Genomic DNA, 55888 nt, shown 5'->3' with positions numbered 1-55888 from the left:
CCGTCACAGACCCCGCCGGACCTCTGCCAGCGAATGTCCTGCCCCAGCGCTGCCCCGCAATCGCGGACAAGTTCGAACAGGCGCTGCGCCGGCGGGTCCATTGGCTTGGGTGGCCGGCTGAGCCCACCATGGCGGTGGATCGTAACGTCGTGATCGGCTGCGATGGTGGCGATCAAGTGCTCTAGCTCGCGCTCGAAGTCATCGGCATCGGCGCTTGTTTGCGGACGGATGTTGAACCTGACCACCGCAAGATCGGGCACGACATTGTTGGCACTCCCGCCATCAATCCGCGCCGGATTGACACTGATCCCGGCGCCTTCGAGCGCCTTGAGCGCCAGAACGAGTGCTGCTGCCGCCACTATTGCATTGCGGCCATCCTGCGGATTGCGTCCGGCGTGGGCAGACTTGCCGTGAATGATCACGCAGTAATTACCGCTACCCGCCCGTTCGCCGGCAAGCGTGCCATCGGGCAAGGCGGCGGGTTCGAAAGTCAAAGCTGCCAGCTTGCCCGCCGCGAGTTCGGCAATGAGCGGCGCTGACGAAGGGCTACCGACCTCCTCATCCGAATTGAGCAGCACGTCATAGCCGATTTGGGATGCGCGCGGGGTGGTTTCAAAGGCGGCCAGCGCAGCCAGCATCACCGCGATACCGCCCTTCATGTCGGCCACTCCCGGGCCATTGAGGGTTCCGGCATCGAGCCATCTCAGCGTCTGGAATGGGTGATCGACAGGAAACACCGTGTCCATGTGGCCGGTGAGCAGGACCCGCCGGTTTGCTCCCGGACGAACCGAAAGCAGGAGGTGCTGCCCGAATTGGCGCTCCATCTCGCGTCCTTCTACATCGATATATGGCGTCGATGCGCCATCGACGCAGCGCACGGAGCCGGGAAGCAAGGCCAGCGCCGCAGCCAGCTCTTTCGACAGCACGCCAAGGCCTGACAGGTTGCCCGTACCAGTGTTGATCGCGCACCAGCGCGCGATCCGGGCCAGCATTGCGGCCGCGTCGATGCCAGCAATCATGCGGGTTTCAGTTTGGGAAAGATGTTGCATCTGAAACCACCCTAACCGCTTGTGCGCGAGGGATCAAACCGGGCCAGTCGGATTGCCTGCATTTACCACTTGTTTGCTCGACTGGCGCTAAACGCCGAGCTTTGCAGGGGAGGGGAACCCGGCATGAAGGACCGGATCGAGCCAAGGCACAAGGTGCTGATGCGCGGCAGGCTGCATGGCAGCGGCTTTGCGCGTGATGTCTGCGTGCTCGATGCCTCGTCACGCGGTCTTTTGTTGACGCTCGCTCAGCCGCCAGCGCGGGGGGAGATGATCGACATTCTCGTCAATGGTCACACGCTGTTCGGGCAAGTCGAATGGAGCAAGGGGCGCCGTATGGGCCTGCGCTTTCGCGAACGGATCGATGTGCTGGCGTTGATCGCCGGAGAAACCGGTTCGCTCGACCTCAAGCGTGCGCAGGCAGTCCGTGCGCGGCGATCCCCGGCCGTGGCGCTCGACTGGAGCCGGTTTATCGCCAACCGAATGCAGTTCGTGGTGGCCATCGGTTTGATGGCCATCGGCGCCTGGCTTCTGTTCGATCTGGTCAGGGGTTCGGTAGGCGCGCTCGACGACATATCGCGCTTCCTCGCGCATTGATCAGCCAAGTTCGCGGGCGAGCGCTACGAATTCCGCTACTGACAAGGTTTCAGCGCGCCGCTGCGCATCGATTCCGATGGTCTCAAGCGCAGCGAGGGCACCGGGCAGGCCCTTGAGGCTTTGCCGCAGCATCTTGCGGCGCTGGCCAAAGGCGGCTTCGGTGACGCGTTCGAGCATGCGGGCAGATACGCCCTCAGGCATTTCAGCCGGTTCGACATGGATCACTGCCGACATGACCTTGGGCGGCGGGGTGAAAGCGCTGCGATGCACTTTCATCGCGATACGCGGTTTCGCTCGCCACTGGGCCAGTACGGCGAGGCGGCCAAAGGCATTGCTGCCAGTGTCCGCGATGATCCGTTCCGCCACTTCCTGCTGGAACATCAGTGTGAGCGAAGACCAGCGCGGCGGCCAGCTCTCACCGGAAAGCCAGCCAACGAAAAGCGCTGTCCCAACATTGTACGGCAAGTTGGCGACGACGTGATATGGCCCTTCGATGCCATGATCGACCTTGGTCGCATCGCCCTCGATCACGCGCAGCTGGCCGGGAAAGGACTCGCCAAGTTCAGCCAGCGCAGGAAAGCAGCGCTTGTCCATCTCGATCGCTGTGACCATCGCGCCGGCGCGGAGGAGGGCGCGGGTGAGGCCGCCGGGGCCGGGCCCGATCTCGAGAACCTGCTGGCCCTGCAGCTTGCCTGGAATCGCAGCAATGCGACTGAGCAGTTGTTCGTCGAGCAGGAAATTCTGGCCGAGCGCCTTCGATGCGATCAGGCCGTGGCGATTGATAACCTCGCGGAGCGGTGGCAGCGTCATGCCCGCGCCGCCCGGCGATGCGCCATTTCGCCGGCCATGCGGATCGCCGCGATCATCGCTCCGGGATCGGCTATGCCCTTGCCTGCGATGCCGAAAGCCGTGCCGTGATCGGGCGAAGTCCGCACAATCGGCAGGCCGAGAGTTACGTTGACGCCCTCGTCGAAATTGAGCGCCTTGATCGGGATCAGGGCCTGATCGTGATACATGCAGAGAGCAACGTCAAAGGTCTGGCGCGACCGGGGTGTGAACAGCGCGTCGGCGGGATGCGGGCCGGTGGCGTCTATGCCGATCTCGCGCAATTCCGCTATGGCCGGTGCGACGATGGTGGTGTCCTCCTCACCCATCCGGCCTTCCTCGCCGGCATGCGGGTTAAGCGCGGCAATCGCAATGCGCGGCGCAGCGATGCCGAAGTCGCGGTTCAAGGCCTCGGCAACGATCCGCGCCTTGCGGACAATCAACGCGGTGCTGATCAGCCCCGGCACATCTGCCAAAGCGACATGAATGGTGAGCGGTACGGTGCGCAAACTGGGTCCGGCGAGCATCATGACTGCGTTATCGGCATTAACGCCGCAGGCCGCAGCAACGAATTCCGTTTGTCCAGGGTATTCGAAGCCGATTTCAGAGAGCCGCGCCTTGGCCACAGGGCCGGTCACCATGCCTGAAGCCTGACCGCCCCGGGCCATTGCGGCGGCCCATTTGAGAGAATCGTACGCCAGCCATGAGCCGTCGGTGTCGGGCTCGCCGGGCCTCCAAGGGCCACCCAATGCTCCGAGCACGGGTAGACCGTGAGCAAAGGCCACGGCGGCCTCGGCGGGGTCTTCGATCGGAATGACTGAGAAGGCTGACGCCAGTGTCAGGCCAACTTGGTCCAGCACATCGCGTCCTCCGGCGACGAAGAAAGGACGCAATTCCGCACATTCGCGCCGCAACCAGGCAGCCGCAATCACTTCGGGTCCGACACCCGCCGGATCGCCCAAGGAGACTGCCAGGGGCGAATCCGCAAACGGGGTCATCATTGCATTAATTGTATTCGATCACCGCATCGCGGCGAAGATCGCGCAGATAGGCCTGAGCACGCTTATTCACGCGGTCATCTTCAAGCTGCGACATCATGTCCTCGAACTTCGGACCGGCGTCGACCTGAGGATCGTCACGGCCGCAGAGCATGAGCATGCGCACGCCTTCCTGGACCGAACCGAACGGCGGCGATGTTTCACCCAGCGACAGCCTGAGAAGGGTTTCCTGCAGCGGACCGGGCAGGTCGCGCGCCTTGACCTGGTCGTTTTCGACCACGGTGGCGCCAATCGATTTGGCTACGGCGTCAACATTGCCGCAGCCTTTGGCGCCCCTGATCGCGGTGGCAAAGTCGCTGGCGCGCTTGCTGGCATCGGCGTCGGAGGTGCCGGCGGGGAAATCGATCGAAATCTGCTTGAGCGAAAGCAGCGCATCACGCGGATCGGCGGTCAGCACGGCGCGCTTGTCAATCAACACCAGGACCGAGAACCCGCCCGGAATCTGGACTGGGCCGACCAACTGGCCGGGCTGAAGGCCGGCTGCTGCCGTGCTGAGTTCGGTGGGCAGTTGGGCCAGACGAATCCAGCCGAGATCGCCGCCAACGCTTTTCGTCGACGCTTCCGAATAAGTGCGGGCCATGGCCGAGAAGCTGGCGCCTGCCTTGACCTGCTCGACGATCTTCTTGGCGTTCTCATAGACAGCGGCCTGGCTTTCAGGCGTTGCGGCAAGGAAGATTTCGCCGATGTGGTATTCCTCGGTGCCCTTAGCCGCCTTGAGGCGTTCCATGGCTTCCTTCACCTCTTCCTGCGAGACGTTGACGAAGGGGTGGACGTTGCGGCGCAGCAGGTTGTTCCACGAAAGCTCGCCCTTGATCTGCCGCTTCAGCGACGCGGGCGAAGATCCGATGCGCGTCAGATAGGCGTCCATGCCCTTGGGATTCTGCGGGAAATTCTGCTGCGAAAGACGCGCGTAGGACGCATCGACTTCGCTGTCCTTGACGTCGAGTTCCTGCGCCCGGGCTTCCTGGATCTGCAGGGTTTCATCGATCAGGTTGCGCAGGATCTGGAGGCGAAGCCGTTCCATTTCCTCGGGCTGGATCTTGCCCTGGTTCGCCGACACGACGAGCGCTACGCGCTGGTCCACTTCGGTGCCAGTGATGATGTCACCATTGACGATTGCCGTCGCGCGGCGGTTGTTCGGATCATTCTTGCCGAAGATCTGAATGTTATCCGGCACGGTAATGCTACCGCGCGTGGCTTCGCCGGCATCCTGGGCAATCGCCGCAACGCCTGCGGTTGCGATGGATATGGCCAGAATAGAACGCCCGTAACGGGCAAAGCGAGAAGCAGTAATCACCGTTGTTCAATTCCCGTCTGCGGCAGGCAAAAGCTGCCCCCAAAGCCTGCCCGAGCTCGTGCAGCCGGTCGGCTGAACCTTAGCTGAGCATTGTCGCAGGCGCGATAGCGGCTTTGTCAGCCCGTGGAAACACCTGACTAACGCGCGCCTAACGAATGCCCAGGTTCCGCAGGGCGAAATAGACCTGGAACGTATTTCCGCGCCGCGCATCGCCCGTGGCTACGAAATCGCGCCGCCACGTCAGGGCCAGTTCAAGACAATCGTCTTCATAAGCCACGCCAAGGCGTGTCCGCAGCGGCTGCCAACCGTCCGACGTGTTGAGCGGATCTTCGTTGCGGTCGGTCAGGTTGACCACGCCGGCGCCAAACACCGACCAGTTCTTGTTGATCGCCGCGCGCGCCGAAAAGCGCAGTTCCTCGCGGTCCTGAAGATCCTCGACCGTGGTTATGTCACGGTTCAACCGCAGGTATCCGACCTCGGCATAAGTCCGCGCGCTGCCGACCGTCGCGTCGAATTCGTTGCGGCGGATCGCCAGACTGTCCTTGTCGACCCGGAAGCGATGCGTGAGCTTCACGAAATCGCGGAAGCGGACTTCGGTGCGGCCGACAACGTCCGATGACCGGCTGGAAAGTCCGGTGCCATCGGGGAACAGCGTGGGCTTGCTGGTCAGGCTGTAGGACTGGCCAATGGTCGAATTGATCCGCCAGCCGGGTGCCTGCCAATGCCAATCGACGCCGTAAACGAACCGAACGCCGTCTTCGATTCGGTCGTAGCCGGGGAAACGATTGAGGGCGAACAGGTTCGAGTCCTCAAGATCAATGGCTCGGGCATCCTCGTTCGGAACGGCGAGGTTCTTGATCGTCGGGCTGGCGACAATCTGGAAGCGCGGGGTGAGGACTTGTGTGCCGTTCATGAACTTGCCGACCAGTGGCCACTTCACGTCGATCGCGGCGGTAGCGATGCCGCGGGCTTCCCAGCCGGGATTGCCGCGATAGCTAACCGTCTGGGTCAGGGCGTTGTCGGACGAATGATAGACGTCGCCGCGCACAAGGCCTGTGAGGGTGACCAGTTGTCCCATGCCGGTCATGCGGGTCAGGTCCCACTTGGCACCCGCAAAGGCGCGCTGGGTTTCCTGTCCGCTCGAGCGCGTGATGCCGAGCGAGTTGAGCTGCAATTCGAGCTTGCCGCCGCCGATCCCCTGAATGCGCTTGCGATAGTCAATTACCGGGAAGGCAACCGGCACCAGTCCCTGACTGTCTCCTACACGCAGCGTCTGGGTCGCCCAGCCGGCCACCGACAGATAGCTGTCGTTGGTGATCCGCTCCAGTTCGACTGTCGAGCGCAGCCGGTCGTCACGGCTGATGTCATAGCGGCGCAGGAACGTCCGGTCGCTTGCCAAGCGGATTGAAGAGGTGAGGCTCCAGTAGGGATCGAACTGGAAGCGACCATTGGCGAACAGATAGCCGCGCGCCTCGGTCTTGCTGACGCTGCCCGGGGTGCCGACCGGGATCAGCGCGCTGCGGGTAATGTAGCCGGTGATCTGGAACGCGCCCTTGTCAGCCAATTGGCGATACTGCGTTGATATCATCGGCGCGGCTTCGGTAAAGACGTGACCCTTGATCTGGACGTCGCGGTTGTCGCCAAGGCGCTGGTAATAGCCCTCGCTGATTTCCACGCCGTTCGATGCCGACAGGCGCACGTCCGGGATCAGCAGCCCGGAAATTGCGCGGCCATCGGTTGCGAGCATCAGGCCGGGCAGCGGCAACAGCGAAATGCCGAACAGTTCGATCCTAGCGCCCCGGAACTTCAGGTTCTTGCGGTTGGGATCGTAAGTCACTTCTGCTGCATTGACGCGCCATGTCGGTGACTTGGGACAACCCTTGTCATCCTCAACCGAGCAGCCGGTATAGGACGCCTTGGTCAGGATGATATTTCCAGCCTCGTCGCGTCGGCCCATTTCGGCAGCCACGCGCCCACCTTCACGCAAGGCGATCAGCAGGTTCTCCATCGCCCCGGCCTTGAGCTCGTCGGTCAGCTCGACGCGGTCGGTGAACAGCTGGTTCCCGTCCTGATCGATCAGGCGGATATTGCCGCTCGCGACAATCTGCCCTGTCTTCTGGTTCCAGGTGACCGAATCGGCGCGGACCGATTGGCCAGACCGGCGCAAGACGACATCCCCCGTCGCGGTGACCGTTCCATCTTCGTAGCCGTACTGGACCTGGTCTGCCTCGAAACCGATCGGACCAGTGCCTTCCGCTGCGCCCGAAAACGGCAGCGAGGGCGCAGGCTCGGTCGGGTTTACGGCCTGTTCGATGGGCCGCACCGGCGTGGAGGTAGTTGCATCGTCCTGAGCATGAGCCGGGCTGAAACCCAGCGCCATTGCAAGTGCAGCTACGCCGGCCAGCCAGCGGTGTGCACCTGTTTTCCTGATTGATTGCGGTAATACCAAGGCCGGGAGCATCCCTTGCCTATCGCACCGCCCGCGCCTAACTGCAATCCGCGATGGCGGCCGAAAGATGCAGGCTGCCGCAAACTGTTTGAGCCGGAGATTCCATGAAGATTTCTTTTGCCGTCGCGCCCACAGCCGACGCCCGTGTCATTGCCCGCCCGGTCAACCAGAATTCACCGCTGGCCAATCTTGACCCGGCGATTGCCGAAGGCGCGAAGGTAACGCGGTTCGCCGGCAAGGCCGCGCAACTGTTCGAAGGCTTCGTTAGTGAGGGCGGCAAGATCGTCCGGACTTTTCTTCTTGGCGTGGGTGAAACGGGCGACAGCGCTCGTGCCGGCAATCTCGAGAAGGCCGGCGCTGCCCTGACCGCGCGCCTGCTCACCTCGGGTGAAACCATGATTACCGTCGATTGCACCGGTTCGGGCCTGACCCCCGCCGATGTCGCCAGCCTCGCGCTGGGCGTGCGGCTGCGGGCATGGCGGCACGATGGGTATCGCACAACGATGAAGGACGATCAGAAGCCTTCGCTGGTTGAAGCCGTGTTCGTTGGCGCGCCTGAAGGTGCCGAAGCCGTGTGGCAGGTTGAAGCGGCCGTTGCCGAAGGCGTCGAATTCACCCGCGAACTGGTCACTGAACCGGGCAATGTCATTTACCCTGAAAGCTTCGTGGCGCGCTGCCAGAAGCGGTACGAAGGCACAGGGCTCAAGGTGTCGGTGCTCGATGATGCCGAGATGATGGCGCTCGGCATGGGCGCGCTGATGGGCGTGGCACAGGGATCGCCGCGGCCGGCGCGGATGCTGGTGATCGAATGGAACGGCGGCGGTGACGCGAAGAAGACCGCATTCGTCGGCAAGGGCGTGACCTTTGACACGGGCGGCATCAGCCTGAAGCCGGGTGCCGGAATGGAAGACATGAAGTGGGACATGGGCGGCGCCGGAGCGGTTGCCGGGGCCATGCTCGCGATGGCTCTACGCGGGGCGAAGGCCAATGTCGTTGCGGTCTGCGGGCTGGTTGAGAACATGCCCGACGGCTTGGCACAGCGGCCGGGTGACGTTGTGAAGACCATGTCCGGCCAGACGGTTGAAGTGATCAATACCGATGCCGAAGGCCGCCTCGTCCTTTGCGATGCGCTGACCTGGGTGCAGAAGAATCACGCGCCTGCGCGTATCCTTGATCTTGCGACGCTGACCGGCGCGATCATCGCGACGCTGGGCAACGAATATGCCGGCATCTTCTCTAACGACGATGGGCTGGCCGATTCGATCCTCGCTTCGGGCAACAAGGTTGGCGAGCGTTTATGGCGCCTGCCGATGGGCCCCGCTTATGACAAGATGATCGACAGCCCGATTGCCGACATGAAGAACATGGGCTCCAAGTACGCCGGCTCGATCACGGCAGCGCAGTTCCTGCTGCGTTTTGTTGAAAAGGGCACCCCTTGGGCGCACCTCGACATTGCCGGCATGGTGTGGGCCGACAAGCCCGGCGCGACTTGGGAAAAGGGCGCGACCGGATACGGTGTTCGCCTGCTTGACCGCTTCGCGCGCGATACGCTCGAAGGCTGATCGGGCGAGGGCCGATGCGCGTCGACTTCTATCACCTGACGCAATCCTCGGCCGAGGATGCCGTTGCCCAGATTGGCCAGAAAGCGCTGGCGCAAGGGCAGCGGATGCTGGTGGTGGCAGAAGGGCGCGACCGGCTGCAACGCTTTGGCGAGGCTCTGTGGGCGCGCGAGGGCGCTTTTCTTGCCAATGGCATGGCCGGCGGCGTGCATGATGCGCGCCAGCCGGTGCTGCTGTCCGAAACGGTCGAGCCAGCGAACGGCGCGCAAATCCTCGCGCTTGCCGATGGCCAGTGGCGCGAGAGCGAAGGATTCGCCCGCGTGCTGTTCTTCTTCGATGGCAGCGTGATCGAATCGGCGCGGCTGCGCTGGCGCGACGTCAAGGCGCGTGAAGGGATCGAATGCCGCTATAACAAGCAGGAAGGCGGCCGCTGGATCGAAGCCGGCTGAGCCCTGCCTTGCGGCGGCGCGCTTTCCCGGCTAGGGGCGCGCCCAACCGGAAAACGGACCTATCAACCAACACCCTTGTCAAGGAACAGACCATGGCGGTTACCCGCACCTTTTCGATCATCAAGCCCGACGCCACCCGTCGCAACCTGACCGGCGCGGTCACCGCGATGCTTGAAGAAGCCGGCCTTCGCGTCGTTGCTTCGAAGCGCATCCACATGACCAAGGAACAGGCGGAAGGCTTCTACGCCGTTCACCGCGAGCGTCCCTTCTTCGGCGAACTTGTCGAGTTCATGATGAGCGAGCCGGTTGTCGTGCAGGTCCTCGAAGGCGAAGACGCCGTGACCCGCAACCGCGACATCATGGGCGCGACCAACCCTGCTGACGCCGCCGAAGGCACGATCCGCAAGGTTCACGCGCTGTCGATTGGTGAAAACACTGTTCACGGTTCGGACTCGGAAGAGAATGCCGCTATCGAGATCGCCTACTTCTTCAAGCCGGAAGAAATCGTCGGCTGATTGGCCCAAAGCCATCGCAATTCAAAAGGCCGTCCCATCCGGGGCGGCCTTTTTTGTTGCCGATTTGATACGCCGCAATGTCGGGATAGGTGCTAGCGATGAAAGAGGGGCGGTCTGATACCATTCAAAGGATTGCCGATGTCCAATACCCCGCATGTTCTGGCCGATGTGTTCCCACAAGACCACGCCGTGCTGCACGAACTCAAGCTCGCAAACCCCCATTTTGTCACGCTTTCCGAGCGTTATCACGAAGTGAACGATGAGATTCACCGCATCGATGCCGGTATCGATACGCCTTCGGACGACTATGCCGAGACGCTGAAAAAGAAGCGTCTTGCGCTGGTTGACGAGATTTCCACGATCGTTTCGGCGGCAAAGGCCTGAAGAGGCTGCGCAGGCCTTTGCCAAACCCGCCGGAATGACTATCATCGCGGCAAAGGAGTGCGGTGATGGATGGTATGGGCGGTGCAGGCGAGGCCTGTCCCTTCGAGTTCAACTTTGACGAAAAGACTTTCAAGGTTGGTGATTCAGTAAGTTACCGCGTCACAGGCAGTCTTGAGGGCTTTCCCTTCGTCGGCACGCTGGTCGAGGTGCATGACGCTCATGTGATGATCGCTGGCGATCCGAATGACCCGGCAAAGGTCTATCGCGGCACGCGGGAAAGCCGCCCCTTGGTGGATGAAAGCGAGATCTGATTGCGGCGCGTACAAGGCGTCTGCATCGGCATTGCAACGCTTGCGCTCGTTGGTTGCGGCAGTGAAGCCGTGAACGAGGCACCGGTGGACATGCAACCGGGGACTTACCTGGTGGATTTCAAGGCTCCGATGTTCGGCGCCGATATCGCCCAGACCACCGAGGCAAAGCGCTGCATCAAGGGTGACCCCGAATATGTCCCGACCAAACTGGTGCGATCCTACATCTTGCTCGCACCCGAATGTGCGACGGCGAAGTTCGAGCGCAAGGGCAACCAGCTGACGGGTTCGGTAACCTGTGTGCTCGACCAGCAGCTGGCGACAGGCAAGGCGATCGTTACCTTTGATGGAACCATTGCCGAAACTTCGCTCAGAGGCACGATGAAGATCGACATGCGGATTACGGCGTCGCAGGACCCTCAGGCGCAAGCAGCGGCAGCGCTTTTGTCGAAAGTGCCCATCCCGTTTCGCGCCGAACGCACAGGCGATTGCTCGAACTGAGCGGGCAACACGTCAGAACGCGTCGGCGGCGTCCAGCAGAGCGGTGAGCCGCTTTGGAGCAACATTGCGCCAACTGCGCGCCAGCCACTCGTCGACCGTTTCCCAGTCCAGTCCCGAACGGTTCAGGATCACCCCGACCCAGCCCGAAGCGCCGTAATAGGCGGGCCTGAAATAGGCGTCGGGGTTGCTCTCGACCAGGCCGTCCAGTTCGTCCGGGCCGCTGGTCCGCGCAAGCAGGGCGATATGCGGTGTACCGTGGTGCTGGTCGGCGAAATGGGCGAAGTATTTGCCGCCGACCTGCCAACCCGGCGCACCGTGCGATTCGCGCTCTTCGGTCTCGGTCAGCGCGAGCGCCCGGCGGCGGACTTCGGTGAGCAGCCAGTCGGCGCTGCTACCGCGCGACACGAGCTTGGCGAGGCAGCGCGAATAGAGCTGGTGTTCGGCGATCAGCACGCGCGCCGCCAGTGTATCTGCCGTGTCGCCGGGAATGATCGCCACCGGCGTCTGGCCGAGCGCCGGGCCGTCATCGAGTTCTGCTGTCACCAGATGCACCGTGCAGCCGCCGTGGCTGTCTCCGGCCTCTATGGCGCGGTCGTGGGTGTAAAGGCCGGGATATTTCGGCAACAGCGAGGGGTGAATATTGAGCATCCGACCCTGCCAGCCCGAAACGAATTCGGGTGTAAGGATGCGCATGTACCCGGCCAGCGCGACATAGTCTGCGCCGGATGCGCGGATCGCTTCGTCCATCGCGCGGTCGTGGTCGGCGCGGGCCATGCCCTTGTGCGACAGGGAGAATGTGGGAACACCCTCGGCCTCAGCCAGCTTCAGCCCGCCCGCTGCCGGATCATTCGCCGCGACCAGCACGATCTCGTAGGGGCAGTCCTCCGCCCGGCTGGCATAGAGCAGCGCGGCCATATTGGTGCCGCTGCCCGAAATGAGGACGGCAACCTTTGACCGTTCAGGCAAGGTGGATCGCTTCCCAGCTGCCGCGCGATGACCAGACTTCGTCCGCGCCCTGAACGGTGCAACCGCGTGCTCCGTCTTCGATTGCGCCGATCACGAAAACGGTTTCGCCAGCGGCTTCAAGGTCAGCCTTGACCGCCGCAGCATCTTCGGGAGCAACGGCCAGCACCATGCCAATGCCGCAGTTGAAGGTGCGGGCCATTTCCTCGGGCTCGATATGCCCCTGAGCTTGCAGGAAGGCCATCAGGCGCGGTTGTTCCCAGGCGCCCGCATCGATGCGGGCGTGCAGCCCCTCTGGCAGGACGCGCGGCACGTTTTCGAGCAGGCCGCCGCCAGTAATATGGGCGAGAGCATGGATCTTGCCATCGCGGATCACCGGAAGCAGGCTCTTCACATAAATACGCGTCGGTTCGATCAGGTGGTCGATGAGCAGTCGGTCAGCATCGAACAGGGCAGGGCGGTCCAGCTTCCAGCCCTTGTCCTCAGCGAGGCGGCGCACCAGCGAGTAGCCGTTGGAGTGGACGCCCGAACTGGCGAGGCCGAGCAATATGTCGCACGAGGCTACCTTGCTGCCGGTCAATTGCTCGCCGCGCTCAACTGCGCCAACGCAGAAGCCGGCGAGATCGTAGTCACCTGCGGCATACATTCCCGGCATTTCCGCCGTTTCGCCGCCAATCAGCGCGCAGCCGGCCAGCTTGCAGCCGTCGGCTATGCCGGCGACAACGCGTTCGGCCACGCCATTGTCGAGCTTGCCGGTGGCAAAGTAATCGAGAAACAGCAGCGGCTCGGCGCCCTGAACGATCAGATCGTTGACGCACATCGCGACAAGATCGATGCCGATGCGGTCATGCCGGTCGTAATCGATCGCCAGCTTGACCTTGGTGCCGACGCCATCGTTCGCGGCCACCAGCAGCGGATCCATGTACCCCGCCGCCTTCAGGTCGAAAAAGCCCCCAAACCCGCCAAGTTCAGCGTCCGCGCCGGGGCGGGCCGTGGCTTTCGCAAGCGGGCCAATCGCCTTGACCAGCGCGTTACCTGCGGCGATCGAGACGCCGGCAGACTCGTAAGAATAGCTCTTCGGGGGCGTTTTATCTTCCATCGCGAGCGCCCCTAACCTTTTCCCGCTTGGATTTCCACGGATGATTAGGCAAAAGGCGCTCGGTTTTCCCCGATGGCAGTCGCACCCGCTCTTCCCGCCCGCTTGGCACCCCTCCGTACAGGCAAGTTCCCATTTTCGAAGGAACCCGTTCTGAAGGGGATCGCTTGCGCCTGCCTGCTCGCGCTCGCCGTTGCCGGAATCGCTCGGCTTGTCGCCCAGATCGAAGGCGATCGCGGGATCAATCCGGTGGCGACATCGCACGATATTGAAATCAGCGGAATCGAAGTCAATGTCACTGGCAAGTCGGCCGAGGAAGCCCGTCAGGCCGGTTGGGAAGAGGCGCGGCGCAAAGCCTGGGAACAGGCTGGCGGCCCCAAGATTTCCGACGATCAGATTGAATCGTTCGTCGCCTCGATCGTTGTCGAGCGTGAACAGATCGGCCCACGCCGTTACATCGCCACGCTGGGCGTGATCTTTGACCGTGCCCGCGCCGGGCAATTCCTCAGCGCCGCAGACGGCGTTGCAGCGCGTCATTCCGCGCCCATGCTGACCATCCCGGTGCTCTATTCGGGCGGCGTCGCGCAAGTCTATGAAGTGCGCGGACCGTGGCAAGCCGCCTGGGCGCAATACAAGGCAGCGACCAGCGGTATCGATTACGTCCGTCCCTCTGGCAGCGGCGGCGATTCGTTGCTGCTCACCGCCGGACAGACGACTCGCCGTAGCCGCGCATGGTGGGCAAATATCGTCGGCCAGTTCGAGGCTTCCGACGTGCTGGTTCCCGTCGCCCGGCTCGAACGTCAGTGGCCAGGCGGTCCGGTGCGCGGCACGTTCACGGCGCGCTATGGACCGGACAGCACGTCGCTCGGCTCGTTCACGCTGACCGCGAACAAGGAAGCTGACCTGCCGGTCATGCTGGCCAACGCGGTCAGGCGGATCGACGCCATGTATAACGAGGCTCTCGCTCGCGGTGACCTCAAGCCCGACCAGACTCTGCGCCAGCAGAACGAGCTCGATCCGGCACTGGCCGCCATCATAGCTGCGGCGGCACGCATTGAAGCGGGCAATGCTCCGGCGGCGAGCACGACCACGACCAACGGCGCGACGCCATCGGCCACGCCAAGCGCGACTCCGACGCCCGAGGCCAAGATTTCGACGATTACCGTGCAGTTTGCCTCGCCCGATGCCAAGGCGCTGGATGCCGTGCTGTCCTCCGTCCGCAGCGTGCCGGGCGTGCGCGGCGCGTCGACCAGCAGTCTGGCGATGGGCGGCACCTCGGTCATGCGCGTGACTTTCGCCGGTTCGATCGATGAACTGCGCGATGCCCTGCGGGCGCGGGGCTGGTCTGTCTCGGCCGGCGGCAACGCGCTCAGCATCAGGCGCTAGGACTTGCGGCAGATCCCGCTTCCGCTCGGCACCGGCGCCGGCCCTTCGCGCATTGTCGTGGGAAGCGCCAACAGCCAGGCGATCGAAGCCTTCGGACAAGTGCATGACTGGCCTTTCCGTACCGCCGTGCTGTTCGGCCCGCCGCATTCTGGGAAGAGCCTGCTGGGCCGCTGGTTCGCCGATTCGGGGCTGGGCGACATGATCGACGATGCCGAGACGATGGACGAGGCCGACCTGTTCCACCGCTGGAACCGCGCGCAGGAGCAGGGCCGGGCCTTGCTGGTTGTGGCGAATGCAGGCGAAGGGGGCTGGCAGATAAAGCTGCCCGACCTCGCATCGCGCCTTGGCTCGGCGCTGCACCTTGAAATCAGCGAGCCTGACGACGCGATGATGGTGGAACTGATCGCCATCCATGCCGAGATGCGCGGACTGGCTTTGGGGCCTGATGCAGCCGCCTATCTTGTCCCACGGGCAGAGCGTTCCCATCTGGGGGCCGAGCGGCTCGTCGCCGCGATTGACCGGTTGAGCATGGAACGCAAACAGGCGCCGACTTTGGCGATCTGGCGCGATGCGCTCGACGAAACCCTCGGGGCAAGCCAACCACGCTTGCTTTGAATGCGTGAATGGGGGACAATTGCGCGTCATGTTCAAGAGCCTGATCGAATACCTGGACTCGATTGTCGCGCGCGATCCCGCGCCGCGATCCCGCTGGGAAGTGCTCCTGTACCCGGGCGTCTGGGCCGTGGGCTGGCACCGCATCGCGCACTGGCTGTTCGAAGCACGGATGTTCTTCCTCGCCCGCCTGATCAATCACATGTCGCGCTTTTTCACCGCGATAGACATTCATCCGGGTGCGACCATCGGCCGCCACCTGTTTATCGACCACGGCTTTACCGTGATCGGCGAAACGGCGGAGATCGGTGACAATGTCACGATCTATCAGTGCGTAACGCTGGGCGGCACGAACCCGGCCAACGGCATCGGCGGCAAGCGGCACCCGACGCTCGAGGATAACGTCATCGTCGGTTCGGGCGCGCAGATCCTCGGCCCGATCATCGTCGCCAAGCGCGCGCGCGTAGGTGCCAATGCCGTGGTAACCGAGGACGTGCCTGAAGGCGCGACCATGGTTGGCATGAAGGCGCGCTCTACGCTGGTTCCGGTGGAGGCCTGGCAGAAGGACTTCATTCCTTACGGAACGCCCTGTTCCGACCGGTTCGATCCGGCCACGCAGAAGTTCGAAATTCTCCAGTGCGAAATGGAAACCATGCAGAAGCGGCTCGCCGCGCTGCTGGCGGAACGTGATGCCGAAGCGGCAAAGGTCGCGCCGGTACGTAAGCGGGGCAAGAAATCGGCTTGAGCACGGTAATCACCCCGTTTCCCAACCAGCGGCCGGCGCAAGTCGGCTTTGACCGCACTGAACTGCAACGCATCCTTGACCTCTACGGCCGCATGGTCGCGGCGGGTCAGTGGAAGGACTACGCGATAGATTTCAGCCGCGATTCTGCGGCTTTCTGCGCGTTCCGCCGCGCCGCCGAACGCCCGCAGGTTCGCATCGAGAAGCGGCCCGCGCTGCGGAGCAAACAGGGCATGTGGACCTTGTTCGGCGAGGCGGGGCAGGTGCTGAAGCGTGGGCAGGAGCTTCCGGGCATTCTCTTTCCTATCGAGCGCAGGTTGCTCAAAATCGTTGAGGACTGAGCCCAACACGAAAACGCCCCCGGCATGGCCGAGGGCGCTTCGTTGTCTTTGGCAGGCTACCTCAGGCGGCGAGCATGCCTGTCACCGGCAGGCGGCCCTGCAGGTCGCCCGGCAACTGGCTCACCACCGAACGACGGATCGGGCTCCAGAAGGCGGACAGCGTCAGTAGGGCCGAACCGATCACCAGTCCGGTAACTGCAACGTTGAGCTCGACCATGCCGAACTGGCGGAACAGGAAGGTCAGCGCGACCAGGACATAGACAAGCGCCGATACCAGCAAGGCGCGGCGGTCAATTGCCAGCGCAACCAGACCCATGATGATGTAGATCGCAATGACCGCAATGGCCGAGGCCGGGGCGATGTTCTCGCCATCGTTGATGCCGACCCAGTTGAACAGCGGGTGGCAGATCATCGGCGCGGCGACGAGGTGGAGCCAGAATGCCACGTCGCTGCGGCGGGTTTCACGCGACCGGTCGGACATGTCCCAGCGCATGGCGAAGGCGAACACGGCGAGTCCGGCGATGAAGATGATCGGGAAGAGGTAGCGCTCTGCATCGTTGCTGCCCTGCGGGATGAGAGCAGCGGCGATCAGCGCGATCAGGGTGGCGGAGACGGCAGCAGCCCCGGCTGCAATCGTGATCGGCACCATGAAGCGGCGCCAGTGCAGCCAGGTTCCTGCAGCCACGAACAGGCCGACGGCAGCAACGACTAGCGATGCGGCGGTGTCGCTGATGGTGTCAAAATTCTCGGCCATGATCTCGATCGGAGCCGCAGCAAGTCCTCCAGCGAAGCCGATCAGAAGGACGATCGAGGGCAGGGCCATGCGGCGCTGGCGGGTGAAGTATTCCGCCATTCCCCATGCCGAGACCGCTACCAGCGCCCCCGCGAGTCCGGGCACGATCGACTGCCCGATCCCGGCAACCGCCGCCATCAGCAGGACCGCTGCAATGGTCACGAAGATATCGTTGAATCCGGTAATCAGCCGGAAGTGCTCTTCATCGACTGATGGCGCATCGCGCGATCCGGTGACGTGGAGCCGCAATGCTTCTGCCGACTCGTGGCTTAATGCCCCGGCGGCGACTGCGGATTGAAGATCTGCTTCTGAATACATTGGGCATCCTCCCCTGTGATGGGTGAAGGATGCCCGATGTGTATTATTGCGTCAATACACTATGTCAGTAGGGTGCGGCGATACTCAGCCAGCCTTGGCCTGCTGCAGCAAGGTCATGGCGTGCATCGATTGTTCCATGCCGCTCTGGATCACCTTGTCGCCGAACTGGCGCGAAATCTCGCCCCAGGCCTCGGCAAAGCCTTCGACCGAGCACGAACCCGGCGGCAGCAGCACGCCCTCGTTCATGGTCACGAAAGCGCTCTGGAACACGCCCGCGCCTGCACCGACGATGGCATTGGTCGGCGCATCCTCGGACACGAGGTAAAGCGCGGCAGGGACCACGTTTTCAGGGCTGAAGGCCTTGAAAGCTTCTTCCGGGAAGATGTCCTGCGTCATGCGCGTGCCGGCGGTCGGAGCCAGCGAATTGACGCGGATGTTGTTCTTCGCGCCCTCAAGATAAAGCGTCTTGGCCAGCCCGACGATGCCCAGTTTCGCCGCGCCGTAATTCGTCTGGCCGAAGTTGCCGCCTAGGCCGCTCGATGAGGTGGTCATCAGGATGCGGCCATAATTCTGCTCGCGCATGGTTTCCCAGCAGGCCTTGGTAGCATAGGCCGATCCAAACAGGTGGACCTTGACCACCAGTTCGAAATCCTCGGGCTCCATCTTGGCGAAGGTCTTGTCGCGCAGGATGCCGGCGTTGTTGATCAGGATATGGACGCCGCCCCAGGTTTCCTTGGCCTTGGCGACCATCTCGACCATCTGGGCATATTCGGTGACCGAACCACCGTTCGACATGGCCTCGCCGCCAGCGGCCTTGATCTCCTCGACCACGGCCAGCGCCGCGTCGGAATGGCCGGTGCCATCGCGCGAACCGCCAAGATCATTGACCACGACTTTCGCCCCGCGCCGCGCCAGTTCGAGCGCATAGGCCTTGCCCAGCCCGCCACCTGCGCCAGTGACGATGGCGACCTTGTCCTTGAACGAAATGGTCATGTCGATCCTCCTCCTCGCGCCAGCGCGGCGCTTATCTCAAAGCGGCGCATGACACGGGAATCTGCGCGCTTCAATGGCTTTCGCTGCAAGCCGCCGCGCCGTAACGTCAGCCGCGCAGGCCCGTTTGCAACAAGCCGTCAAAAATCTGTCACGTGCTTGTCCTAATAGTGCCGCCGAATCGTCATAACGGCCAAAGGAAGCCACTCATGCCCATCACCTCACGCATTTCCGTCATCGCGCTGGCATGTGCGTCTGGCTGGGCCATGCCCGCTCAGGCGCAGGACGCCGATCTCAAGGCCATCCAGCAGCAGATCGCGACAATGCAGTCGCAGATGCAGGGTATGCAGCAGCAGATCAATTCGCTCCAGTTGCAACTCGGCCAGGCCAACGCCCGCGTAGCCGCCGCCGAAACGCGCGCAGTCAGCGCCGAGATGCAGGCCAGCGCCGCGACGTCAGCACTCGCCAAGGCTCCGGCAGCGAGCGTCACGGCCAAGCCGGCAACCGACATCACATGGGACGGCGCGCCCAAGCTCGCCACCAAGGATGGCTGGAGCTTCAAGCCGCGCGGGCGCATGCAACTGGATACGGGCGGCGTCAACGCTCCGGCGGGCATCGCCTCGGCGCAGAGCCTGGGCTGGGGCACGGAATTTCGCCGCGCCTACATCGGCTTCGACGGCACCGTTCCCGGCGGCTTTGGCTACCGCGTGGAGGCTGACCTTGCGGGCAGCTCGGTCGAACTGACCGACGTTTACATGACCTACAAGGCCAACCCGAAGCTCACCTTCACCATCGGCCAGCATAAGCCCTTCCAGTCAATGGAAGACATGACGTCGGATCTGTTCACCAGCTTCATGGAGCGCGCCGCGTTCAACAGCGGGTTCGGCTTTGAACGCCGGGTCGGCGTGAGCGCAACGTATCAGGGCAAGGTGGTACTGGTGCAAGCGGGTGCCTTTACCGACAACGCCGCCGACCTGAACAATGATCGCAACAACAGTTACAGCTTTGATGGCCGCGTGGTCTTCATGCCCAAGCTTGGCGATGCCCAGCTGCATCTTGGCGGCTCGGTTCACTACCGCGATTTCAACGACGCGCAGATCAGCACGCGCTATCGCGCCCGTCCGTTCATCCACACCACCGATGTCCGCTTGGTTGATACCGGCGTATTCGCCGCCACGGGCGAGCGTTCGATTGGTGCCGAATTTACCTATATCAATGGCCGCTTCCACGCGACGGCGGAAACCCAGTGGATGACCGCGCTGCGCCCCGGACTGGCTGACCCCAACTTCAACGGCGGCTATGCAGAAATCGGCTACCTGCTGACCGATGACACCACGGCCTACAAGGGCGGGGCCTATGACCGCATCCGCCCGAAAAGCCCGCTGAACAAGGGCGGCATCGGGGCGATCCAGATCAACGCTCGCTATGACTGGCTGAACCTTGACAGCGGCGCGATCCTGGGCGGCAAGCAGGAAATCGCCGGTATCTCGGCGATCTGGATGCCGACTGACTATGTTCGCTTCATCGCCAATTACGGGCACATCTGGCTGAACAACGCCGCCGTACCGGCAGGCGCAGTCCGGAATTATTCGGCGGATTCAATCGGGATGCGCGCCCAGTTCGACTTCTAAAAGTCAGTTCGGCTTCTGAAGACCGATCAGCGCCGGCACCAGATCGTCGAAATGGCCGATCACGGTGTCGGCGCCAAGCTGGTCTGCCGGCAGGTCATTGAAACCGAATCGCACGGCCACGCAGGGCAGGCCTGCTGCACTGGCGGCGCCGGTATCGAAAGTCGTATCGCCAACATAGGCTGCCGGCCCTCCGCCGAGGCGCTCGACCATCAGGTGCAGCAGATCCGGTTCAGGCTTCTGCCGGCCGCGCCCGAGTGTGTCGCCGCCGATGATAGTCGCGAAGCGGTCCGTCAGGCCCAGTTCTTCCAGAAGTTTGCGAGCCAGCGATTCGAGCTTGTTGGTCACCAGCGCCACCTGCACGCCGTGCCCGGCAAGTGCGTCCAGCATCGCTTCTCCACCCGGAAACAGGCGGGTGTGAACCGCGATATTGTCGGTATAGAAGGCGATGAAGGCTGCGTGCACTTCAGCCAGATCAAGATCACCGGGACCGCCGCTTTCCGCCAACGCCCGGTCCAGCATTTGCCGCGCGCCACCGCCGATATAGGCCCGCGCCAGATCGAGCGGCACCGGATCGCGCCCGGCTATCCCAAGCGCGTGGTTGAGCGCATGGCCAAGGTCGGCATGGGTATCCAGCAGCGTGCCGTCGAGGTCGAACCCGACGATGCGAAAGGGAAAATCGGTCATCGCCGGTTCCGATGGCGCGCCGTTGTGGAAACGGCAAGCATTTGGTGGCAAGTGCTTGGCGCATGAGCACCGTTAGCCACGCCAGACCACTTGCCGTCGTGATTCTCGCCGCCGGCAAGGGCACCCGCATGAAAAGCGACCTGCACAAGGTTCTCCATCCGATCGCCGGACGCCCGATGATCGAACACCTGATGGCCAGCGCGGCGGAACTTGCGCCGCAGCGGCAGGTCGTGGTGGTCGGGTCAGGCCGCGATCAGCTTGAAGCAGCAATGGGTTCGCGCGCGACAATCGCGGTGCAGGAGCCACAGCACGGCACTGGCCATGCGGTGCAGCAGGCCGAGGCGGCGCTCGCCGATTTCGATGGCGACGTGCTGATCCTTTATGGCGACGTGCCGTTCGTCAGCGCCGGCACGATGCTGGCGATGATTAACCGCCTGCACGGCGAGGATGCGCCAGCCGTGGTCGTACTGGGCTTTGAGCCAGAGCAGACGCTGCAATATGGCCGAGTCATCGTTGAAGGCGACCGCGTGACCAAGATGGTCGAGCACAAGGACGCAAGTGATGCCGAACGCGCCTGCCGGCTGTGCAATTCCGGCCTGATGGCCGTGCGCGCGGCGGACCTGTTCGGGCTGCTTTCGCGCGTTGACAACGCCAATTCGCAGGGCGAGTACTACCTCGTCGACATCGTCAACATCGCCAATGCCGACGGGCGCAGCTGCGCGGTGGTGATTACCGCCGACTCCGACGAAGTCGCCGGGATCAACAGCCGAGGCGAGCTGGCTGAGGCGGAGGAGCGCTGGCAAAAGCGCCGGCGCGTGCAGGCGATGGCCGATGGCGCGAGCCTGATTGCACCCGACACCGTGTGGTTCTCATGGGACACCGCGCTTGGCCGCGACGTGCTGGTCGAGCAGAACGTGGTTTTCGGCCCCGGTGTCAGCGTGGCGGACAATGTCCGAATCCGGGCGTTCAGCCACCTTGAAGGCGCAACGCTGGCATCAGGTGTCGAGGTAGGCCCCTACGCGCGTCTCCGTCCCGGCGCGGTGCTGGAGGAAAAGGCCAAGGTCGGCAATTTCGTCGAGGTGAAGAAGGCGACACTGGGCAAGGGCGCCAAGGCCAACCACTTGTCCTACATCGGTGATGCGGAAGTCGGGGCAGGGGCCAACATCGGCGCTGGCACGATCACCTGTAATTATGACGGCTATTTCAAGCACAAAACCATCATCGGCGAGCGGGCCTTCATCGGTTCCAACTCCGCGCTGGTGGCCCCAGTAAAGATCGGCGCCGATGCCATCGTCGGGGCAGGTAGCACGGTCACCCGCGACGTGAGCGAGGGCGAACTGCGAATCGTGCGCGGCGAACAGCTGGTCAAGCATGGCTGGGCAGACCGCTTCCACGATGCGATGAAGAAGAAGAAGTCTGAGGCGAAGGCGAAGGAATGATCCAAAGCGGTAAAAACGTTTGTTGATATGATATCGCGATATGATATCGAGACATCATGCGCATCCTCGCTGACCTTCCTGACGAAGATATCGCTTGGCTCGATAGCTACGCGGCCGAGCAGGGCAAGTCGCGCGCGGCGGTGATCCGCGATGCTGTGACGGCCTACCGTTCCAAGCATCGCGACTGGCTGGAGCAGGGCTTCGGCCTCTGGACCCGTTACGGACAAGGCGCAGACGGCGCCGAGTATGAGGCCGAGATTCGCAAGGCGTGGGATACAGGCGATCTTTCGTGACCGAGACCTATTTCGACTCAACTATCGTCATCGACATGCTGTCTGGCCATCACCTGGCCATGGCGGAATTGCGGCGCGTCGCTCGCCCGTGGATCAGCCGGATTACCTGGCTGGAGGTCATGGCGGCGGTTCCGGCACCGGTGCGTGACGAGACCGAGGCCTTTCTGGCGAATTTCTCAACCCGCGAAATCAGCCCGGAAATTGCCAAGCGCGCGGCGATGATGCGGGTCGACCGGCCGGCGCTCAGCCTGCCGGCGGCGCTTGTCTTTGCCGCGGCGCAGGACCATGGCGCCATTCTGGTTACCCGAAATATCAAGGATTTTCCGGCAAATATCCCGGGCATCCGCGTTCCCTACACCTGAATTGAAAGGCTTCTGAAGCATGTGCGGCATCATCGGTATCGTCGGCAAGGAACAGGTCGCGGATCGGCTGGTCGATGGCCTGCGCCGGATGGAATATCGCGGTTATGACAGTGCCGGGGTCTGCACCGTCGCTGACGGACAGCTGATCCGCCGGCGCGCGCCGGGCAAGCTGGCGAACCTTGTGGTCGAGCTGGAACGCAGTCCCGCGCCCGGCACCACCGGCATCGCCCACACCCGCTGGGCCACTCACGGCGCGCCGACGGCGGCCAATGCGCACCCGCATGCCACCGATCACCTCGCGCTAGTGCACAACGGCATCATCGAGAATTTCCGCTCGCTTCGCGAAGCGCTGACGGCGCGTGGCAGTAAGTTCGAAAGCGACACCGATACCGAAGTCGTCGCCCATCTACTTTCCGAACAGGTCGCCAGGGGCCTTTCGCCTGAGGAAGCCGTCAAGGCCGCTATCCCGCAACTGCGCGGCGCTTTCGCGCTGGCCATCGCTTTTCGCGAACACCCCGACATGCTGATTGGCGCGCGGCTCGGCTCGCCGTTGGTGGTGGGCTATGGTGACAGCGAAACCTATCTAGGCTCGGACGCGCTAGCACTCGCCCCGCTGACCCAGCGGATCACATATCTCGATGAAGGCGACTGGGTCGTCATCACCCGCGACGGCGCGAAGATCTATGACAAGGACAACACTCCCGTAGAGCGCGAAATCGTCGCTTCGGGCGCGTCTGCGGCGGCGATCGAGAAGGGCAATTACCGCCACTTCATGCAGAAGGAGATTTTCGAGCAGCCGACGGTCGTGGCTCAGACCCTGCGCTCCTACGTCCGCCAGGTCGATCAGACCGTAGCCCTGCCGCAGTTCGATTTTGACCTCTCGTCCATCAGCCGCGTCACCATCGTCGCCTGCGGGACGAGTTTCTACGCCGGCATGGTCGCCAAATACTGGTTCGAACAGTTCGCCCGCCTGCCGGTCGACATTGATGTCGCCAGCGAGTTCCGTTACCGCGATCCCGTGCTTGAACCCGGTGGCCTGGCGCTGTTCATCAGCCAGAGTGGTGAGACCGCCGATACCCTCGCAGCCCTGCGCCATTGCAAGGCAGCGGGCCAGACCATCGCCGTCGTCGTCAACGTGCCGACCAGTTCGATGGCGCGCGAGGCGGACCTGCTCTTGCCAACTCACGCCGGACCCGAAATCGGCGTTGCCTCGACCAAGGCGTTCACCTGCCAGTTGGCCGTGCTCGCGGCGCTGGCTGCCCATCTGGCCGTCAAGCGCGGCCGCCTGGACCGTGCCGAAGAGGCTGACATTGTCGAGCAACTGCTCGAAGTGCCGGCCTGCCTCAATGCGGCGCTGGCGCATGACAGCGAGATTGCCGCCATGGCGCACCTGATCGCACCAGCGCGCGACGTGCTCTATCTCGGGCGCGGTCAGGACTATCCTCTGGCGCTGGAAGGTGCGTTGAAGCTCAAGGAAATCAGCTACATTCATGCCGAAGGCTATGCAGCAGGTGAAATGAAGCACGGCCCCATCGCGCTGATCGACGAAGCCGTTCCGGTAATCGTCCTCGCGCCGTCTGGCCCGCTGTTCGAAAAGACCGTGTCGAATATGCAGGAAGTGCGCGCGCGCGGCGGCAAGATCGTGCTCATTTCCGACCGCGAAGGTCTGGCAGAGGCCGGCGAAGGCTGCCTTGCGACCATCGAAATGCCCAAGGTCCACCCGCTGATTTCGCCGCTGGTCTATGCCGTGCCCGTGCAGCTCCTCGCTTACCACGTGGCCTGCGCCAAGGGCACTGACGTTGATCAGCCGCGCAATCTCGCCAAGTCGGTGACGGTGGAGTGAAGGTCAGCGGCGGCTGCCACTGCGGTGCAGTCCGGTTTTCCTTCGAGGTGCAAGAACAGCCGATCATTCTCGACTGTAATTGCTCGATCTGCAGCGCGACCGGGTTCCTTCACCTGATCGTGCCGCACGACCGGTTCGAGCTTGAGGCGGATACGGAGATGCTGCAATCGTACCGCTTCGGCACTGGCGCGGCGAACCACCTGTTTTGCAAGAATTGCGGAATCAAGAGCTTCTACCAGCCGCGCTCGCATCCCGAGGCCTGGAGCGTCAACCTGCGTTGCCTTGATCCGGGACACGGGCTTGAAGCGCGTATTGAAACGTTTGACGGCCGAAACTGGGAAGCGGCGAAAGCGGGACTCTCCGAATAAGGATGTCCACCTAAGCAAGTTTGCACTTAAACGGCTGACCGCTGGACGATTTACGCCGCGCTAACATATTTGCGTTAGACCCGGGCTTGTGAAGTCAAACGCGCAAGAACCTGCTGCCGCGCCGCGCAGCCTGCCGGCCAGCCTGCTCCTCGGAATTTCCACTCCGCAGGAAGGGGATTGGGTGCGCCTGCGCGGCATGCAATTTGCCAGCCTGGCACCGACCACGGTCCATCGGTTGATCGCGCACGGTATTGCTGCGCTGGGTGCTGCGCATATCCTGCTTGCCGAGTTCGGCCTGGTGACCATCACCGGTTGGCTCGTCGGCCTTGGCGGCGCGCTTGCCTATACCGCGAAGGTTGATCGCCTGCTGTCGGACGCCGATCGCCGGGTGATCACGCGCGGTGAAATGTCCGCGCAGACCTTCGCCTATTTCCTCGTTTCGCTCGCCTGGTCCGTGCCGATGCTGCTGCTGGCCATGGGCGGGACTCCGTTGATCAAGCTTGAGCTGTGGACGATCCTTGCCATGCTGCTGGCAGCGCAGGCGGTGATCTGTCCGGCTATCCCGCTGGGAACGATCATTTTCGGTGCCTTGGCCGGAACCGTTTCCATCTCGCAATTCCTTCTTTCGGGCATGATCGATGCCGCCGCCGCCGCCGGCGCACTTGTCGTGTTCGTTGCGCTTGGCGCGGTAGAGGGCGCGCGGAATTTCTTGACCTCGCGTATGGCTGAATCGGCGATGGTGGAAAAGAACGAGGTTGTTTCTCTCCTGTTGCGTGAGTTCGAGGAGGGCGAGGCCGACTGGCTTTGGCAGATCGATCCTGCGCGCCGGGTGCGTTCTATCAGCCCCCGCTTTGCCTTTGCCCTGGGCATGGACCCCGAAGAAATTGACGGCAAACCGTTCATCCAGCTGATCGCCGGCGATGCCTGGGATACTGGCCAGTTCCCGTCCAGCCTGCACGACCTTGCCGAGCGATTGAAGCAGCGGGACAGCTTTTCGAACCTGCTGGTGCGCGTTACCATTCGCGGCGAGGCCCGCTGGTGGGAGCTTTCAGGCACGCCCAAGCTCGACGAAAAGGGCAATTTCGATGGCTTCCGCGGCGTGGGTTCGGACGTTACCGAACAGCGCGAAAGCGCCGACAAGATCGCCCATCTGGCGCGGTATGACACGCTGACCGGCCTGCCGAACCGCCTCATGCTCACTGAATCGATGGGCGAGGCCATGCGGTTTGCCGAGCAATGGCGCACCAAGTGTGCGTTCCTCATGATCGATCTCGATCGCTTCAAGGCGGTCAACGATACGCTCGGCCATGTCGTTGGCGACCAGCTCCTCGCGCGCGTTTCGGCGCGGCTCAAGGAGATCATGACCGAGAACGAGCTTTGCGGACGGCTTGGCGGCGATGAATTCGCCATCGTTATCCGTGATGCCTCTGACCTTGGCCGGGTCGAGCATGTTGCCAAGGCCGTGATTGAGCGCCTCTCGCTGCCTTACGAGGTGGATCACCATACGCTCTATGTCGGTGCCTCGGTCGGTTCGGCTGTTGGCCCGCGCGATGGGTCCACGGTGGAAACGCTGATGCGCAACGCCGATCTTGCGCTCTATCGTTCAAAGGATGCCGGCGGCGGCGTGCATTGCACCTACGAACCGACACTTCACGCCGATGCGGAAGAACGCCGCAAGCTCGAATTCTCGCTGCGCCGCGCGCTGGAGCTGAACGAGATGTCGCTCAACTACCAGCCGGTGGTTGATGCCCAGACCGAACAGGTCGTCAGTTTCGAGGCCCTGCTACGCTGGAACAGCCCGGAACATGGCTCAGTCAGCCCGGCGAAATTCATCCCCATGGCCGAAGACACGCGCCTTATCGTGCCGATCGGCGAATGGGTGCTGCGCGAGGCTTGCCGCGAGGCGACGCGCTGGCCTGGACACGTCAAGGTGGCGGTCAATGTCTCGGGCGAGCAGCTGCTCGATCCGCACTTCTCCACGACTGTGGTTGCCGCTCTGGCCGCATCGGGCCTGCCGCCCGCTCGGCTTGAGATCGAGGTTACCGAGAGCATCTTCGTCCGCGATGGCACCACCGCGCGCAACACACTCGAACAGATCATGGCGCTGGGTTGCTCGGTGGCGCTCGACGATTTCGGCACCGGCTATTCGTCGCTCGGTTACCTTCGCAAACTGCGCTTCTCGACCATCAAGGTTGACCGCAGCTTCGTTCAGGGTGCCGCGACCGGCAACCCCGAAAGTCTCGCCATCATCCGCGCTGTTGTCGCCATGGCGCAGAGCCTTGAGATGACGACGACGGCTGAGGGCGTGGAAACCGAGGCGGAACTCAACATGGTCCGCAACCTCGGCGCGAACAAGGTTCAGGGCTATTACTTCGGCCGTCCGATGGTGGCGAGCGAGGCCAACCGTCTGTTCTACCAGCACAATGCCGCGCGCGGCGCTGCCTGAGTTAAGAACGACCGGGGCCTGGTCAGGCTCCTACGAAGCTCTTTACCACCGATTCGAAGAGCGCGCGGCCATCGGTGCCGCCCTGGGCATCCTCGATCATCCGTTCCGGGTGCGGCATCATGCCGAGCACGTTTCCGGCATCGTTGAGCACACCGGCAATGTCGCGGGCCGAACCATTGACGGGTTCGGCATAGCGGAAAGCCACGCGGCCCTCGCCTTCCAACCGGTCGAGAGTGGCATCATCGGCAAAGTAGTTGCCGTCATGGTGCGCAACCGGGATGGTGATTGTCTGGCCCGGTGAATAGCCAGCTGTGAACAGCGACTGGCTGTTCTCCACGGTCAGCGCCACTTCGCGGCAGACGAAGCGGATGCCGGCGTTGCGCATCAACGCGCCGGGCAGGAGGCCGCTCTCGGTGAGGACCTGAAAGCCGTTGCACACGCCGAGCACAGGCAAGCCGCGACCGGCCGCGGCGATAACCGCCTGCATCACCGGGCTGCGCGCCGCCATCGCGCCGCTGCGCAGGTAGTCACCATAGGAAAAACCGCCGGGCAGGGCGATAAAATCGAGCCGGTCGGGCAGGGCGGCATCGCCGTGCCAGACGCGAAACACCTCGCCGCCGCAGACCTGCTCCAGCGCGACCGCCATGTCCCGGTCACAATTCGATCCGGGAAAGGTGATGACGGCGGAGCGGAACGCGCTCATGCCGCAACTCGCTCGATGCGGTAGTTTTCGATCACCATATTGGCGAGCAACTTGCGGCACATTTCGTCGAGCGCCTCGTCAGTGACGCTGTCATCGACTTCGAGTTCGATCAGGCGTCCTGCGCGGACGTCCTTGACCCCGGCAAAGCCCAGGCCTTCGAGCGAATGGTGGATGGCTCGGCCCTGCGGATCGAGCACGCCGTTCTTGAGGCTGACGGAAACGCGGACCTTCATCGATTGGCCTTTCGCTATAGGCAGATTTTGGCGGGAAGCCTGGCCGCGCCTATGCCGCCAGACGCAGCGCGGGGCAAGCGCGGATCGATCCTATTCCACACCGCTGCAGCGAAAGTCGCAGCCTTTTGCCGGTCCGTGCCTTGCCGCTGACAAGGCCGCGTGCAAGGGTCCCGGCAAAAGCGATTATAGGAGAGTGACATGATGGGAACCGGGACAACACTGCGCGCGCTGATCGACAAGGGCGAGCATTTCATCGCAGGTGACTGCTTTTCCGCGCTGACCGGACGCATCGTCGAACACGTCGGCTTTCCCGCAGCCTATCTGGGCGGCCATGCCTGTTCAGCCTTCCATTATGCCGTGCCGGACAACGGCATTTACAGTCAGGTCGAGCAAATCGAACAGGCCGCCCGCATCGCGCAGGCCATGTCGATCCCGCTGATCGCCGATGCCGACACGCTGGGTGAGACGGTGGCCGATGCCTATCACTTCACCCGCCGTTACATCCAGCAGGGCATCGCCGGAATCCATGTCGAAGACGAGGTCAATCCCAAGCATTCGCGCCACGTCAACGGGCTGTGCTCAATCGTTGACCAGCAAGCGCGGATCGATGCCGTGGTGCGTGCGCGGCGCGATTCCGGGCAGGATCTGGTAATCATCGCCCGCTGCGACGAGCTTTACCCCAGCGAGGCCGGCGGCGGCGGTACGGGATCGATGGAGGAAGCGATCAAGCGCGGCCATGCCTATGCCGAGGCTGGGGCTGACGTCCTGTTCTACCCGCCGCGCCCCGATGCCGTGCCCGATCTTGTCAAGGAATTCGCCGGGAAGGTCCCCGTGGCGACCATGGGATTCACCATTCCCGGCTCCGGCTTCAACATGATGACCGGGGGCTGGGTCACCGCGGTTGCCAACCACCTGAAGATGGCGCGTGAAGTGTTGGAAACCGGCACGGTGCAGAGCGCCAACTTCAATTTCCCCGAAAAGTACGAATTGATCGACCAGACGTTCTATGATGGCCTGATCGAGGAATGGGCGGTAAAGACCGGGCGGCCAAGCCGTCCGAACAGCGCCCGCTGACCGGGGCGCGCGCAGACCGGAGCTGAAGGGGGCAAGCGCGATGAAACAGGTTCCCAAGCCGCTTATCGCGCTGGGATTGCTGCTGCTGGCCTTCGCCGCATGGTGGTGGGTCTGGCGTGCCCCGGCGGCCGAGGATCGCTGGCTCGGTTATGTCGAAGGCGAAACACTCTATGTCGCCGCGCCGGTTTCAGGCCGTCTGGCTGAGCGCCCTGTCGATCGCGGAGCCAGCGTGGCAGCGGGCGCAGCGCTGTTTTCGCTCGATCCTGAATCGGTCGATGCGGCGGTGAGCCAGGCGCAGGCACAGGTCGCCGCCAATTCCGCGCAGGTCGAGGATCTTGGCGAGGCCAGCCGGCGCGAGGCTGAGATTGACGTGTTCCGCGCCAATGCCGCGCAGGCGCAGGCAGCGTTGGTCAAGGCGACGAACGATTTCAACCGCATGGCCGCGCTGGCGGCGCGTGGGTTTGCCAGCAAGTCGCAGCTCGATACTGCTCGCGCCGCGCGGGACGGAGTCGCCGCCCAGCTTGCCTCGGCGCAGGCCCAAATCCGCTCGTCGCAGCTCACTGCTGGGCGGGGGGCTCAGATTCGCGCGGCGCAGGCCGGCGTGGCGGGCGCCGAAGCAGTCCTGCGCGGACAGCGGAAACTTCGCTCAGAAATTGCCCCGGTTGCTCCAGCCAAGGGCGTGATCGAACAAACGTTCTACAATCCCGGCGAATGGGTGCCGGCCAACAGCCCGGTCGTCTCGGTGCTGCCGGACGACAAGCGCAAGCTGCGCTTCTTCGTGCCGGAAGAGCGCATTGGTTCGGTCAAAATGGGTTCGGCGATCCGTTTCACCTGCGATGGCTGCGCCGATCCGCGAACTGCGACGATCAGCTTCATCGCGCCGCGCAGCGAATATACCCCGCCGGTGATTTACAGCGAACGCGCCCGGGCCAAGCTGGTGTTCATGGTCGAGGCAAAGCTTGCCCCGTCGGACAAGCCGCTGCCGCTGGGGCTGCCGGTGGAGGTCGTGCCACAGTGAATGAAATTGCGCCCGCCATCGCGGTTCGGGGGCTGACCAAGCGCTTCTCGGGCCGCACCGTGGTGGATCATGTCGACCTGACGGTGGCGCCGGGCCGGATCTGCGGTTTCCTCGGCCCCAACGGCTCGGGCAAGACGACCACGCTGCGCATGATCTGCGGTCTCATCATCCCTGACGAGGGCGAGGGCGAAGTGCTCGGGCTCGATCTGCGCACCCGGCGCAGCGCGATCAAGTCCCAGATCGGCTACATGACCCAGAAATTCGGACTGTTCGGCGACCTGACAATCCGAGAAAACCTTGAGTTCATCGCCCGCGTCTATTGCCTGGACGACCGCACGCGGCGAGTCGATGAATCGCTCGAACGCCTCGGGCTCGCCAGCCGGGCCGACCAGCTGGCTGGCAAGCTCTCGGGCGGATGGAAGCAGCGGCTCGCGCTGGCTGCCGCCGTACTGCACGAACCGCGCATCCTGCTGCTTGACGAGCCGACCGCCGGGGTCGATCCGCAGGCACGGCGCGAATTCTGGGACCAAATCCATGCCCTCGCCCGCGACGGCCTGACCGTCCTCGTCTCGACCCACTACATGGACGAGGCCGAGCGCTGCCACGAGATCGCCTATATCGCGTACGGCGTGATGCTGGCGCGCGGGACTTCGGCGGAAGTCATCGGCGCGTCCGGCCTGGTTGCCCTGCAAGGCGAAGGGCCTGGGGCAGACATGCTCGCCGCCGAGATTGAGCTACGCCCCGGGGTTGCCTTGGCCGCTGCGTTTGGCGCTTCGATCCACGTTTGCGGCACCGATATGCAGGATCTGCGACAGGCCGTGTCGCCCTGGGCTGAAAAGGTCCTCTGGACGCCCGCCGAACCGACGCTGGAAGACGTGTTCATCCACCTCATGCGCCAGTCCGACGACAATTCGGTGGTGTCGGCATGATGCAGGGTTACGTCCGCCACTGGCAGCGCATTCTGGCGATGATCTTCAAGGAAATGCGTCAGGCCGCGCGCGACCCGGGGACGGTGGCGATGATGTTCGCCATGCCGCTGATGCAGCTGCTGATCTTCGGCTACGCGATCAACACCGATCCGCGCCACTTGCCGCTGGCGATCGAATCGAACGACAATTCGGTCTATTCGCGCTCGATCACGGCGGCGCTGAGCAACACCACCTACTTCCAGATCCGCCATGTGGTTGCCGGCAAAGGCGAAGGAGAACGGCTGATCGCCAATGGCGACGTCCAGTTCCTCGTCACCATTCCGACCGACTTCAGCCGTGACCTTGCGCGGGGGCACCGTCCGCAATTGCTGGTCAATGCTGATGCGACCGATTCTTCCGCCACAGGCCCGGCCATCGCCGCGATCAACGAGGCGGTGCAGACCGCGCTGGCGCATGACCTGATCGGCGCGCGCGCTGTTCCCTCCAGCAAACCGCCGGTCGAGGTCATCGTCCACCGCAGTTACAACCCCGAAGGCATCACCAGCCACAACACGGTTCCCGGCTTGCTGGCCGTCATCCTGACCATGACGATGGTGATGCAGACCGCGATGACGGTGACTCGCGAAGTGGAGCAGGGGACCATGGAAAACCTGCTCGCCACCCCGCTGCGCCCCTTTGAGGTGATGATCGGCAAGATCGTCCCCAACCTGATTATCGGCACGGTGCAGATGATCATCGTGCTGATCTTTGCCGCGCTGATTTTCCACGTGCCGTTCGCCGGATCGGTCGGCCTTCTGCTGGTCGTGACCGTGTTGTTCATGACGGTTAATCTGGCCGTGGGCTTCACCTTCTCAACCGTTTCGGGAAGCCAGGTTCAGGCGATGCAGCTCAGTTTCTTCTTCATGCTGCCCAGCATCCTGCTGTCGGGTTTCGCCTTTCCCTATCGCGGGATGCCGATGCCGGTGCAAATCGCCGCAGAGATCCTGCCGACAACACATTACTTGCGACTGGTGCGCGGCATCATGCTCAAGGGCTGGGACTGGACGCTCGCGCTGCAACCTTCGGCGGTGCTGCTTGGCATGTTGTTCGTGCTCGGCTTTATCGCCGTGCGGCGATACCAGGACACGATTGCCTGAAGGTCAGCCGGCGGGCGGTTCGACGCCTTCGGGAAGGACGATCAGTTCAAGCCCGTCCTTCTCGCCAAGGTAGCGGTTCACCAGTGTCTGCAGCTCTGCAGCCGTAATTGCCGCCAGTCTTTCGCGCGCTTTTGCATGGCGCTCTAGCCGGTCGGGTTCGGTTTGCGCACGGTCAACCAGCGCGAGCCAGCCCCCGTTGCGCTTGAGCGAATTCTCATAGGCTTCCAGCATCGGCGCGCGGGCGCGTTGCAGCTGGTCGGCACTGATCGCCACACCGCGCAGCTCCGCCACGGCCTGCTGCAGCGCGCGGCGCACCACCGCCACATCGGCAACATTTGCCGAGGCGGACAGCGAAAACGTCCCGTACGCCCGCCACACCCGCGACATGTCGCTCGACACACCGGGTGAATATGCCTTGCTCAGCGCTTCGCGCAGCGTCTCGGTTACGACATTCTGGAGGACCTGTTCTAGCAGGGCGAACTGCAGCGTTTCCGCCGCATCCTCACCGTCGCGGGTTGGCCAGGTCAAGCGGATCACGGCCTGATCCTTGGGCCCGTCATGGCGGATCAAGCGAGTGGAGCGATCCGCCGTGAAGGGGCGCTGGCGCTGCTCGGTGTAGGGGCGGAAGTCGAGTTCGCGCGCGGGCAGGGCGCCAAGCGTTTTCGCCACTGCGTCGATCGCGGCATTGGCCTCGAAATCACCGACGATGCCAACTTCGATGGCGCCGCGCGCCAGACGGTCGCTAAGGTCAGTCTTTAGCTTCTTGAAAGTCAGCGCCCGGTAAGCCTCGATAGGCTGGAGCGTAAAACGCGGGTCCTTGTCCGACAGGATACCGCCCGCCGTATTGCGCAGCGCATCACCCGGCGTTGACTTCAAACGCGCGAAAAACGTGTTCATCGTGTTGTAGTAGAGCGTCTGCGCTTCAGGCCGGTAGCCGGGGTCGGTGAGGTAAGCTGTGAACATCTGCAACTGGAGCGGCAGGTCGGCGCGGTTGGTGGACCCGGCCATGACGAAGGTCTCCGGCGTGCTCGAAAACCCGCCCGATACCGATTTGCCGGCAAGGATCGTCTGCAGGTCGTCACGCGAATGCTTGCCGAGCCCGCCATCGATGAAGCGCACTGACATCTCGGTCGCCAGCGGGTTTTCCTTTGTGTTGAGCATATCCCCGCCATCGACGCTGACTTGCAGCAGGATGCGGTCCTTTTCGAGATCGGTCGGCTTGAGATTCAGTCGCACGCCATTAGCGAAGCGCAGGGTGCGGATGCCGAACAGGGGTTCGTTGGCATCGCCCGAAACGGCCCCCGGCGCACCGAAATCGGTATAGGCCCAGGCAAGGTCCTGTGCAGCACCGCCCGCCGCGATCGGCGCGCGTATGGCCTCGTTCCATGCGGCGCGGATGCCCTTTTCGCCGCCCGCCGGGTCCTTGCGTCCGGCAAAGCGCAGAAGCGGATCCTTGAGCGCCACCGCGTCGTCGCGCAGGGCGGCGAGCACACGCTCGGGCGTGATTTCGGGCACGAACTGTTCAACCCGTTCCAGCGCGTTCTGCGGGGTGGCAGGCACACGCTCGTCGCGTACCAGACTGAGGATCGCATCGATGAATGTGCGATTATGCCGCGTGTTGGCCGAAGCCACCGCATTGCGGTTGTCATTCAGCAAGTTGGCGACCTGCTCGGCCACTTCCTGCGCGATGAAGCCATAGGCCAGGGCGCGGCGATACTCGGCCACTGCGGCCATGATCCCGGCCCGCCATTTGCCGTCGACTGTGTCAATCGCGAGGTTCGTCGTCCGCGCATTGCGGAACACCGCGCCGGTGCCGAAGGAAGCGCCGCGGAATGGCGGAGACGCTTGCCGTGAGATGCGCAGCAGCCGGCGGTTGACGATGCCATAGGCGACTGATCGCAGCAGCCGGGCGCGGCGCTCGGCGACCGAATCTGCTTCGTTGCGCCACTTGCCCGAACGCGAGGCGACAACGCGTTCGCTCAGGGCTTGATCGATGTAGATCGTCGTGCGGCCCTTGTCCTTGATCTCGATTGGCCCCGCATTCGGCTGCCATGCGATCGGGGCGGGGGCGGGGCGCCAATCGTCGAACCGCTTGCGGATCTCGGCTTCGACCAGCGCTGGATCGAAATCGCCGACGACGATGATCGTGGTCTGCTGCGGCACATATTCACGCGCCCAGAACGCCCGGACCGCCGCTGCAGTGGCATTGGTCAGCGATGCGCTGGTCCCGATCGGCAGACGGTTGACGTAGTGCGCCTTCGGGTAAGTGAAGGCCGCCTGGGCGTTGTAATTGCGCAGCTGCCACGAGTTGCGATCGCGCAGTTCCGAGAGCACCACGCCCCGCTCGCGGTCAACCGCAGAGGGTTCGAATTTCAGCTCGCTCGCGGTCTCGCGCATCAGCATCATCGCCGTGCCGAGCAACCTGGGATCGTTGCGCGGCAGGTCGAGCATGTAATTGGTTTCGGTATAATTGGTCGAAGCGTTGCTGTCCGCGCCGAAGGCCAGCCCTTCGCGCTCGAGCAGCTTGATCATCTCGCCTTCGGGGACGTTGGTCGATCCGTTGAACGACATATGCTCGACAAAATGGGCAAAACCGCGCTCGCCATCGAGTTCATCGAGCGAACCGGCGTTCACTTCCATCCGCACGGCGGCAGTGCCCTTGGGTGTCGCGTTCTGGCGGATCGCAAAGCGCATGCCGTTGGCCAGGCGGCCGAAGCGGTAGGCCGGATCGACCGGCACGTCGCTCCATTTCATGGCCCATTCGGAGCGGGGGCGGTGTTCCGGCGGTGGTGCGGAGGACAGGCCTATGCCCGCTTGCGGGGGTGCGCAGGCCGAGAGCATCAGCGAGGAGAGAACGGCAATCGACAGCAGGATTCGGCGCATCGGCAAAGAGTTGGCCGAGCGCCGCCCTGCTGGCAAGCGACTTCCTATGAATTACTTGCCGCGCAGTTTCCGGTGCTTGGAAAGGTCAAAGACCTCGCTTGTCACGCCTTCATCCTGAAGCAGACCGAGGCGGCGAGCGACTTCCTGATAGGCCTCTTCCTCACCGCCAAGATCGCGGCGGAAGCGGTCCTTGTCGAGCTTTTCGCCGGTCAGGATGTCCCAAAGACGGCAGCCATCGGGGCTGATTTCGTCGGCAAGGATGACTCGGCTGTAATCGCCGTCCCACATGCGGCCGAATTCGAGTTTGAAATCGACCAGGCGGATGCCGATCGCCGCGAACATGCCGCACAAGAAATCGTTCACACGGATCGCCATCGAGGAAATGTCTTGCATCTCCTCGTTGGTCGCCCAGCCGAAGCAGGCGATGTGCTCTTCGGCGATCAGCGGATCGCCCAGCGCATCGTCCTTGTAGTAATATTCGATCAGCGTGTGCGGCAGCGGCTCACCCTCGGGGATGCCCAGACGCGTGCTGATCGAACCGGCGGCGACATTGCGCACTACGACTTCAATTGGAATAATCTCAACCTGCCGAACGAGTTGTTCGCGCATATTAAGTCGGCGGATGAAGTGCGTGGGAATGCCGATGTGCGACAACCGGGTGAAGACGTATTCGCTGATCCGGTTGTTGATCACGCCCTTGCCTTGAATTGTCCCGCGCTTCTGCGCGTTGAACGCGGTGGCGTCATCCTTGAAATATTGGATGATCGTGCCTGGTTCGGGGCCCTCATAGAGAATCTTGGCCTTGCCTTCGTAGATCTGGCGGCGACGTGACATTCGCGCTTCCTTGCAAAAAAATCGAGCCCCAGCGGCGGAGCGCAGGGGCAGACCTGATCGCCATAGGCCAATCGCGCCGGTTCCGCAATCGTCGGGGAGGCTGCGGAACCGGCAGGATTTCTACTACTTGAGCAGGTTCTGCTTCCAGAACTGAACCTCGGTCCAGAACTGGTAATCGATGTTTTCCATCTTGGCGAAACAGTGGCCTTCGTAGTTGCCGACGAGATGCCAGGCCGTGCGGCCCTTGGCGCGGACGGCAGCGACGATCTGGTCCGCCTCACTTTGTGGCACGCGCGGATCGTTGGCGCCGATTACGACGAGCAGCGGAATGCGCAGCTTGTCCACCGAAGTCACCGGCGAAATTTCCTGCTGCTTCGCACGCTGCGCCGAATCACGTTCGTCGCCGTATTCGACCCGGCGCAGATCGCGGCGTTAGGACTGGGTATTTTCAAGGAAGGTGGTTAAGTCGCTGATCGCAACGATGCAATCAGCCGCCTTGAACCGCTCGCCAAAGCGGATTGCCGTGGCATAACACATGTAGCCGCCATAGGAGCATCGCATCGATGGCGCGATCGGATTGCAGGCGATCGAGGAACGCACGGATGTCCTTGACCGAATCCTCGCGCTTGAATGGCCCGTTGTCGAGACAGACGAAGCGTTTGCCGAAGCCGGTCGACCCACGGACCTTGGAATAGAAGATCGCCACGCCGGGTTCGTTGAGCAGATAGTTCACGCGGCCACGGAACGACAGGGTGGATTGGCCTTCCGGTCCGCCGTGGATGTTGACGATCAACGGGCACTTGCCGGGAACTGCGCGGGATCGGGACGATAGAGGAAGCCGGACACCGGTTCGCCGTCGAAGTTCTTCACCTCGACGAATTCTGATGCGACGTTGCGGGCAGGATCGAGGCCGCCGGTTTCGCTCATCGGCCAGCGCGTGAACTTCATGGTCTTGGGGTCGACTGAATATGCGTCGGTCGGGACGTGGGCGGAGGAAATTTCCAGGCCGATCGTTCCCCACGGCACGATCCGGAAGCCGCTGATCTTGCCTTTGGGCAGGCCTTCAACCACCCGGACCTTGCCGGTCTTCTGGTTGAGCAGCTTCAGCCGCGACATGCCGGCTTCATTGATGACATAGGCGATGCACGATCCGGCCGGCGCAATGCAAAAAGCCTTCGACACCCCAGCGCGCTTCGGGGCTGCGAGGGGTGAACTTGCCCGCGCGCGTGTCGATCGTGCCGAGACGCTGGAAATGGGAATTTTCGTCACTGGTTGCCCAAAGTGCGTCGTTGGGGGTGAACTGGGCGCCGCCGTTGACCGTGACAACCGTCAGGAAGCCGCCGGGCAGGATTGCTTGGGGTCCGATCAGGTTGAGCTGGACTTTGGTAACAGCCGAGTCGGTGCCGTTGATCTTCAGCGTGTCGGTAAGGGCGCTCGAGATCTTGGTATCGACCCCCAGGCGTCCGCCGCCCACATAGTTGCCGGTGACCGTAATGGCATTGTTGCCAGCCGTTTCCGTTGCGGGCTTCCATCAGGCCAAGGTTGGTGAGGTTGGTAACCAGCGTGGCGTTACCGGCGAAGTTCATCACCCCGGCTGCCGTGTTGGTCAACCGTTGGTCACCGTGATCGACGAACCGGGAGATGCGTGAGTTCGACCACGAACGGCTGTAGGTTTTCGTGCCGAAAGTTTTCCAGGTGCTAGCGCTGGTGAAGATCGACGTTCCGCCCGCCGAGCCGGTGACGTTGTCCGCACCGTTCAGCGTTGCGCCGGCATTGGTGTTCAGGGTGAACGAACAGCCGTCCATCGCCGCCAGCACCGCATTGGTGCCGCCGGTAAGATCGCTCAAAGCGCGTTACCTAGTGTCACTTGCGGGGAATCGTCAAACACTGGTTCTATGACTGGACTATTGAACCGGCCATATCTTTGGCTGGACACAGTTTCCTATCGAGGAAGGGGTGCGCGCTTTTGAAGAAGTGGTGCCCGGGGACGGAGTCGAACCGCCGACACCATGATTTTCAGTCATGTGCTCTACCAACTGAGCTACCCGGGCATTGCTTCGGAGACGACCATTCAGGGATCGGCGAGCGTTGGAAGCGCGCCTATGGCGAAGAGGCCGCGCCTTTGCAAGAGTGAATGGCCTCGAAAAAGTGAAATTCAGGCCTCTTCGTCATTCTCGTCAATCACCGCCGGGCCGGCGAGGGCATAGCCATCGTCCAGCCATTTCACCAGATCGCGGTCGCGGCAGCGGGTGGAGCAGAAGGGCGCGTGTTCCTCTGAGCGAGGCTTGGCGCAGATCGGGCATTTGCGGGCAGTGCGGTTCATGCGCTCAGCGACTGCACATAGGGTGCCTCAAGCGCAACCGATTCGCTCCATTCCCATTTCAGCAGTCGGCCGGTCCGCGCCGAAACGGCGGCAGCGAAATCATCGGGGATATGCAGGCGCAGCGCGGGATGGGCGCAGAGTAGCAGCGAACCGTGGCCCAGCGCAGATTCGGCGCGGCGCGCCAGTGTGGCCACTCCGAGCCTGCCGCGTGCGCGCCGATACCGTGCGAGGATCGAAGGGCGTTCAAGCCGCGAGACGAGCTGGACCAGGCCGAAGCCGTTCATCGCCGTCCGCTCTCCGCGCCAGTCCGCAAGCGCCTCTGCTAGCGCGGCATCTACCGCCTGCCGGTCCTTGCGCGCTTCGATCGAGGGGAAATCGATGGCAACCGACCCGGCAATATCAAGCCGGCGCAGGCTCTGGACCAGGGCCGGGATCGCCGCGAGAGCGAGGCCCAGCGGGGGCAGGTTGCCGTCAATATCGATCACGGTCATCGCCGGCGTGGCATCGATCGTCAGGCTGCCATTGGCAAAGGTCACGTCGCCGGAGAGCGCCTCTTCGACCAGTTCATCCCAGCCCAAATCATTGAATGCGCCATCGGCGGGACGGCAGCGAGTGACATGGTAATCGCTCGCCTGCAGCTCTTCGATCAGCGTGGGGCCGTCACGCGGCACCGCGCCGTCGGGTGCGGGCCGCGATTGCGGCAGTTTGTTACGCCCCCGTTCGGCAATCGCGGCGCGGGTTATCTCTAGCAGGAGGGTCTTGCCTTCGCTGACGCTTGCCGGGAGACGGTCAACCAGCACTTCGCTGCCATCATCGAAGCGGGCAAGGCCTCGCGCGGCGCCGCGCGGCTTCGAAACTAGCTGGGCGGGTGCGATCAGGCCGGGGCGCAGCTTTTCGAGCCAGTCTACCCGCGCGCCGATAATTTTCCCGCGCTCGATCAGAATCGCGCGGTGCTCGCCGATCCCTTCCTCGACCAGCAACTCAGGCAAGGTCGAACCCGGCGGCGGCCAGCAGACTGCGCGTTTCGTACAAGGGCAGGCCCATCACGCCCGAATGGCTGCCGCTGATCCACGCGATCAGGCCTTCGGCGCTGCCCTGAATGGCATAGCCGCCAGCCTTGCCTGACCATTCGCCGCCGGCAATGTAGCCGTCAATTTCAGGGGGTGAGAGGCATTTGAAGCGGACAATCGTTTCCGAAAGCCGCTCATGCAGGCTGCCGCCGGGTGCGCGCAGAGCCACGGCTGACAAGACCCGATGCCGGCGACCGGAGATCAATTTCAGACATTCCCGCGCTGTCGCCTCATCCTCAGCCTTGGGCAGGATGCGCCGACCACAAGCAACTACCGTATCGCCGGCCAGAACGAAAGCTCCGGAAGAAGCTGCAGCAATCGCCTTTTCGCGCGCCATGCGCACAGCATATGTGCGCGGGACTTCGCCTTTCAGCGGTGTTTCGTCGATATCGGCGGCGTTGATCGCCAGCGGCTCTATCCCGATGCGGCCGAGAAGTTCGCGGCGGCGCGGCGAGGCGGAGGCTAGGATAAGCGGAGGGTTCACCACCCTGCGCGTCAAGACGGGCCGGGGCCGCCGCGACCTGGCATGAAGCGATAGGTGATGCGCCCCTTGGTCAGGTCATAAGGCGTCAGTTCAACAAGGACTTCATCACCCACGAGCACACGGATGCGGTTCTTGCGCATCTTGCCGGCGGTATGGCCGAGTATTTCGTGATCGTTTTCAAGCCGGACGCGGAACATGGCATTGGGCAGCAGTTCGACCACCATGCCGCGCATTTCGAGAAGTTCTTCTTTCGCCATCGGCGATACTCGTCCGTCTTGTTAATCCCGATCGCGGCGCGCCATAGCGGGGCAAAGCGAAAAAGGGAAGAGTGCAGGCCAATTCGCAAACTTTCGCAAAGGCGACAATTTATTACGTTGCGCGACTTGCTTGAATCACAGGGGCTTGGCACCCACCTTCCCACTATGAAACTGCGTGCCCCAGCAGTCTGCTTGTCGGTTGTCGCCCTTGCCTGGTCGCTTCCTGCCCTGGCCCAGTCGAATTCGACTGTCGCCGCAGACGCCCCCTTCGAAGAAGATGAAGCTCTGCCGCTGGCCGGCGAGATCGTCGTTGTTGCCGAACGCATCAAGGGCCAGCTCGACGTGCCGCAAAAGCCGATCGAGGTGCTCGATGAAAAGGATATCGCCTCTTACGGTGCCAATTCGATAAGCGACCTGCTTGCCGCGCTTTCGCCGCAGACCGGCTCTGGCCGCGGACGCGGCGGTGGCGGTATGCCGATCATGCTGATCAACGGCCAGCGCATCAGTTCATTCCGCGAAATGCGCGACATGCCGCCCGAAGCGATCCGCCGCATGGAAATCCTGCCTGAGGAAGTCGCCCTGCGCTTTGGCTATCCTGCCAACGCCCGCGTGGTGAACCTGATCCTCAAGGATAATTTCGCCCAGCGCACGGTCGATGTTGAATACGGCATGCCCGATCGCGGCAGCTCGGCGACGAGCGAACTGCAAGCCTCGCTTTTTTCCGTAGCGAATGGCGGACGTGTCAACATCACTGGCACCCATGAACGCACGACCGAACTGACCGAAGCCGAACGCGGTGTCATCCAGTCTCCGGGCAGTATTTCAAGCGTCAGCACCGATCCCGATCCAGCCTTTGCCCGCACGCTGATTGCCAACCGGACATCCTCCTCGCTCAACGCCACCTGGTCCAAGGGGCTGGGCAAGAACGGACTGGCGGGATCTTTGACCCTCAACGGCACGATGTCGCTGGTGACGACAAACCAGATGTCGGGCCTTAACACGGTGACCTTAACGGCACCGGGCGGTGGCACGGCGCTGCGGACTTTTGGCGAGCCGCTGCGCCGCTCGAACCAGACTGCAACCTATCAGGCGGGCGGCGGCTATAATCGGCCGCTGGGCGCTTGGCAGTTTTCCGCCACGGTGGATGCGGGGCGCACCGAAAGCGACACACGCATCGATCGCCGCGCCAGCACCAGCGCCCTGACCGCTGCCGCGCTCTCCGGTACCCTGCCGATCACCGGCCCGATCCCGCCGCAAACCGCGCTCGGCGCCGATCGCGCATGGACGGCGAGCGACACGGTTTCCAGCCTTGTCACCTTGATCGGCCGTCCGGCGCGCTTGCCCGGTGGTGACATTACCATGACGGTGAAGGGTGGCTATGCCTATATTGGCATCACCAGCGAGGACACCCGCAGCGCTGTCGGGCGCACGGCGCTCAACCGCAATGACCTCTCGGCGGGCGTCAACATCGGCATCCCGATCACCAGCCGGCGCGAGGGTTTTCTGGAAGCGGTGGGCAACCTTTCGCTAAACCTCAGCGCCGGGATCAACGACCTTTCCGATTTCGGCACGCTGAAGGACTGGAGTGCGGGCCTGACCTGGGGCGTGACGGATAAGCTTAACCTTCAGGCCAGCTACCTCGTCAACGAAAAGGCACCTTCGCTGGCCGAACTGGGCAATCCGCAGATCGTCAGCTTCAACGTGCCCGTGTTCGATTTTACGCGCGGCGAGACGGCGCTGGTTACGGTTTCGGGCGGCGGCAATCCGGGCCTGCTCAAGGAAACCGACCGCGACCTCAAGATCGGGTTCAACTGGCAGACGCCGCTCGCAAACACGATGCTGCTTGCCGAATTCTTCCGCAACCGGTCGTCAAATGTCACCGAATCGTTCCCGGTTCTGACGCCGGCAATCGAGGCCGCTTTTCCGGGCCGGGTGACGCGCGATGCATCCGGACGATTGATCGCGATTGACCGGCGGCCGGTAACCTTCTTCTCCGAAGAGGCTTCCCGTCTGCGCTGGGGACTTCACGTCAACGGCCCGATCGGCAAGGCTCCCGAAGGCGGCGGCGCAGGCGTGCCCGGCGGTGGTCGCGGCCCGGGAGGCGGCGGGGGCCGGATGGGCGGCGGACGCATGGGCGGCGGAGGCGGTCCTCCGATGACGGGCCCGATGGGCGGCGGCAACGGGCAGGGGCGCTGGAATATCGCGCTGTTCCACACCGTTCAGTTCCAGAACACGGTGACGGTTGCCCCCGGCGGGCCAGTGCTCGACCTGCTAGATGGCGATGCCCTGACTGGAGGCGGCGTGGCGCGGCATTCGCTCGAGGCCGATGCCGGGTTTTTCTATCGCGGCTTCGGTACGCGCGTGAACGCCACTTATACTGCCCCGACGCGGATCGACGGCACCGGCCTGCCCGGATCGAGCGACCTGCGCTTTGGCAGCGTCACCAAGGTCAACCTGCGCATGTTCGCCAATCTCGACCAGATGAAGGGTCTGGTGAAGGATGCGCCGTGGCTCAAGGGCGTGCGGGTGTCCCTGGTCGCCAACAACCTGCTGGATTCACGCCAGCGTGTGACCGATGGAACAGGCTCGGTGCCGATCAGCTATCAGCCCGACCTGATCGATCCGACCGGACGATTTCTCGGGATAGATATCTCCAAGCGGTTCTGACCCCCTTTGCCAGCGGCCATGGCGGGCCTATCTGTCTGCCATGGCCCGCAAAACCGCAGTCCCCCCTGATGGCGCCCCTCCCGATCGGGACTCGCCCGAGCGCTTCAACGAGGACCGCGCGACCTATACGATGAAGGGCAGCCAGCCCGATCTGGAGGCTGGCGTCGCCGCGATTCGTGAGGTTCTGGCCACGCTTCCGCCGCGCCCGGGCGTCTACCGCATGCAAGACGCGCGCGGCGATGTGCTCTACGTTGGCAAGGCGCGGGCGCTGAAGAACCGGGTAGCCAATTACACGCAGGTCGATCGCCTGCCGCTGCGCCTGCAGCGTATGGTCTCGCAGACCTGCTCGATGACCATTATCACGACCAACAGCGAAGCTGAGGCGCTGCTGCTCGAAGCGCAATTGATCAAGCGCTATCGCCCACCATACAACGTGCTGCTGCGCGACGACAAAAGTTTTCCGTTTATCCTGCTGCGGTCCGATCACGCCTTCCCTCGCATAACCAAGCACCGCGGTGCGCGGCGGGCGGTGGGGAACTATTACGGGCCGTTTGCCAGCGCCGGATCGGTCAACACCACGATCAATGCGCTGCAGAAGCTGTTCCTGCTGCGAAGCTGCACCGACAGCTTCTTCTCGCGCCGTGACCGGCCGTGCCTATTGTACCAGATCAAGCGCTGCTCGGCCCCCTGCGTCGGCCGCATTGCGGAGGCTGAATATTCCGAGCTGGTTGGCGAGGCGAAGGATTTCCTCGGCGGGAAATCCGGCGCGGTGCAGAAGAAGATCGAAAGCCAGATGAAGGAGGCGGCGGAATCGCTTGATTACGAGCGTGCTGCGATGCTCCGCGACCGTCTGCGCGCGGCGACCTTCATCCAGGGCAGCCAGGCAATCAATGCCGAGGGCGTGGGCAATGCCGACATCTTCGCCATGGCGACTCGTAACGGACAAGTTGGCGTGCAGGCCTTCTTCATTCGCGGCGGCCAGAACTGGGGGCACCGAGCCTTTTTCCCGACGCATACCGAGGGTTTGAGCGAGGAAGAGGTGATGGAGAGCTTCCTCGCCCAGTTCTACGAGGAAGTGCCGCCGCCGCGCCTGATCCTCGTCGATCGCGCGTTGCCCGAGGCAGAGCTGCTGGCCGAGGCATTCCGCGAGGGGGCTGGCGGCAAGGTGGAAATATCTGTCCCCCAACGCGGCGACCGGCGGCGCCTGATCGAACAGGCGCAGCGTAACGCCGTTGAGGCACTGGAAAGACGACTCGCAGAGAGCGGCACAAAGGCCAAGCTCAACACCGAACTGGCGGAATTCCTTGAACTCGCCGAACCGCCGCAGCGGATCGAGGTTTACGACAACAGCCACATTCAGGGCGCGCAGGCGCTTGGCGCGATGATCGTTTCCGGTCCCGAAGGCTTCATCAAGGGCCAGTACCGCAAGTGGAACATCAAGACCGCGCAGACCAACGACGACTTCGCCATGATGCGCGAAGTCTTCCAGCGCCGATTTTCCCGCGCCGCCGATGAAGACCCCGACCGCGACGGCGGCACTTGGCCGGACCTTGTCCTGATCGACGGCGGCAAGGGGCAGATGAGCGCAGCGCGCGACACGCTGGAGGAAATGGGCATCGAGGACGTGCCGTTGATCGCCATCGCCAAGGGGCCGCATCACGGGCGCGAAGGGCGCGAGGTGTTCCACTTTCCCGACGGGCGCGAGAAAATGCTGCCGGTCAATTCGCCGCTGCTGTTCTACCTTCAGCGCCTGCGTGATGAGGTTCACCGCTTCGCCATCGGCGCGCACCGCGACAAGCGCAGCCGGACGATCACCGCAAGTCCGCTCGACGAGATCCCGGGCATCGGTCCGGCCCGCAAACGCGCGATGCTGCTGCACTTCGGCACGGCGAGCAAAGTTCGCGCGGCATCGCTTGAGGACCTTCAGCGCGCTCCGGGCGTTAGTGCTGCAGTGGCGCAAACCGTATATGACTTCTATCATCCTCGCGGATGACGCGAACAGGGGAACGAAATCTATGAATGCCAGGCAGATCGGCGGATGGACGTTGGAAAACATCGGTTTTGCCGCGCTGGTGGTGGCAGTGACGGCGCTGTTCGGATGGATGCTCACGCCCTATTTCGGGGCTATCCTGTGGGGTTTGGTCTCTGCAATCGTGTTTCGCCCGCTTTACCTATGGCTGGTAAAGCAGTCTGGCGGTCGCAAGGGCAGTGCTGCCACCTTGACCCTGATCCTCATTGTCGCGGTGGTCATTGTCCCGGCAGGGCTGCTTGGCGCCAGCTTGGTCGCTGAGGCCACGGGCATTTACGAACGGGTGCAAAGCGGCCAGCTCGACGCGGGCGCAATCCTCGTCAAGGGCGTCAATGCCTTGCCGGGGCCGCTCGAAGGCTGGGCACGCGAATATGGTCTGAGCGATCCCGAGCGCATACGCGCGATGATAGCGCCCGGACTTTCCACCGGTCTGCGTACCGTCGCGGAACAGGCATTGACCGTTGGGCAGGGCGCGCTCTCGTTCCTCGCAGCGCTGGGCGTGATGCTCTACCTCACGTTCTTCCTGCTGCGGGACAGTGAACAGCTGGGTGAGCGGTTCCGCACGGCCCTGCCGCTCGATCCGACGCTGCGTGACCAGCTGATCGAGAAGTTCCTCACCGTAGTGCGTGCGATCATGAAAGGCACGGTTGCGGTGGCGGTAATGCAGGGCATTGTCGGCGGCCTGATCTTCTGGATGCTCGGTGTCGAAGGTGCGCTGCTGTGGGGCCTGATGATGGGCTTTTTCTCACTGATCCCGGCGGTGGGGACTGGCATCATCTGGGTGCCGGTGGCGCTTTATCTGATCGCCACGGGTTCGTTCTGGCAAGGCGCGGTGCTGGTATTCTGCGGGATCTTCGTCATCGGCCTGATCGACAATCTGCTGCGCCCGATCCTTGTCGGCAAGGACACGAAGCTGCCGGACTTTGTCGTGCTGATCGCCACCGTTGCCGGCCTCGAACTGTTCGGGCTGACCGGCTTCATCATCGGACCGATCATCGCCGCCCTGTTCATCGCGGTGTGGGACATGGTTACGCAGGTGCGCGGCCAGCATATCAAGGAGGACGCGGCGAAGGCCTAGCCTTCCGCCTCGTCCTTTTTCTTCCGCACCCGGATCAGGCCTTCCTGCGCCGATTCTGCCATGAGCCTGCCGTCGCGCGTGTAGATTCGGCCCCGGTTAAAGCCGCGCGCGCGGCCGGCCCAAGGACTGTCGGTAACGTAGAGCAGCCAGTCATCGACGCGGAAATCGTCGTGGAACCACACGGCGTGGTCCAGGCTCGCTCCCTGAACCGCGCCACTCATCCAGCTTAGCTTGTGAGGCACGGTGCAGGTGCCAAGCAGCGAATAGTCGGTTGCGTAAGCGAGGACTGCCCGGTGCACGCGCGGATCGTCGGGTAGCGGGGCAGGGGCGCGAAACCACGTTTCCAGCCTAGGTTCGCCGCCGCTGAGGCCGGCCCATGCCGCCGGATTGACCGGCTTCACCTCAAGCGCACGGAACTGCGAGATCAGCGCCCGCATTTCGGGCGGCACCATCGCGATATATTTTTCGCGCAATTGCGCTTCGTTCAGCAGATCTTCCGGCTGGGGCACAACCGGCATTTCCATCGCGTGGCTGACCCCCGGTTCGCGCTTGTGGAACGAGGCGGTGAGGTTGAGGATCGGCCTGCCCTGCTGGCTGGCGACGACCCGGCGGTTGGAAAAACTGCCACCGTCGAAATCGCGGGCAATAGCAAAGTCGATCTCGTGATCCTCGCTGCCGCCGCGCAGGAAATAGGCGTGAAGCGAATGGACTTCGCGGTCAGGATCGACGGTGCGCTCAGCCGAGGCAAGGGCCTGCGCGATGACCTGACCGCCATAGACGCGCCCGACCCCGCCGGGCTTGCGCCGCCCGCGAAACGCGTCGTCGCCCACGCGTTCGACGTCGAGCAGGTGCAGCAGTCCGGCAACCAGACTTTCGGGAGAATTGTCGTCACTCATCCGCTTGGCCATTGCCGGTCAGCGGCGGCAGGTCAACCCGCCGGGGGCTTGCGAAACTTGCGCAGCACGCGCCAGCCGAGCGCCTTGGCCTTGTTGGTTGCGGGCCAGCGCCCGGTGCTGCGCGGACGAAAGCCCATGCGCCGCAGCACGCCATTGAGCGCGCGGGCGTCCGCCTCGGCAAAGGACCAGTCGGAGCGCCAGGTGATCGACAGCGATACCGAGCTGTCCGGCCCGGTCTTGACGAAGTGCGGGGCCATGACCGGCACGAACAGCGCCTCGCCGGGAGCAAGCGGGAATTCGGTTCCTCCAGCCAGCAATTCATCGCGCCACTTGAGTTCACGCGCCCCGCCGGTGTGATAGCCTTCATGGACCTCGTCGGGCGCGAAACGCGCATCCCCGGCGGGGAACTGGGTCATGACTTTCGATCCGCGAATCTGCAGCAGGATGTTGTGCTCGGGATCGAAATGGTAAGGCGTTACGCCGTTTGGCGAGGTGATGAAAATGAAGCTTTGCAGTTTCAGCATCGCGCCGGTCTTCGCCTCGATCTCGGGCCGGATTTCGGCGAGCAGGCTGTGCAACAATTCGGCATAGGCCGGCACCTGCTCGACGTTCTTGAGCACGGCCCAGGAGCCGGTTTCCTCGATCTTGCGGATGGTTTCCCCAATCGGAATGCCGGTGGGGTCCGGCTTGCCGTCAACGCCGATCGGCAGGTCGGCGAAGTTGTACTCGATGCTGCTGGCGGGCAGCATTTCGGCCAATGCGGCAAGCGCGTCCAGCTCAAGCAGCGGATGCTGGCCGAGCGCGTGCGGCAACTTGTGCGGCACCTCCGGGTAATTGCCCGCGAAGGTCCGGCGGGCTTCGGTCGAAAACACGGTCATAGTCTGGCTCCGTCAGGGCGGCGACCCAGTTCGGCGTTGAGCAAGGGGCGGAACAGCGCGCGGCGCAGAGTTCCGCCGATGGCGATGGACAGGGCTCCCACGGCGCGGCGTTCGCGCCAGATATGGTCGATCATCGGGTGATCGGCAGCTGCGCAGGAATCGCACCATTCGATGCCGGGGCGCTCCAGAAGGGTCAGGTTCTCGCGCTGGAGCAGCACGCCGGGTGAAAAGCGCGCGCAGCTTTCGTCGAAGGCGGTCTTGTAGGAGAAGGCCCCCGGCGCGGTCAGGAAGTTCGCCAGCATGGCAATGGGGCGGCCATCGAGGGTCAACATCAGCCGCTCAAGCCTGCCCGCAGCGGCGGCACCGGCAAGGGCCTCCCGGAACAGCGTTGCAGTGGCGGGGGTAGATGCCAGCGCGGAACCGGCCTTGCCTTTCCAACCCGCCTTCTCGAGCTCGAGAAATGCCTCGGTCCATTCGGTAAGTCCGTGTGTGCCTTCGCGCCGTTCGAAGCCAAGATCGCCTTCTTCAGCAAGGCGGTTGGCCTGCCGGCGCAGTTCCTTGCGCTTCTTCCCGCTCATCGAGGCGTCGAGATATTCCTCCGGCGACAATTCCGATGCGAGCAGAGCGCGTTCCTCGTAGTGGACAATGCCTCCAACGCGGCCGGTCTCGTGGAGCACTTCGCGCAGCGCTATCGCCAGCGACCCTTCGAAAGGTACATGCGCCAGATGGAGAAAAAGTGCCGTTTTTGCATTGCCGTCGGCCCAGGCCAACAACGCCTGCCAGAAGGCCTTCTCGTAGCCCTGAGCCACCAGCGGTACACCAAGGAAGCAGTTGGCATGCATCCAGCCGGACAGGTTCGGGATCGGCTTGCCATAGTAGCGCGACTGCCGGACTACTGGCAGCAGGCCAAGCCACTCGCCATCGCGCTCCAGCACGAACAGGCTGACCTTTGCATCATAGGCATGGGCGCGAAGCGCCGGCATCAGATACCACGGCTCGAAAAACGGATTTGGCTCGGCGGCGCGCAGGACAAGTTCTTGCCACGCAGCAAGGTCGGCGATCGATACCTGCATCCAGTCGCGCTGCACCGCGTGCGGCACGGCAGACCGATAGACGGCAAGCGTTGCCGGCTGGCTGCTCCTATGGAACGTGACGGCATTCGATGCCACGCATTAACCCTTGCATAGCGCGGCCATGCCGCTGACCGGGTGGCATTATCAGCGGCAGGCAAAGGAAGTGTGAACGCGCCCTACTTGCGGGCCTTGCGCGCGATTCCGCTGAGGCCCTTGGTGAGCTGATACAAACCGTTGAGCCGTGAACGCGGATCACCCCAGGTGCGGGTGATGACCAGCTTGTTATCGGGCCGCAACTTCACCGTGCCTTCCAGACGCTGGCAATAGGCGACCAGCCCCATCGGATCGGGGAAGCTGTCTTCATGGAAGGTGACCAGCGAGCCCTTTGCGCCGACGTCGACCTTGGCAATATTCGCTTCGATCGCCAGACGCTTGATCTCGATGAGCTTGACGAGATTTTCGGTCGGCGCGGGGAGGGGGCCGAACCGGTCGATCATTTCAGCGGATAGTGATTCCACTTCCTCGGCGCTGTCGGCATCGTTGAGGCGGCGGTAGAGCGCCATGCGAACGGCGAGGTCCGGCACGTATTCCTCAGGAATCATGATCGGTGCATCGACGGTGATCTGCGGCGATGGTCCAGCAGAACTGCGCTTGATCCCGGCGACACCGGCCTTGGCCTCGAGAATCGCGTCCTCAAGCATCGACTGATACAATTCGAAGCCAACCTCTCGGATATGGCCGCTTTGTTCGTCGCCCAGCAGGTTGCCGGCGCCGCGAATGTCGAGATCGTGGCTGGCCAGCTGGAAACCCGCGCCCAGACTGTCGAGATCGCCGAGGACCTTGAGACGCTTTTCCGCCACCTCCGAAAGTTGGTTGCCGGCCAGTGTCGTCAAGTAGGCATATGCGCGCAACTTGGAACGGCCGACGCGGCCGCGCAGCTGGTAAAGCTGGGCCAGCCCGAACCGGTCCGCGCGGTGGATGATGATCGTGTTGGCACTCGGAATATCCAGCCCGCTTTCAACGATCGTGGTCGAAACAAGCACTTCGTACTTCTTCTCGTAGAACGCGCTCATCCGCTCCTCGACCTCGCTCGGGCTCATTTGGCCGTGGGCGGAAACGAAGCGGATTTCGGGGACGGTGTTGCGCATCCACTCCTCGACATCGGCCATGTCGGCGATGCGCGGCACGACGATGAAGCTTTGGCCGCCGCGGTGATGCTCGCGAAGCAGCGCCTCGCGCATCACCATGTCGTCCCACTCCATCACGTAAGTGCGGACCGCGAGGCGGTCGACTGGCGGGGTCTGGATGGTGGAAAGTTCGCGCAGGCCCGACATGGCCATCTGCAGCGTGCGCGGGATCGGCGTGGCGGTGAGAGTGAGGACGTGGACGTTTGTCCGCAGCGACTTCAGCCGCTCCTTGTGGTTGACGCCGAAGCGCTGTTCCTCGTCCACGATGACCAGGCCGAGGCGCTTGAAGTTCAGGCTCTTGGACAGCAGCGCGTGGGTGCCGATGACGATATCGATCGTGCCCTCGGCCAGACCTGCCTTGGTCGCTGTCGCTTCCTTCTCGGGCACCAGGCGTGACAGGCGTCCGATGTTGAGTGGGAAGCCGTTGAAGCGCTCGACGAAGCCCGAATAGTGCTGGCGGGCGAGCAGCGTGGTCGGCGCGATCAGCGCAACCTGCTGCCCGGCCATCGCGGCAACGAAAGCGGCGCGTAACGCTACCTCGGTCTTGCCGAAACCGACATCGCCGCAGACGAGCCGGTCCATCGGCTTGCCCTCGGCCAGATCGCCCAGCACGTCGTCGATCGCAGCTTCCTGGTCCTCGGTTTCCTGCCAGGGGAAGCGTTCCGCAAACTGGTCATAGGCCGCCTGTTCAGGCAGTAGCACCGGTGCCTGACGCAAGGCCCGCTGGGCGGCGGTGCGGAGCAATTCGTGCGCAATCTCGCGGATGCGCTCCTTGAGCCGGCTGCGGCGCTTCTGCCATGCCTCGCCGCCGAGCCGATCGAGCGCGACGCCATCGCTCTCGCTGCCAAAGCGCGAGAGGACGTCGATATTCTCGACCGGAACGTAGAGCTTGTCGCCGCCGTGGTAGACCAGCATCACGCAATCGTGCGGGCTCTTGCCGACGGGGATCGACTGCAGGCCTTCGTAGCGCCCGATTCCGTGTTCCATGTGGACGACAAGATCGCCCGGGGTCAGCGCGGCCAGTTCGGCGAGGAAGGCATCGGCGCTCTTGCGGCGCTTCTTGCGGCGGACGAGCCGGTCGCCAAGCAGGTCCTGCTCGGTGACCAGTTCGATCTCGCGGTTGGAAAATCCGGTTTCCAGCGGCAGGACCAGCGCCACCGGCGAACCCTTGGCGGCAAGGCCAAGCGCTTCCTGCCAGTTGTCAGCCAGCACTGGGCCGGGACGCACTGCCTCGCCAATGATCGCGGCAATGCGCGCGCGACTGCCGTTCGAATAGCAGGCGATGATTGCCTTGCGCTTCTGCGCGGCCTGGCCGGTGAGAAACTTGCCAGCCGCTTCGTAAACGTTGTCGCCGCGGGCGCGTTCGGGCGCAAAATCACGGCCTGAGGAGAAGCCGAAGTCGACGACATTCGCGCTATCAGGCTGCGCGAAAATATCCGTTCGGTGGATCGGCAGACCCGCAACATTTCGGTCGAATTCCGCGCGGTTCAGATAGAGCGCATGAGGCTTGAGCGGGCGATAGGACCCTGGGGCTTTGCCCGAGGTATCGGTGCGTGCGGCGAAGTAATCGGCAATGTCGGCCAGCCGCTCGTCGGTCGCGCCCTGCGCGGCATTGTCGATCAGCACGAGGTCTTCAGGCGCAAGATGGTCGAAGAGCGTGTCCATCCGCTCTTCGAACAGCGGCAGCCAGTGCTCCATGCCCGCAAGCCGCCGGCCGTCGCTAACCGCCTGATACAGCGGGTCCGAAGTGGCATTGGCGCCGAACATCTCGCGATACCGGGTGCGGAAGCGCTTTACGCTGTCCTCGTCGAGCAAGGCTTCGCTGGCGGGCAGGAGAAGGTGCTGCTCGACCACGCCGGTCGATCGCTGGGTATTCGGATCGAACAGGCGCAGCGTTTCCAGCTCATCCCCGAAGAAATCGAGTCGCAGCCCGCCTTCAAGGCCCGAGGGGAAGATATCGAAGATCGAACCCCGAACCGCGAATTCGCCGGCATCGGCCACGGTATCGGTGCGCGAATAGCCCTGCCGCTGAAGCAGCGCGATCAGGCTTTCGCGGCCGATCTCCATCCCCGGCTTGAGCAGCCGCACCGATTCGCGGATGCGAAACGGGGTCAGCACGCGTTGGAGCGCGCCATTGATCGTGGTGACCAGCAATTGCGGTCCGGCGGCCTTGGCCTGCAACCGGTGCAGAGCGGAAAGGCGGCGGGCGCTGACCGACAGAGCGGGGCTGGCGCGGTCATAGGGAAGGCAGTCCCACGCGGGGAATTCGATGACGTCGAGTTCCGGCGCGAAATACTGCGCCGCATCGACGATTGAGCGCATCGCGGCTTCGTCGGGCGCGATGAACACGGCGCGGCCCTTCGCGGCGCGGGCCAGATCGGCGAGGACCAGGGGCTGCGCTCCGCGTGCCACGGAGGACAGGGTGAGCGGGCTGCGGGCCGAAAGGATCTTGTTCAGGTCAGGCATGGTTGGACAGCACGCAGGCAAAAGCAAACGCCCCGCAGGCCGATTCGGGCGTGCGAGGGCAGGGGAGAATTGCTCCTAGCCAGCCGATCGCCGCTTGTCTCCCCCTGCGGGCGTTGCCCGTCAGGCGATTGCGCTGCATGGGGGCATCACGACTGCGGAGAATCTGACAATGAGCGATGCACCCTTCCTCAGGCACATGGCGCTGTTTTGGCTCAAGCGGCCGGATTCCGCCGAGGACCGCGTCCGCCTGATCGCCGGCCTCGAAACGCTGCGCGCCATTCCGCAGGTTCGCACCTTGCACATTGGCGTGCCTGCGACGACCGAGGCCCGCGATGTGGTCGATCATTCGTGGTCGGTTTCGGAATCGATGACCTTTGACAGTTTCGAAGACCAGGCCGCGTACCAGCCCCATCCGCTCCATCAGGCCTTCATCGCGGCGTGTGGTGACCTTTGGGAACGCGTGCTGGTTTACGATATCGTCGACGCGGGTTGAGGATCAGCGAGGAATTTCGACGTAATCAAGCTGGCGCATCCGCTCCATCATTGGCCCGGCATATTCGTCCGGCACCGACAATGTGCCGAGCGCCCAGCCGAGGATATCAACGTCTTCTTCCTCGATCAGCGCCTCAAACCATTCGACCTGCTCGACGTCCCACTCGCCGTGGAAGCGATCGAAAAAGCAGCCGATCATGTAATCCGCCTCACGCGTGCCGCGGTGCCAAGCGCGAAAGCGCAGGCGTTTCAGTCGATCCTGATCCATTTGCGGGGCACTAGGTCTGGAGGGGCTTTGAGGCAAGGCCATTCCCTCGCTATGAGGCAGCGATGCGTCCCGAACGGCTGAATCCCCTTTTCATCGAAACGACCGCGCTGAAAGGCGTGGGGCCGAACCTTGCTCGCCCGCTGGAAAAGCTGGGCCTGAAGCGGGTGCGCGATCTTGCCTATCACTTACCCGAACGCTTCGTGCAGCGTCGAGCCGTGGCTGACCTCGATCAAGCGACGGTGGGTGAGAATGTCGTCGTCGCGGTAACGCCTGTCGAATACCGTAGTTCGCCGGGGCGCGGACCGTTTCGCGTGCTGGCGGTCGATGAACCGGGCAATACCCTCGCCATCACCTATTTCGGGCGCAACACCGGCTGGGCGAGAAAGGCGCTGCCGCTGGGTGAGAAGAAGTGGATCGCCGGACGGCTCGACCAGTTCGGCCAGCAATTGCAGATGGTTCACCCCGACCATGTCAGCGACGAAAGCGGCGCCCTTCTCGGGGCATTGTGCGAGCCTATCTATTCGCTCTCGGACGGACTGACGCAGGGCAGGGCGGCGACGCTGGTGCAGCAGGCGCTTGGTAATGTCGAGGACCTGCCCGAATGGATCGAACCGGGCCTTCTGGACCGGATGAAGTGGCCGATCTGGCGCGATGCGCTGTTGCTGGCGCACAAGGGTGAACATGCCGCCGCGCGCGACCGACTGGCCTATGACGAACTGCTGGCGAACAGCCTCGCCCTGATGCTGGTGCGCAATGCCAACCGGGCAAAGTCCGGCACGTCGCTCCATGGCGACGGGCGGCTGCGGACGAAACTGCACCTGCCCTTCGCGCTGACTGGGGCGCAGCGGCGTTCGATCAGCGAAATCGAGGGCGACATGGCGCAGGCTGCGCCAATGCTACGCTTGCTGCAAGGTGATGTCGGATCGGGCAAGACCGTGGTCGCGCTCGAATCGATGCTTGTTGCGGTGGAGGGCGGGGCGCAGGCAGCGCTGCTTGCTCCCACCGAAATCCTAGCCCGCCAGCACTTCGAAACTCTGCGCCGGATGCTCGCTCCCACCGGGGTCAACATCACGCTGTTCACCGGGCGCGACAAGGGCAAGGCGCGCGAATCGATCCTGATGGGGCTGCTCGATGGCTCGATCGACATCTGCGTCGGCACCCACGCGATCTTTCAGGACGCGGTGGCCTACAAGAATCTCGCGCTCGTGGTGATCGACGAGCAGCACCGGTTCGGTGTCGGCCAGCGGCTGATGCTGGCGCAGAAGGGCAAGCGCACCCCGCATTGCCTGGCCATGACGGCCACGCCGATCCCGCGCACGCTGACGCTGGCTCAATATGGCGAGATGGACGTTTCCAAGCTGGATGAGATGCCCCCCGGCCGCCAGCCAATCGATACGCGCGTGGTCGCGGTCGAGCGGATGGGCGATGTGATCGGCGCGCTCGCCCGGCACCTTGAAAGCGGGCAGCAGGCCTATTGGGTCTGTCCGATGGTGCGTGAGAACGAGACTGACGATCTTGCCGCCGCAGAGGCCCGCTTTGCCGAACTCCGCGAGCATTTTGGCGACAAGGTGGCACTGGTCCATGGACAATTGGGGCCCGAGATCAAGGACGCGGCGATGGAACGCTTCGTGCGCGGCGAGGCGGGGCTGCTGGTGGCCACGACGGTGATCGAGGTTGGCGTCGACGTGCCCAATTCAACCTTGATGGTGATCGAGGCGGCGGAACGATTCGGTCTCGCCCAGCTGCACCAGCTGCGCGGCCGCGTCGGGCGGGGCGAGGGCAAGAGCACCTGCCTGCTGCTGCGGGGATCCGAACTTTCCGAAACCGGGCGCAAGCGGCTGGCCTTGATGCGCGAAACGCAGGACGGCTTCCGCATTGCCGAGGAAGATCTCGACCTGCGCGGCGGCGGTGAATTGCTCGGCACCCGGCAATCGGGTGACACGCCGTTCCGCGTGGCCAACCTCGAGCAGATCCAACGCCTTTTACCGCTCGCCCACGACGATGCGCGTCTGCTGATGGAGCGCGACGGCGGCCTGACTGGCGATCGCGGCGAAGCCGCACGGTTGCTGCTCTATCTGTTCGAGCGCGACTGGGGCGTCCAGTTGCTGCGGGGCGGCTGACATCTTCGGCAAGTTGAAATTTTGGGCAACTGCGCTGAAACGCGACGTGCTGGTGCTCTGGCTTGCCTCACGCGATCCACGTTCACCGATGGCGGCGAAAGTCATCGCCGCCGTGACGATCGGCTATGCCCTCAGTCCGATCGACCTTATCCCTGATTTCATTCCTGTGCTGGGCTTGCTGTATGATGTGCTGCTGATCCCGGCGGGTGTGTGGCTGGTCTTGCGCCTGCTGCCCAAGGCTTGCTTGTGGAACTGCGCGAAAAGGCCGTGCGAACCCCGTGGCCGGTAGCGCCGCGCTGGGCGTTTGCCGTGATAGGCGGGACCTGGCTGCTGCTGGCCAGCTGGGTATTCTGGATCGTCTTGCGCGGTTGAGTAGATCAGACCGAAAGCAGCACCGTATCCGTCTCACGCGGGGCGTCCGGCGCATAGCCGGGCAGCGGCTCGAACGGAGCATCAAGCACTTCGGGTGCGCCAAGGCCCGCCAGCTTGAACTGG

General features: G+C 63.4%; 57 protein-coding genes, 1 tRNA gene and 1 pseudogene (2 of these 59 cut by a window edge). 30 read left to right on the top strand and 29 right to left on the bottom strand.

Features of this window, described 5'->3' with window-relative positions; genetic code table 11:
- Positions 1 to 1019, bottom strand: partial view of a hydrolase gene (locus WG900_RS05060; RefSeq protein ID WP_339965212.1) — the 5' portion only. 163 nt of this gene lie to the left of the window's left edge; only the first 1019 of its 1182 coding nucleotides appear in the window; its start codon is at positions 1017 to 1019; its stop codon lies beyond the left edge, outside the window.
- Positions 1020 to 1172: 153 nt separating this feature from the next.
- On the opposite strand from WG900_RS05060, the gene WG900_RS05055 reads away from it, so the two are divergent.
- Positions 1173 to 1643: a hypothetical protein gene (locus WG900_RS05055; RefSeq protein ID WP_339965211.1), complete on the top strand. Its 471-nt coding sequence runs from the start codon at positions 1173 to 1175 to the stop codon at positions 1641 to 1643.
- Here the strand turns inward: WG900_RS05055 and rsmA are convergent, their stop codons facing one another.
- The 4 genes from rsmA to WG900_RS05035 form a co-directional block, all read right to left on the bottom strand.
- The gene (gene rsmA / locus WG900_RS05050) at positions 1644 to 2453 is read right to left on the bottom strand and encodes a 16S rRNA (adenine(1518)-N(6)/adenine(1519)-N(6))-dimethyltransferase RsmA (RefSeq protein WP_339965209.1); all 810 of its coding nucleotides are present in this window, start codon (positions 2451 to 2453) and stop codon (positions 1644 to 1646) included. It abuts the gene before it with no gap.
- Entirely contained in the window at positions 2450 to 3466 is a 1017-nt protein-coding gene (pdxA, locus tag WG900_RS05045) for a 4-hydroxythreonine-4-phosphate dehydrogenase PdxA (protein WP_339965208.1), read from the bottom strand. Before pdxA ends, rsmA begins: the two co-directional genes overlap by 4 nt.
- Positions 3467 to 3473: 7 nt before the next feature.
- On the bottom strand, positions 3474 to 4823 hold the full coding sequence (locus tag WG900_RS05040; protein ID WP_339965206.1) for a peptidylprolyl isomerase: 1350 nt from the start codon (positions 4821 to 4823) through the stop codon (positions 3474 to 3476).
- Between the two features lie 148 nt (positions 4824 to 4971).
- Complete coding sequence (locus WG900_RS05035) at positions 4972 to 7203, bottom strand: LPS-assembly protein LptD (RefSeq protein WP_339965205.1); 2232 nt, start codon at positions 7201 to 7203, stop codon at positions 4972 to 4974.
- 173 nt (positions 7204 to 7376) lie between these two features.
- Here WG900_RS05035 and WG900_RS05030 point away from each other — a divergent pair, with 173 nt between their 5' ends.
- The 6 genes from WG900_RS05030 to WG900_RS05005 all read left to right on the top strand — a co-directional run bounded on the left by WG900_RS05030 (position 7377) and on the right by WG900_RS05005 (position 10988).
- On the top strand, positions 7377 to 8834 hold the full coding sequence (locus WG900_RS05030; RefSeq protein ID WP_339965204.1) for a leucyl aminopeptidase: 1458 nt from the start codon (positions 7377 to 7379) through the stop codon (positions 8832 to 8834).
- A gap of 14 nt (positions 8835 to 8848) precedes the next feature.
- On the top strand, positions 8849 to 9280 hold the full coding sequence (locus WG900_RS05025; RefSeq protein WP_339965202.1) for a DNA polymerase III subunit chi: 432 nt from the start codon (positions 8849 to 8851) through the stop codon (positions 9278 to 9280).
- A 92-nt stretch (positions 9281 to 9372) separates the two neighbouring features.
- Positions 9373 to 9795 (top strand): nucleoside-diphosphate kinase, encoded by a 423-nt coding sequence (gene ndk, locus WG900_RS05020; protein ID WP_339965200.1) that lies wholly within the window; start codon positions 9373 to 9375, stop codon positions 9793 to 9795.
- Between the two features lie 138 nt (positions 9796 to 9933).
- Positions 9934 to 10179 carry a YdcH family protein gene (locus WG900_RS05015; RefSeq protein WP_339965199.1) on the top strand — a complete coding sequence of 82 codons (246 nt, stop codon included), beginning with the start codon at positions 9934 to 9936 and terminating at the stop codon, positions 10177 to 10179.
- Between the two features lie 65 nt (positions 10180 to 10244).
- On the top strand, positions 10245 to 10490 hold the full coding sequence (locus WG900_RS05010) for a hypothetical protein (protein ID WP_339965198.1): 246 nt from the start codon (positions 10245 to 10247) through the stop codon (positions 10488 to 10490).
- Between the two features lie 69 nt (positions 10491 to 10559).
- Entirely contained in the window at positions 10560 to 10988 is a 429-nt protein-coding gene (locus WG900_RS05005) for a DUF3617 domain-containing protein (RefSeq protein ID WP_339965196.1), read from the top strand.
- A gap of 12 nt (positions 10989 to 11000) precedes the next feature.
- Here WG900_RS05005 and purN read toward each other — a convergent pair whose 3' ends face one another.
- Both purN and purM read right to left on the bottom strand, forming a co-directional pair.
- Positions 11001 to 11954 (bottom strand): phosphoribosylglycinamide formyltransferase, encoded by a 954-nt coding sequence (purN, locus tag WG900_RS05000; RefSeq protein ID WP_339965194.1) that lies wholly within the window; start codon positions 11952 to 11954, stop codon positions 11001 to 11003.
- Complete coding sequence (purM, locus tag WG900_RS04995) at positions 11947 to 13050, bottom strand: phosphoribosylformylglycinamidine cyclo-ligase (protein WP_339965192.1); 1104 nt, start codon at positions 13048 to 13050, stop codon at positions 11947 to 11949. The genes purN and purM overlap by 8 nt, the downstream gene beginning before the upstream one ends.
- A 102-nt stretch (positions 13051 to 13152) precedes the next feature.
- On the opposite strand from purM, the gene WG900_RS04990 reads away from it, so the two are divergent.
- The 4 genes from WG900_RS04990 to WG900_RS04975 are packed head-to-tail and all read left to right on the top strand — an operon-like array spanning position 13153 to position 16128.
- Positions 13153 to 14433, top strand: coding sequence for a heavy-metal-associated domain-containing protein (locus tag WG900_RS04990; RefSeq protein WP_339965190.1), 1281 nt, complete (start codon positions 13153 to 13155; stop codon positions 14431 to 14433).
- Between the two features lie 3 nt (positions 14434 to 14436).
- Positions 14437 to 15048, top strand: coding sequence for a P-loop NTPase family protein (locus WG900_RS04985; RefSeq protein ID WP_339965189.1), 612 nt, complete (start codon positions 14437 to 14439; stop codon positions 15046 to 15048).
- 28 nt (positions 15049 to 15076) lie between these two features.
- On the top strand, positions 15077 to 15790 hold the full coding sequence (gene epsC / locus WG900_RS04980; protein WP_339965188.1) for a serine O-acetyltransferase EpsC: 714 nt from the start codon (positions 15077 to 15079) through the stop codon (positions 15788 to 15790).
- Positions 15787 to 16128: a DUF2794 domain-containing protein gene (locus WG900_RS04975; protein ID WP_339965186.1), complete on the top strand. Its 342-nt coding sequence runs from the start codon at positions 15787 to 15789 to the stop codon at positions 16126 to 16128. The genes epsC and WG900_RS04975 overlap by 4 nt, the downstream gene beginning before the upstream one ends.
- 61 nt (positions 16129 to 16189) lie before the next feature.
- Here the strand turns inward: WG900_RS04975 and WG900_RS04970 are convergent, their stop codons facing one another.
- Positions 16190 to 17239, bottom strand: a complete 1050-nt coding sequence (locus tag WG900_RS04970; protein ID WP_339965183.1) for a hypothetical protein — start codon at positions 17237 to 17239, stop codon at positions 16190 to 16192.
- 84 nt (positions 17240 to 17323) lie between these two features.
- On the bottom strand, positions 17324 to 18232 hold the full coding sequence (locus tag WG900_RS04965; protein ID WP_339965181.1) for an SDR family NAD(P)-dependent oxidoreductase: 909 nt from the start codon (positions 18230 to 18232) through the stop codon (positions 17324 to 17326).
- A 206-nt stretch (positions 18233 to 18438) separates the two neighbouring features.
- Between WG900_RS04965 and WG900_RS04960 the strand changes: the two genes are divergently transcribed.
- On the top strand, positions 18439 to 19860 hold the full coding sequence (locus tag WG900_RS04960) for a porin (protein WP_339965180.1): 1422 nt from the start codon (positions 18439 to 18441) through the stop codon (positions 19858 to 19860).
- A gap of 3 nt (positions 19861 to 19863) precedes the next feature.
- On the opposite strand, the gene WG900_RS04955 is transcribed toward WG900_RS04960, so the two are convergent.
- Positions 19864 to 20544, bottom strand: coding sequence for an HAD-IA family hydrolase (locus WG900_RS04955; RefSeq protein ID WP_339965177.1), 681 nt, complete (start codon positions 20542 to 20544; stop codon positions 19864 to 19866).
- Between the two features lie 62 nt (positions 20545 to 20606).
- On the opposite strand from WG900_RS04955, the gene glmU reads away from it, so the two are divergent.
- From glmU to WG900_RS04925, 6 genes are all read left to right on the top strand, one after another.
- Positions 20607 to 21983: a bifunctional UDP-N-acetylglucosamine diphosphorylase/glucosamine-1-phosphate N-acetyltransferase GlmU gene (gene glmU / locus WG900_RS04950; protein WP_339965174.1), complete on the top strand. Its 1377-nt coding sequence runs from the start codon at positions 20607 to 20609 to the stop codon at positions 21981 to 21983.
- Positions 21984 to 22039: 56 nt separating this feature from the next.
- The gene (locus WG900_RS04945; RefSeq protein WP_339965172.1) at positions 22040 to 22276 is read left to right on the top strand and encodes a ribbon-helix-helix domain-containing protein; all 237 of its coding nucleotides are present in this window, start codon (positions 22040 to 22042) and stop codon (positions 22274 to 22276) included.
- Complete coding sequence (locus WG900_RS04940) at positions 22273 to 22638, top strand: PIN domain-containing protein (protein ID WP_339965170.1); 366 nt, start codon at positions 22273 to 22275, stop codon at positions 22636 to 22638. The genes WG900_RS04945 and WG900_RS04940 overlap by 4 nt, the downstream gene beginning before the upstream one ends.
- Before the next feature lie 19 nt (positions 22639 to 22657).
- Complete coding sequence (gene glmS, locus WG900_RS04935) at positions 22658 to 24481, top strand: glutamine--fructose-6-phosphate transaminase (isomerizing) (protein WP_339965167.1); 1824 nt, start codon at positions 22658 to 22660, stop codon at positions 24479 to 24481.
- The gene (locus WG900_RS04930; protein WP_339965164.1) at positions 24478 to 24849 is read left to right on the top strand and encodes a GFA family protein; all 372 of its coding nucleotides are present in this window, start codon (positions 24478 to 24480) and stop codon (positions 24847 to 24849) included. The genes glmS and WG900_RS04930 overlap by 4 nt, the downstream gene beginning before the upstream one ends.
- Positions 24850 to 25045: 196 nt before the next feature.
- Positions 25046 to 27295 (top strand): putative bifunctional diguanylate cyclase/phosphodiesterase, encoded by a 2250-nt coding sequence (locus tag WG900_RS04925; protein WP_339965329.1) that lies wholly within the window; start codon positions 25046 to 25048, stop codon positions 27293 to 27295.
- A gap of 22 nt (positions 27296 to 27317) precedes the next feature.
- On the opposite strand, the gene purQ is transcribed toward WG900_RS04925, so the two are convergent.
- Together purQ and purS are read right to left on the bottom strand one after the other, a co-directional pair.
- Positions 27318 to 27998, bottom strand: a complete 681-nt coding sequence (gene purQ / locus WG900_RS04920) for a phosphoribosylformylglycinamidine synthase subunit PurQ (protein WP_339965162.1) — start codon at positions 27996 to 27998, stop codon at positions 27318 to 27320.
- On the bottom strand, positions 27995 to 28231 hold the full coding sequence (gene purS, locus WG900_RS04915) for a phosphoribosylformylglycinamidine synthase subunit PurS (protein ID WP_264415905.1): 237 nt from the start codon (positions 28229 to 28231) through the stop codon (positions 27995 to 27997). The genes purQ and purS overlap by 4 nt, the downstream gene beginning before the upstream one ends.
- A gap of 198 nt (positions 28232 to 28429) precedes the next feature.
- Between purS and WG900_RS04910 the strand changes: the two genes are divergently transcribed.
- Genes WG900_RS04910 through WG900_RS04895 form a run of 4 tightly spaced genes read left to right on the top strand, consistent with a single transcriptional unit; the run spans position 28430 to position 32388 of the window.
- Positions 28430 to 29305 carry an isocitrate lyase/PEP mutase family protein gene (locus WG900_RS04910; RefSeq protein ID WP_339965158.1) on the top strand — a complete coding sequence of 292 codons (876 nt, stop codon included), beginning with the start codon at positions 28430 to 28432 and terminating at the stop codon, positions 29303 to 29305.
- Between the two features lie 40 nt (positions 29306 to 29345).
- Positions 29346 to 30323 carry an HlyD family secretion protein gene (locus WG900_RS04905; RefSeq protein WP_339965156.1) on the top strand — a complete coding sequence of 326 codons (978 nt, stop codon included), beginning with the start codon at positions 29346 to 29348 and terminating at the stop codon, positions 30321 to 30323.
- On the top strand, positions 30320 to 31252 hold the full coding sequence (locus tag WG900_RS04900) for an ABC transporter ATP-binding protein (RefSeq protein WP_339965154.1): 933 nt from the start codon (positions 30320 to 30322) through the stop codon (positions 31250 to 31252). The genes WG900_RS04905 and WG900_RS04900 overlap by 4 nt, the downstream gene beginning before the upstream one ends.
- Positions 31249 to 32388 (top strand): ABC transporter permease, encoded by a 1140-nt coding sequence (locus tag WG900_RS04895; RefSeq protein WP_339965151.1) that lies wholly within the window; start codon positions 31249 to 31251, stop codon positions 32386 to 32388. Before WG900_RS04900 ends, WG900_RS04895 begins: the two co-directional genes overlap by 4 nt.
- A gap of 3 nt (positions 32389 to 32391) precedes the next feature.
- On the opposite strand, the gene WG900_RS04890 is transcribed toward WG900_RS04895, so the two are convergent.
- From WG900_RS04890 to WG900_RS04865, 6 genes are all read right to left on the bottom strand, one after another.
- Positions 32392 to 35271: a M16 family metallopeptidase gene (locus tag WG900_RS04890; protein WP_339965149.1), complete on the bottom strand. Its 2880-nt coding sequence runs from the start codon at positions 35269 to 35271 to the stop codon at positions 32392 to 32394.
- A 51-nt stretch (positions 35272 to 35322) separates the two neighbouring features.
- Positions 35323 to 36105, bottom strand: a complete 783-nt coding sequence (gene purC / locus WG900_RS04885; protein WP_310532682.1) for a phosphoribosylaminoimidazolesuccinocarboxamide synthase — start codon at positions 36103 to 36105, stop codon at positions 35323 to 35325.
- A 123-nt stretch (positions 36106 to 36228) separates the two neighbouring features.
- Positions 36229 to 36459, bottom strand: coding sequence for an alpha/beta hydrolase family protein (locus WG900_RS04880; RefSeq protein ID WP_339965143.1), 231 nt, complete (start codon positions 36457 to 36459; stop codon positions 36229 to 36231).
- Between the two features lie 133 nt (positions 36460 to 36592).
- Entirely contained in the window at positions 36593 to 36898 is a 306-nt protein-coding gene (locus WG900_RS04875; RefSeq protein WP_339965141.1) for a hypothetical protein, read from the bottom strand.
- Positions 36895 to 37221: a hypothetical protein gene (locus WG900_RS04870; protein ID WP_339965138.1), complete on the bottom strand. Its 327-nt coding sequence runs from the start codon at positions 37219 to 37221 to the stop codon at positions 36895 to 36897. Before WG900_RS04870 ends, WG900_RS04875 begins: the two co-directional genes overlap by 4 nt.
- A 7-nt stretch (positions 37222 to 37228) precedes the next feature.
- Complete coding sequence (locus WG900_RS04865; protein WP_339965136.1) at positions 37229 to 37579, bottom strand: hypothetical protein; 351 nt, start codon at positions 37577 to 37579, stop codon at positions 37229 to 37231.
- Positions 37580 to 37598: 19 nt separating this feature from the next.
- Here WG900_RS04865 and WG900_RS04860 point away from each other — a divergent pair, with 19 nt between their 5' ends.
- Positions 37599 to 37754 carry a hypothetical protein gene (locus WG900_RS04860; RefSeq protein ID WP_339965133.1) on the top strand — a complete coding sequence of 52 codons (156 nt, stop codon included), beginning with the start codon at positions 37599 to 37601 and terminating at the stop codon, positions 37752 to 37754.
- Between the two features lie 58 nt (positions 37755 to 37812).
- Positions 37813 to 38004 (top strand): hypothetical protein, encoded by a 192-nt coding sequence (locus WG900_RS04855; protein WP_339965131.1) that lies wholly within the window; start codon positions 37813 to 37815, stop codon positions 38002 to 38004.
- 76 nt (positions 38005 to 38080) lie between these two features.
- Here WG900_RS04855 and WG900_RS04850 read toward each other — a convergent pair.
- The 5 genes from WG900_RS04850 to infA form a co-directional block, all read right to left on the bottom strand.
- Positions 38081 to 38156, bottom strand: a tRNA-Phe gene (locus tag WG900_RS04850).
- Positions 38157 to 38260: 104 nt separating this feature from the next.
- Complete coding sequence (gene yacG / locus WG900_RS04845) at positions 38261 to 38428, bottom strand: DNA gyrase inhibitor YacG (RefSeq protein WP_339965128.1); 168 nt, start codon at positions 38426 to 38428, stop codon at positions 38261 to 38263.
- The gene (locus WG900_RS04840; RefSeq protein ID WP_339965125.1) at positions 38425 to 39417 is read right to left on the bottom strand and encodes a ribonuclease E/G; all 993 of its coding nucleotides are present in this window, start codon (positions 39415 to 39417) and stop codon (positions 38425 to 38427) included. The genes yacG and WG900_RS04840 overlap by 4 nt, the downstream gene beginning before the upstream one ends.
- Positions 39410 to 39985: a Maf family protein gene (locus WG900_RS04835; protein WP_339965327.1), complete on the bottom strand. Its 576-nt coding sequence runs from the start codon at positions 39983 to 39985 to the stop codon at positions 39410 to 39412. The genes WG900_RS04840 and WG900_RS04835 overlap by 8 nt, the downstream gene beginning before the upstream one ends.
- A gap of 8 nt (positions 39986 to 39993) precedes the next feature.
- Positions 39994 to 40239, bottom strand: coding sequence for a translation initiation factor IF-1 (infA, locus tag WG900_RS04830; RefSeq protein WP_264415920.1), 246 nt, complete (start codon positions 40237 to 40239; stop codon positions 39994 to 39996).
- Between the two features lie 165 nt (positions 40240 to 40404).
- Here infA and WG900_RS04825 point away from each other — a divergent pair, with 165 nt between their 5' ends.
- The 3 genes from WG900_RS04825 to WG900_RS04815 are packed head-to-tail and all read left to right on the top strand — an operon-like array spanning position 40405 to position 46013.
- Positions 40405 to 42906: a TonB-dependent receptor gene (locus WG900_RS04825; protein ID WP_339965121.1), complete on the top strand. Its 2502-nt coding sequence runs from the start codon at positions 40405 to 40407 to the stop codon at positions 42904 to 42906.
- Between the two features lie 40 nt (positions 42907 to 42946).
- Complete coding sequence (uvrC, locus tag WG900_RS04820) at positions 42947 to 44899, top strand: excinuclease ABC subunit UvrC (protein ID WP_339965120.1); 1953 nt, start codon at positions 42947 to 42949, stop codon at positions 44897 to 44899.
- Positions 44900 to 44921: 22 nt separating this feature from the next.
- Complete coding sequence (locus WG900_RS04815; RefSeq protein ID WP_339965118.1) at positions 44922 to 46013, top strand: AI-2E family transporter; 1092 nt, start codon at positions 44922 to 44924, stop codon at positions 46011 to 46013.
- Here the strand turns inward: WG900_RS04815 and WG900_RS04810 are convergent.
- From WG900_RS04810 to mfd, 4 genes are all read right to left on the bottom strand, one after another.
- Positions 46010 to 46909: an acyl-CoA thioesterase gene (locus tag WG900_RS04810; RefSeq protein ID WP_339965116.1), complete on the bottom strand. Its 900-nt coding sequence runs from the start codon at positions 46907 to 46909 to the stop codon at positions 46010 to 46012. The two genes, WG900_RS04815 and WG900_RS04810, sit on opposite strands and share 4 nt — an antisense overlap.
- 32 nt (positions 46910 to 46941) lie before the next feature.
- Positions 46942 to 47787: a transcriptional regulator gene (locus WG900_RS04805; RefSeq protein WP_339965113.1), complete on the bottom strand. Its 846-nt coding sequence runs from the start codon at positions 47785 to 47787 to the stop codon at positions 46942 to 46944.
- Complete coding sequence (locus tag WG900_RS04800) at positions 47784 to 48956, bottom strand: GNAT family N-acetyltransferase (RefSeq protein WP_339965111.1); 1173 nt, start codon at positions 48954 to 48956, stop codon at positions 47784 to 47786. Before WG900_RS04800 ends, WG900_RS04805 begins: the two co-directional genes overlap by 4 nt.
- Positions 48957 to 49036: 80 nt before the next feature.
- On the bottom strand, positions 49037 to 52513 hold the full coding sequence (gene mfd, locus WG900_RS04795; RefSeq protein WP_339965109.1) for a transcription-repair coupling factor: 3477 nt from the start codon (positions 52511 to 52513) through the stop codon (positions 49037 to 49039).
- Positions 52514 to 52682: 169 nt separating this feature from the next.
- Here mfd and WG900_RS04790 point away from each other — a divergent pair, with 169 nt between their 5' ends.
- Positions 52683 to 53006: a Dabb family protein gene (locus WG900_RS04790; RefSeq protein WP_339965108.1), complete on the top strand. Its 324-nt coding sequence runs from the start codon at positions 52683 to 52685 to the stop codon at positions 53004 to 53006.
- 3 nt (positions 53007 to 53009) lie between these two features.
- Here the strand turns inward: WG900_RS04790 and WG900_RS04785 are convergent, their stop codons facing one another.
- Positions 53010 to 53273, bottom strand: coding sequence for an FAD assembly factor SdhE (locus WG900_RS04785; RefSeq protein WP_339965107.1), 264 nt, complete (start codon positions 53271 to 53273; stop codon positions 53010 to 53012).
- Positions 53274 to 53335: 62 nt separating this feature from the next.
- On the opposite strand from WG900_RS04785, the gene recG reads away from it, so the two are divergent.
- Entirely contained in the window at positions 53336 to 55393 is a 2058-nt protein-coding gene (gene recG / locus WG900_RS04780; protein ID WP_339965105.1) for an ATP-dependent DNA helicase RecG, read from the top strand.
- A gap of 52 nt (positions 55394 to 55445) precedes the next feature.
- Positions 55446 to 55631: pseudogene (locus tag WG900_RS04775) on the top strand (YkvA family protein); the annotation flags it as partial.
- 139 nt (positions 55632 to 55770) lie between these two features.
- Here the strand turns inward: WG900_RS04775 and WG900_RS04770 are convergent.
- Positions 55771 to 55888, bottom strand: partial view of a hypothetical protein gene (locus tag WG900_RS04770; protein WP_339965101.1) — the 3' portion only. Its footprint extends 158 nt past the window's final position; 118 of the gene's 276 nt are visible here — the last part of the coding sequence; its start codon lies beyond the right edge, outside the window — the gene reads right to left on this strand; its stop codon occupies positions 55771 to 55773.

It is taken from the genome of Novosphingobium aquae (genome assembly GCF_037572715.1).
GTDB classification, from domain to species: domain Bacteria; phylum Pseudomonadota; class Alphaproteobacteria; order Sphingomonadales; family Sphingomonadaceae; genus Novosphingobium; species Novosphingobium aquae.
This window is presented reverse-complemented; position numbering and strand designations above follow the sequence as displayed.

What these genes read in the sequence shown, in the direction of transcription:
- WG900_RS05055 (WP_339965211.1), top strand. Translation starts at nt 1,173, where the DNA reads ATGAAGGACCGGATCGAGCCAAGGCACAAGGTGCTGATGCGCGGCAGG.
- rsmA (WP_339965209.1), bottom strand. Translation starts at nt 2,453, where the DNA reads ATGACGCTGCCACCGCTCCGCGAGGTTATCAATCGCCACGGCCTGATC.
- pdxA (WP_339965208.1), bottom strand. Translation starts at nt 3,466, where the DNA reads ATGACCCCGTTTGCGGATTCGCCCCTGGCAGTCTCCTTGGGCGATCCG.
- WG900_RS05035 (WP_339965205.1), bottom strand. Translation starts at nt 7,203, where the DNA reads ATGGCGCTGGGTTTCAGCCCGGCTCATGCTCAGGACGATGCAACTACC.
- WG900_RS05030 (WP_339965204.1), top strand. Translation starts at nt 7,377, where the DNA reads ATGAAGATTTCTTTTGCCGTCGCGCCCACAGCCGACGCCCGTGTCATT.
- WG900_RS05025 (WP_339965202.1), top strand. Translation starts at nt 8,849, where the DNA reads ATGCGCGTCGACTTCTATCACCTGACGCAATCCTCGGCCGAGGATGCC.
- ndk (WP_339965200.1), top strand. Translation starts at nt 9,373, where the DNA reads ATGGCGGTTACCCGCACCTTTTCGATCATCAAGCCCGACGCCACCCGT.
- WG900_RS05015 (WP_339965199.1), top strand. Translation starts at nt 9,934, where the DNA reads ATGTCCAATACCCCGCATGTTCTGGCCGATGTGTTCCCACAAGACCAC.
- WG900_RS05010 (WP_339965198.1), top strand. Translation starts at nt 10,245, where the DNA reads ATGGATGGTATGGGCGGTGCAGGCGAGGCCTGTCCCTTCGAGTTCAAC.
- purM (WP_339965192.1), bottom strand. Translation starts at nt 13,050, where the DNA reads ATGGAAGATAAAACGCCCCCGAAGAGCTATTCTTACGAGTCTGCCGGC.
- epsC (WP_339965188.1), top strand. Translation starts at nt 15,077, where the DNA reads ATGTTCAAGAGCCTGATCGAATACCTGGACTCGATTGTCGCGCGCGAT.
- WG900_RS04970 (WP_339965183.1), bottom strand. Translation starts at nt 17,239, where the DNA reads ATGTATTCAGAAGCAGATCTTCAATCCGCAGTCGCCGCCGGGGCATTA.
- WG900_RS04965 (WP_339965181.1), bottom strand. Translation starts at nt 18,232, where the DNA reads ATGACCATTTCGTTCAAGGACAAGGTCGCCATCGTCACTGGCGCAGGT.
- WG900_RS04960 (WP_339965180.1), top strand. Translation starts at nt 18,439, where the DNA reads ATGCCCATCACCTCACGCATTTCCGTCATCGCGCTGGCATGTGCGTCT.
- WG900_RS04955 (WP_339965177.1), bottom strand. Translation starts at nt 20,544, where the DNA reads ATGACCGATTTTCCCTTTCGCATCGTCGGGTTCGACCTCGACGGCACG.
- glmU (WP_339965174.1), top strand. Translation starts at nt 20,607, where the DNA reads ATGAGCACCGTTAGCCACGCCAGACCACTTGCCGTCGTGATTCTCGCC.
- WG900_RS04945 (WP_339965172.1), top strand. Translation starts at nt 22,040, where the DNA reads ATGCGCATCCTCGCTGACCTTCCTGACGAAGATATCGCTTGGCTCGAT.
- glmS (WP_339965167.1), top strand. Translation starts at nt 22,658, where the DNA reads ATGTGCGGCATCATCGGTATCGTCGGCAAGGAACAGGTCGCGGATCGG.
- WG900_RS04925 (WP_339965329.1), top strand. Translation starts at nt 25,046, where the DNA reads ATGCAATTTGCCAGCCTGGCACCGACCACGGTCCATCGGTTGATCGCG.
- purQ (WP_339965162.1), bottom strand. Translation starts at nt 27,998, where the DNA reads ATGAGCGCGTTCCGCTCCGCCGTCATCACCTTTCCCGGATCGAATTGT.
- purS (WP_264415905.1), bottom strand. Translation starts at nt 28,231, where the DNA reads ATGAAGGTCCGCGTTTCCGTCAGCCTCAAGAACGGCGTGCTCGATCCG.
- WG900_RS04910 (WP_339965158.1), top strand. Translation starts at nt 28,430, where the DNA reads ATGATGGGAACCGGGACAACACTGCGCGCGCTGATCGACAAGGGCGAG.
- WG900_RS04905 (WP_339965156.1), top strand. Translation starts at nt 29,346, where the DNA reads ATGAAACAGGTTCCCAAGCCGCTTATCGCGCTGGGATTGCTGCTGCTG.
- WG900_RS04895 (WP_339965151.1), top strand. Translation starts at nt 31,249, where the DNA reads ATGATGCAGGGTTACGTCCGCCACTGGCAGCGCATTCTGGCGATGATC.
- WG900_RS04890 (WP_339965149.1), bottom strand. Translation starts at nt 35,271, where the DNA reads ATGCGCCGAATCCTGCTGTCGATTGCCGTTCTCTCCTCGCTGATGCTC.
- purC (WP_310532682.1), bottom strand. Translation starts at nt 36,105, where the DNA reads ATGTCACGTCGCCGCCAGATCTACGAAGGCAAGGCCAAGATTCTCTAT.
- WG900_RS04870 (WP_339965138.1), bottom strand. Translation starts at nt 37,221, where the DNA reads ATGTCGCGGCTGAAGCTGCTCAACCAGAAGACCGGCAAGGTCCGGGTG.
- WG900_RS04860 (WP_339965133.1), top strand. Translation starts at nt 37,599, where the DNA reads ATGGCATTGTTGCCAGCCGTTTCCGTTGCGGGCTTCCATCAGGCCAAG.
- yacG (WP_339965128.1), bottom strand. Translation starts at nt 38,428, where the DNA reads ATGAACCGCACTGCCCGCAAATGCCCGATCTGCGCCAAGCCTCGCTCA.
- infA (WP_264415920.1), bottom strand. Translation starts at nt 40,239, where the DNA reads ATGGCGAAAGAAGAACTTCTCGAAATGCGCGGCATGGTGGTCGAACTG.
- WG900_RS04825 (WP_339965121.1), top strand. Translation starts at nt 40,405, where the DNA reads ATGAAACTGCGTGCCCCAGCAGTCTGCTTGTCGGTTGTCGCCCTTGCC.
- uvrC (WP_339965120.1), top strand. Translation starts at nt 42,947, where the DNA reads ATGGCCCGCAAAACCGCAGTCCCCCCTGATGGCGCCCCTCCCGATCGG.
- WG900_RS04815 (WP_339965118.1), top strand. Translation starts at nt 44,922, where the DNA reads ATGAATGCCAGGCAGATCGGCGGATGGACGTTGGAAAACATCGGTTTT.
- WG900_RS04810 (WP_339965116.1), bottom strand. Translation starts at nt 46,909, where the DNA reads ATGAGTGACGACAATTCTCCCGAAAGTCTGGTTGCCGGACTGCTGCAC.
- WG900_RS04805 (WP_339965113.1), bottom strand. Translation starts at nt 47,787, where the DNA reads ATGACCGTGTTTTCGACCGAAGCCCGCCGGACCTTCGCGGGCAATTAC.
- mfd (WP_339965109.1), bottom strand. Translation starts at nt 52,513, where the DNA reads ATGCCTGACCTGAACAAGATCCTTTCGGCCCGCAGCCCGCTCACCCTG.
- WG900_RS04790 (WP_339965108.1), top strand. Translation starts at nt 52,683, where the DNA reads ATGAGCGATGCACCCTTCCTCAGGCACATGGCGCTGTTTTGGCTCAAG.
- WG900_RS04785 (WP_339965107.1), bottom strand. Translation starts at nt 53,273, where the DNA reads ATGGATCAGGATCGACTGAAACGCCTGCGCTTTCGCGCTTGGCACCGC.
- recG (WP_339965105.1), top strand. Translation starts at nt 53,336, where the DNA reads ATGCGTCCCGAACGGCTGAATCCCCTTTTCATCGAAACGACCGCGCTG.